This is a genomic window from Allobosea sp. P2_B12, assembly GCF_056404835.1.
In genome coordinates this window covers 278,333-333,085 of sequence record NZ_JBFUDG010000001.1, presented here as the reverse complement: position 1 = coordinate 333,085, position 54,753 = coordinate 278,333, and the positions used below count along the sequence as shown (strand labels likewise).

General features: G+C 66.3%; 57 protein-coding genes and 1 pseudogene (1 of these 58 running past the window's edge). 29 read left to right on the top strand and 29 right to left on the bottom strand.

Annotation, left to right across the window (positions count from 1 at the left end; genetic code table 11):
• The first annotated feature begins 43 nt into the window (after positions 1-43).
• Complete coding sequence (locus AC1DYU_RS01650; protein WP_158483070.1) at positions 44-793, top strand: proteasome-type protease; 750 nt, start codon at positions 44-46, stop codon at positions 791-793.
• Between the two features lie 161 nt (positions 794-954).
• Positions 955-3,141, top strand: coding sequence for a putative bifunctional diguanylate cyclase/phosphodiesterase (locus tag AC1DYU_RS01645; RefSeq protein ID WP_476790130.1), 2,187 nt, complete (start codon positions 955-957; stop codon positions 3,139-3,141).
• Between the two features lie 33 nt (positions 3,142-3,174).
• Here AC1DYU_RS01645 and AC1DYU_RS01640 read toward each other — a convergent pair whose 3' ends face one another.
• Together AC1DYU_RS01640 and AC1DYU_RS01635 are read right to left on the bottom strand one after the other, a co-directional pair.
• Positions 3,175-3,741: an exopolysaccharide biosynthesis protein gene (locus tag AC1DYU_RS01640; protein WP_476790129.1), complete on the bottom strand. Its 567-nt coding sequence runs from the start codon at positions 3,739-3,741 to the stop codon at positions 3,175-3,177.
• Between the two features lie 143 nt (positions 3,742-3,884).
• Positions 3,885-4,154, bottom strand: coding sequence for an usg protein (locus AC1DYU_RS01635; RefSeq protein WP_476790128.1), 270 nt, complete (start codon positions 4,152-4,154; stop codon positions 3,885-3,887).
• Positions 4,155-4,308: 154 nt separating this feature from the next.
• Between AC1DYU_RS01635 and bcsS the strand changes: the two genes are divergently transcribed.
• Complete coding sequence (bcsS, locus tag AC1DYU_RS01630; protein WP_476790127.1) at positions 4,309-5,055, top strand: cellulose biosynthesis protein BcsS; 747 nt, start codon at positions 4,309-4,311, stop codon at positions 5,053-5,055.
• A gap of 8 nt (positions 5,056-5,063) precedes the next feature.
• Here bcsS and AC1DYU_RS01625 read toward each other — a convergent pair whose 3' ends face one another.
• The 11 genes from AC1DYU_RS01625 to AC1DYU_RS01575 form a co-directional block, all read right to left on the bottom strand.
• Positions 5,064-6,665 (bottom strand): NTP transferase domain-containing protein, encoded by a 1,602-nt coding sequence (locus tag AC1DYU_RS01625; RefSeq protein ID WP_476790126.1) that lies wholly within the window; start codon positions 6,663-6,665, stop codon positions 5,064-5,066.
• Positions 6,666-6,675: 10 nt separating this feature from the next.
• The gene (locus tag AC1DYU_RS01620; RefSeq protein ID WP_476790125.1) at positions 6,676-7,368 is read right to left on the bottom strand and encodes an XdhC family protein; all 693 of its coding nucleotides are present in this window, start codon (positions 7,366-7,368) and stop codon (positions 6,676-6,678) included.
• 4 nt (positions 7,369-7,372) lie between these two features.
• Positions 7,373-8,002: a LysE family translocator gene (locus AC1DYU_RS01615; protein ID WP_476790124.1), complete on the bottom strand. Its 630-nt coding sequence runs from the start codon at positions 8,000-8,002 to the stop codon at positions 7,373-7,375.
• Complete coding sequence (locus tag AC1DYU_RS01610) at positions 8,002-8,325, bottom strand: XdhC family protein (RefSeq protein WP_476790695.1); 324 nt, start codon at positions 8,323-8,325, stop codon at positions 8,002-8,004. Before AC1DYU_RS01610 ends, AC1DYU_RS01615 begins: the two co-directional genes overlap by 1 nt.
• 41 nt (positions 8,326-8,366) lie before the next feature.
• A complete protein-coding gene (locus AC1DYU_RS01605; protein WP_476790123.1) occupies positions 8,367-9,566 on the bottom strand; it encodes a vWA domain-containing protein in 1,200 nt (399 codons plus the stop codon).
• Between the two features lie 151 nt (positions 9,567-9,717).
• The gene (locus tag AC1DYU_RS01600) at positions 9,718-10,095 is read right to left on the bottom strand and encodes a nuclear transport factor 2 family protein (RefSeq protein ID WP_158483079.1); all 378 of its coding nucleotides are present in this window, start codon (positions 10,093-10,095) and stop codon (positions 9,718-9,720) included.
• Positions 10,096-10,194: 99 nt separating this feature from the next.
• A complete protein-coding gene (locus AC1DYU_RS01595) occupies positions 10,195-11,115 on the bottom strand; it encodes an AAA family ATPase (protein WP_476790122.1) in 921 nt (306 codons plus the stop codon).
• 53 nt (positions 11,116-11,168) lie between these two features.
• Positions 11,169-11,726, bottom strand: a complete 558-nt coding sequence (locus tag AC1DYU_RS01590; protein ID WP_158483133.1) for a LysE family translocator — start codon at positions 11,724-11,726, stop codon at positions 11,169-11,171.
• A 51-nt stretch (positions 11,727-11,777) separates the two neighbouring features.
• The gene (locus tag AC1DYU_RS01585; protein ID WP_158483081.1) at positions 11,778-12,581 is read right to left on the bottom strand and encodes an FAD binding domain-containing protein; all 804 of its coding nucleotides are present in this window, start codon (positions 12,579-12,581) and stop codon (positions 11,778-11,780) included.
• A 129-nt stretch (positions 12,582-12,710) separates the two neighbouring features.
• Positions 12,711-15,074: a xanthine dehydrogenase family protein molybdopterin-binding subunit gene (locus tag AC1DYU_RS01580; protein ID WP_158483082.1), complete on the bottom strand. Its 2,364-nt coding sequence runs from the start codon at positions 15,072-15,074 to the stop codon at positions 12,711-12,713.
• Positions 15,075-15,158: 84 nt separating this feature from the next.
• Positions 15,159-15,671 carry a (2Fe-2S)-binding protein gene (locus tag AC1DYU_RS01575; protein ID WP_476790121.1) on the bottom strand — a complete coding sequence of 171 codons (513 nt, stop codon included), beginning with the start codon at positions 15,669-15,671 and terminating at the stop codon, positions 15,159-15,161.
• Positions 15,672-15,985: 314 nt separating this feature from the next.
• Between AC1DYU_RS01575 and AC1DYU_RS01570 the strand changes: the two genes are divergently transcribed.
• Positions 15,986-17,347: a methyl-accepting chemotaxis protein gene (locus AC1DYU_RS01570; RefSeq protein WP_476790120.1), complete on the top strand. Its 1,362-nt coding sequence runs from the start codon at positions 15,986-15,988 to the stop codon at positions 17,345-17,347.
• Between the two features lie 52 nt (positions 17,348-17,399).
• On the opposite strand, the gene AC1DYU_RS01565 is transcribed toward AC1DYU_RS01570, so the two are convergent.
• Positions 17,400-17,852: an SRPBCC family protein gene (locus tag AC1DYU_RS01565; protein WP_158483085.1), complete on the bottom strand. Its 453-nt coding sequence runs from the start codon at positions 17,850-17,852 to the stop codon at positions 17,400-17,402.
• Between the two features lie 170 nt (positions 17,853-18,022).
• On the opposite strand from AC1DYU_RS01565, the gene pcaB reads away from it, so the two are divergent.
• From pcaB to pcaC, 5 genes are read left to right on the top strand one after another with little or no spacing between them, the layout of a single operon-like run.
• Positions 18,023-19,411: a 3-carboxy-cis,cis-muconate cycloisomerase gene (gene pcaB, locus AC1DYU_RS01560; RefSeq protein ID WP_476790119.1), complete on the top strand. Its 1,389-nt coding sequence runs from the start codon at positions 18,023-18,025 to the stop codon at positions 19,409-19,411.
• Positions 19,412-19,414: 3 nt separating this feature from the next.
• Entirely contained in the window at positions 19,415-20,668 is a 1,254-nt protein-coding gene (locus tag AC1DYU_RS01555; protein WP_476790118.1) for an aconitase X, read from the top strand.
• Positions 20,659-21,069, top strand: coding sequence for an aconitase X swivel domain-containing protein (locus tag AC1DYU_RS01550; protein ID WP_476790117.1), 411 nt, complete (start codon positions 20,659-20,661; stop codon positions 21,067-21,069). The genes AC1DYU_RS01555 and AC1DYU_RS01550 overlap by 10 nt, the downstream gene beginning before the upstream one ends.
• Before the next feature lie 48 nt (positions 21,070-21,117).
• On the top strand, positions 21,118-21,912 hold the full coding sequence (gene pcaD, locus AC1DYU_RS01545) for a 3-oxoadipate enol-lactonase (RefSeq protein ID WP_476790116.1): 795 nt from the start codon (positions 21,118-21,120) through the stop codon (positions 21,910-21,912).
• 9 nt (positions 21,913-21,921) lie between these two features.
• Positions 21,922-22,317 carry a 4-carboxymuconolactone decarboxylase gene (gene pcaC / locus AC1DYU_RS01540; RefSeq protein WP_476790115.1) on the top strand — a complete coding sequence of 132 codons (396 nt, stop codon included), beginning with the start codon at positions 21,922-21,924 and terminating at the stop codon, positions 22,315-22,317.
• Between the two features lie 10 nt (positions 22,318-22,327).
• Here the strand turns inward: pcaC and AC1DYU_RS01535 are convergent, their stop codons facing one another.
• On the bottom strand, positions 22,328-22,852 hold the full coding sequence (locus AC1DYU_RS01535) for a flavin reductase family protein (RefSeq protein ID WP_158483091.1): 525 nt from the start codon (positions 22,850-22,852) through the stop codon (positions 22,328-22,330).
• Positions 22,853-23,006: 154 nt separating this feature from the next.
• Entirely contained in the window at positions 23,007-23,711 is a 705-nt protein-coding gene (locus AC1DYU_RS01530) for a GntR family transcriptional regulator (RefSeq protein WP_476790114.1), read from the bottom strand.
• A 262-nt stretch (positions 23,712-23,973) separates the two neighbouring features.
• Here AC1DYU_RS01530 and AC1DYU_RS01525 point away from each other — a divergent pair, with 262 nt between their 5' ends.
• The 3 genes from AC1DYU_RS01525 to AC1DYU_RS01515 are packed head-to-tail and all read left to right on the top strand — an operon-like array spanning position 23,974 to position 26,582.
• Positions 23,974-24,312: a cupin domain-containing protein gene (locus AC1DYU_RS01525; protein WP_158483093.1), complete on the top strand. Its 339-nt coding sequence runs from the start codon at positions 23,974-23,976 to the stop codon at positions 24,310-24,312.
• Positions 24,309-25,541, top strand: a complete 1,233-nt coding sequence (locus tag AC1DYU_RS01520) for an NAD(P)/FAD-dependent oxidoreductase (protein ID WP_476790113.1) — start codon at positions 24,309-24,311, stop codon at positions 25,539-25,541. The genes AC1DYU_RS01525 and AC1DYU_RS01520 overlap by 4 nt, the downstream gene beginning before the upstream one ends.
• Positions 25,542-25,571: 30 nt before the next feature.
• Entirely contained in the window at positions 25,572-26,582 is a 1,011-nt protein-coding gene (locus AC1DYU_RS01515) for a 4-hydroxyproline epimerase (protein WP_476790112.1), read from the top strand.
• Between the two features lie 56 nt (positions 26,583-26,638).
• Here AC1DYU_RS01515 and AC1DYU_RS01510 read toward each other — a convergent pair whose 3' ends face one another.
• Complete coding sequence (locus AC1DYU_RS01510; protein WP_476790111.1) at positions 26,639-27,451, bottom strand: NAD(P)H-dependent oxidoreductase; 813 nt, start codon at positions 27,449-27,451, stop codon at positions 26,639-26,641.
• Positions 27,452-27,543: 92 nt separating this feature from the next.
• Here AC1DYU_RS01510 and AC1DYU_RS01505 point away from each other — a divergent pair, with 92 nt between their 5' ends.
• Positions 27,544-28,470, top strand: a complete 927-nt coding sequence (locus AC1DYU_RS01505; protein ID WP_158483096.1) for a LysR family transcriptional regulator — start codon at positions 27,544-27,546, stop codon at positions 28,468-28,470.
• Positions 28,471-28,523: 53 nt separating this feature from the next.
• On the opposite strand, the gene AC1DYU_RS01500 is transcribed toward AC1DYU_RS01505, so the two are convergent.
• The gene (locus tag AC1DYU_RS01500; protein ID WP_476790110.1) at positions 28,524-29,402 is read right to left on the bottom strand and encodes an alpha/beta fold hydrolase; all 879 of its coding nucleotides are present in this window, start codon (positions 29,400-29,402) and stop codon (positions 28,524-28,526) included.
• A gap of 76 nt (positions 29,403-29,478) precedes the next feature.
• Between AC1DYU_RS01500 and AC1DYU_RS01495 the strand changes: the two genes are divergently transcribed.
• The 7 genes and pseudogenes from AC1DYU_RS01495 (at position 29,479) to AC1DYU_RS01465 (ending at position 35,264) form a co-directional block, all read left to right on the top strand.
• Positions 29,479-29,634 (top strand): hypothetical protein, encoded by a 156-nt coding sequence (locus AC1DYU_RS01495; protein ID WP_476790109.1) that lies wholly within the window; start codon positions 29,479-29,481, stop codon positions 29,632-29,634.
• A gap of 84 nt (positions 29,635-29,718) precedes the next feature.
• Positions 29,719-30,636 carry a branched-chain amino acid ABC transporter permease gene (locus tag AC1DYU_RS01490; protein ID WP_476790108.1) on the top strand — a complete coding sequence of 306 codons (918 nt, stop codon included), beginning with the start codon at positions 29,719-29,721 and terminating at the stop codon, positions 30,634-30,636.
• A gap of 5 nt (positions 30,637-30,641) precedes the next feature.
• A complete protein-coding gene (gene livM / locus AC1DYU_RS01485; RefSeq protein WP_476790107.1) occupies positions 30,642-32,039 on the top strand; it encodes a high-affinity branched-chain amino acid ABC transporter permease LivM in 1,398 nt (465 codons plus the stop codon).
• Positions 32,039-32,848: pseudogene (locus AC1DYU_RS01480) on the top strand (ABC transporter ATP-binding protein); the annotation flags it as partial. The gene livM and the pseudogene AC1DYU_RS01480, both read left to right, overlap by 1 nt.
• Positions 32,849-32,874: 26 nt before the next feature.
• Positions 32,875-33,642 (top strand): ABC transporter ATP-binding protein, encoded by a 768-nt coding sequence (locus AC1DYU_RS01475; RefSeq protein ID WP_476790106.1) that lies wholly within the window; start codon positions 32,875-32,877, stop codon positions 33,640-33,642.
• A gap of 1 nt (position 33,643) precedes the next feature.
• Positions 33,644-34,018 carry a DUF6867 family protein gene (locus AC1DYU_RS01470; protein ID WP_158483101.1) on the top strand — a complete coding sequence of 125 codons (375 nt, stop codon included), beginning with the start codon at positions 33,644-33,646 and terminating at the stop codon, positions 34,016-34,018.
• A gap of 130 nt (positions 34,019-34,148) precedes the next feature.
• Complete coding sequence (locus AC1DYU_RS01465) at positions 34,149-35,264, top strand: branched-chain amino acid ABC transporter substrate-binding protein (protein ID WP_158483102.1); 1,116 nt, start codon at positions 34,149-34,151, stop codon at positions 35,262-35,264.
• 114 nt (positions 35,265-35,378) lie between these two features.
• Here the strand turns inward: AC1DYU_RS01465 and AC1DYU_RS01460 are convergent, their stop codons facing one another.
• From AC1DYU_RS01460 to AC1DYU_RS01430, 7 genes are all read right to left on the bottom strand, one after another.
• Positions 35,379-35,810 carry a GFA family protein gene (locus AC1DYU_RS01460; RefSeq protein ID WP_158483103.1) on the bottom strand — a complete coding sequence of 144 codons (432 nt, stop codon included), beginning with the start codon at positions 35,808-35,810 and terminating at the stop codon, positions 35,379-35,381.
• A gap of 114 nt (positions 35,811-35,924) precedes the next feature.
• Positions 35,925-36,506 (bottom strand): RBBP9/YdeN family alpha/beta hydrolase, encoded by a 582-nt coding sequence (locus tag AC1DYU_RS01455; protein ID WP_476790105.1) that lies wholly within the window; start codon positions 36,504-36,506, stop codon positions 35,925-35,927.
• Positions 36,503-37,441 (bottom strand): cobaltochelatase CobT-related protein, encoded by a 939-nt coding sequence (locus AC1DYU_RS01450; RefSeq protein WP_476790104.1) that lies wholly within the window; start codon positions 37,439-37,441, stop codon positions 36,503-36,505. Before AC1DYU_RS01450 ends, AC1DYU_RS01455 begins: the two co-directional genes overlap by 4 nt.
• Positions 37,442-38,749 (bottom strand): adenylosuccinate lyase, encoded by a 1,308-nt coding sequence (gene purB, locus AC1DYU_RS01445; protein ID WP_476790103.1) that lies wholly within the window; start codon positions 38,747-38,749, stop codon positions 37,442-37,444. It lies immediately after the preceding gene.
• 145 nt (positions 38,750-38,894) lie between these two features.
• Positions 38,895-39,578 carry a ribulose-phosphate 3-epimerase gene (rpe, locus tag AC1DYU_RS01440; protein WP_476790102.1) on the bottom strand — a complete coding sequence of 228 codons (684 nt, stop codon included), beginning with the start codon at positions 39,576-39,578 and terminating at the stop codon, positions 38,895-38,897.
• Positions 39,579-39,643: 65 nt separating this feature from the next.
• Positions 39,644-40,321, bottom strand: a complete 678-nt coding sequence (locus AC1DYU_RS01435; RefSeq protein ID WP_476790101.1) for a glutathione S-transferase family protein — start codon at positions 40,319-40,321, stop codon at positions 39,644-39,646.
• Positions 40,322-40,366: 45 nt separating this feature from the next.
• The gene (locus AC1DYU_RS01430) at positions 40,367-41,347 is read right to left on the bottom strand and encodes a hypothetical protein (RefSeq protein WP_476790100.1); all 981 of its coding nucleotides are present in this window, start codon (positions 41,345-41,347) and stop codon (positions 40,367-40,369) included.
• A 260-nt stretch (positions 41,348-41,607) separates the two neighbouring features.
• Between AC1DYU_RS01430 and AC1DYU_RS01425 the strand changes: the two genes are divergently transcribed.
• The 4 genes from AC1DYU_RS01425 to AC1DYU_RS01410 all read left to right on the top strand — a co-directional run bounded on the left by AC1DYU_RS01425 (position 41,608) and on the right by AC1DYU_RS01410 (position 45,748).
• Entirely contained in the window at positions 41,608-42,858 is a 1,251-nt protein-coding gene (locus AC1DYU_RS01425) for an NAD(P)/FAD-dependent oxidoreductase (RefSeq protein ID WP_476790099.1), read from the top strand.
• Between the two features lie 300 nt (positions 42,859-43,158).
• A complete protein-coding gene (locus AC1DYU_RS01420; protein WP_476790098.1) occupies positions 43,159-44,298 on the top strand; it encodes a dipeptidase in 1,140 nt (379 codons plus the stop codon).
• Between the two features lie 187 nt (positions 44,299-44,485).
• Positions 44,486-45,295 carry an RNA methyltransferase gene (locus tag AC1DYU_RS01415; protein WP_476790097.1) on the top strand — a complete coding sequence of 270 codons (810 nt, stop codon included), beginning with the start codon at positions 44,486-44,488 and terminating at the stop codon, positions 45,293-45,295.
• Positions 45,296-45,355: 60 nt separating this feature from the next.
• Complete coding sequence (locus AC1DYU_RS01410) at positions 45,356-45,748, top strand: GFA family protein (protein ID WP_476790096.1); 393 nt, start codon at positions 45,356-45,358, stop codon at positions 45,746-45,748.
• Positions 45,749-45,839: 91 nt separating this feature from the next.
• Here AC1DYU_RS01410 and AC1DYU_RS01405 read toward each other — a convergent pair whose 3' ends face one another.
• Positions 45,840-48,128 (bottom strand): TonB-dependent hemoglobin/transferrin/lactoferrin family receptor, encoded by a 2,289-nt coding sequence (locus AC1DYU_RS01405; RefSeq protein ID WP_476790095.1) that lies wholly within the window; start codon positions 48,126-48,128, stop codon positions 45,840-45,842.
• 398 nt (positions 48,129-48,526) lie between these two features.
• Here AC1DYU_RS01405 and AC1DYU_RS01400 point away from each other — a divergent pair, with 398 nt between their 5' ends.
• The 4 genes from AC1DYU_RS01400 (at position 48,527) to rpsD (ending at position 51,946) form a co-directional block, all read left to right on the top strand.
• Positions 48,527-49,810 (top strand): flavin monoamine oxidase family protein, encoded by a 1,284-nt coding sequence (locus tag AC1DYU_RS01400; RefSeq protein WP_476790094.1) that lies wholly within the window; start codon positions 48,527-48,529, stop codon positions 49,808-49,810.
• A gap of 138 nt (positions 49,811-49,948) precedes the next feature.
• Positions 49,949-50,818: a glutamate racemase gene (gene murI, locus AC1DYU_RS01395; protein WP_476790694.1), complete on the top strand. Its 870-nt coding sequence runs from the start codon at positions 49,949-49,951 to the stop codon at positions 50,816-50,818.
• An 82-nt stretch (positions 50,819-50,900) separates the two neighbouring features.
• A complete protein-coding gene (locus AC1DYU_RS01390; protein ID WP_476790093.1) occupies positions 50,901-51,131 on the top strand; it encodes a hypothetical protein in 231 nt (76 codons plus the stop codon).
• Between the two features lie 197 nt (positions 51,132-51,328).
• Positions 51,329-51,946 carry a 30S ribosomal protein S4 gene (gene rpsD, locus AC1DYU_RS01385; RefSeq protein ID WP_158483116.1) on the top strand — a complete coding sequence of 206 codons (618 nt, stop codon included), beginning with the start codon at positions 51,329-51,331 and terminating at the stop codon, positions 51,944-51,946.
• Between the two features lie 198 nt (positions 51,947-52,144).
• Here the strand turns inward: rpsD and AC1DYU_RS01380 are convergent, their stop codons facing one another.
• Together AC1DYU_RS01380 and AC1DYU_RS01375 are read right to left on the bottom strand one after the other, a co-directional pair.
• Positions 52,145-52,933, bottom strand: coding sequence for a TIGR02391 family protein (locus AC1DYU_RS01380; RefSeq protein ID WP_476790092.1), 789 nt, complete (start codon positions 52,931-52,933; stop codon positions 52,145-52,147).
• A gap of 275 nt (positions 52,934-53,208) precedes the next feature.
• On the bottom strand, positions 53,209-53,559 hold the full coding sequence (locus AC1DYU_RS01375; RefSeq protein ID WP_476790091.1) for a hypothetical protein: 351 nt from the start codon (positions 53,557-53,559) through the stop codon (positions 53,209-53,211).
• Positions 53,560-53,633: 74 nt separating this feature from the next.
• On the opposite strand from AC1DYU_RS01375, the gene AC1DYU_RS01370 reads away from it, so the two are divergent.
• On the top strand, positions 53,634-54,224 hold the full coding sequence (locus tag AC1DYU_RS01370; protein ID WP_476790090.1) for an NnrU family protein: 591 nt from the start codon (positions 53,634-53,636) through the stop codon (positions 54,222-54,224).
• 55 nt (positions 54,225-54,279) lie between these two features.
• On the opposite strand, the gene AC1DYU_RS01365 is transcribed toward AC1DYU_RS01370, so the two are convergent.
• Positions 54,280-54,753 carry the 3' portion of a LysE family translocator gene (locus AC1DYU_RS01365; protein WP_476790089.1) on the bottom strand. The gene runs 111 nt beyond the window's last position, so 474 of the gene's 585 nt are visible here — the last part of the coding sequence; its start codon lies off the right edge, out of view; its stop codon occupies positions 54,280-54,282.

Here is a 54,753-nt window from a genome sequence, read left to right as displayed (position 1 = left end):
GACGACACGGCGTCCCTGAACCAACCAAGCCAGGATCAGTCCCTTGACCTATTGCGCCGGAATCCTCGTGCAGGACGGGCTCGTCATGATCGCCGACACCCGCACCAATGCCGGGCTCGACGATATCTCGACCTTCCGCAAGCTGCACGTCTTCTCCTGGCCCGGCGACCGGACCTTCGGGCTGATGACGGCGGGCAACCTCTCGGTGACGCAATCCGTCGTCAGCCTGCTGCATGAGGGCCTGCCCAATCCCGAGACGGGCGAGAGCGACACGCTCCAGGGCGCGACCTCGATGTTCCGCGCCGCACAGTTGGTCGGCCGTGCGATCCGCCATGTCAGGTCCGAGGACGGCCCGGCGCTGAAGGATGCCGGCGTCAAGTTCGACGTCTCGATGCTGTTCGGCGGCCAGATCAAGGGCCAGCCGATGCGACTCTTCATGGTCTACGGCGCCGGCAACTTCATCGAATGCGGCATGGATGCGCCCTTCCTCCAGATCGGCGAGCACAAATACGGCAAGCCGATCCTCGACCGGGCGATCACCTACAAGACCCATCTCTACGACGCGCTCAAGGTCGGCCTGATCTCGATGGATTCGACCATGCGCTCCAATCTCGGCGTCGGCCTGCCGATTGATCTGATCGTGATGCGGCGCGATGCCGACGAGCCCGAGCTCAACCGCCGCATCGAGGCCGGCGAGCCCTATTTCCACGACCTGCGCGAGCGCTGGTCGGCCGCCTTGCGGGCCGCCCATACCGCGATTCCAAGGCCGCCCTACGAGCCAAAAAGCGCCTGACAAAGTGCTCGCGATGGACTGAGAAATGTCCATGATGCGTAGATGCGTCAACGGGATATCAAGATTCCCCTGCGATGGTCCGGCTCAATGTGGCCGCCCCGGGACAGTTGATGTCGTCGCCCTTCGTCGCGAAGTTGACCAACGCGGATGCATCCGCACGGATGCTGAAAAGCACCGTCGCGACCCTTGGCTGTGCATTTCTGATGGTCATGGCGGCGTCCGTCGCGGTCATCGTGGCGATTACGGGCGATGCCAACCGGCTTGAGGCCGAGCGCCAGCGAGACCGCATCGAGGCGGCCATCGAGAGCCAGGTGCGCCTGCGCGAACTGCGCTTTCAAAGCCTGGCGGCGGCCGGCGACCTGCAGAATGCATTTTCCGGCCCCGATCCCCTGGCCGAATTCCAGGCAGCCTTTGCGCGGCTCGGCAGCCGCTTTCTCGAATTCGACGGCGCCTATGTCGTGTCCCCTTCCGGCGTGGTCTTTGCCGGCATCGAGGGCGACGCTCCGGCGGGACAGGCCGGCTATGACGGGCTGAGGCATTTCACCGCGGCGCTGCCAGGGACGAACAAGCCGGCCAACCCGCCGCTGCAGAAGCTACCCGGCGCTCATGGTGGCCACAGCAACGCCTCATGGACCATCAGCCACGACGGCTATGAGACCATCACCATCATGATGATGGACGTGGTGCCGCGCCCGGGTTCGCTCATTTCCCGGCTGATCGGGCCGATGAAGATCGTCGGCTACCGGCGCTTCACGGACGCGATGCTGGCGGAGCTGTCCGAGCGCTACCGCGTGGCGAATGTCCGCGTCGTCTCCGACATGCCGGCCGATCCGCTCTCGAGGCGGGCTTTGCCCGCCGCGGACGGAACGATCAAGGGTTGGCTGAGCTGGTCGCCCGACCGTCCTGGCGACGCCATGCTGCGCCAGTTCGTCTGGGCGCTGGCCGGCGTCGGTCTGTTATTCGGCGCCATCTTCGCCTTCGTGATCCATCGCCTGCGTGGAGCGGCTCACCAGATCGCCATCCGGGAAAGCCAGATTCAACGCCTCGCGGGGCAGGACGAACTGTCTCTCCTGCCAAACAGACGCACCTTCGACCTCAGGCTCGACCAGGAACTGACGCAGATCGGCCGCAACGGCGATGGCACCGGCCTCGCCGTGATGCTGATCGACCTCGACCGCTTCAAGGCGGTCAACGACACCTACGGCCACACCGCCGGCGACGAGTTGATCCGCCAGGTCGCACAAAGGCTGTCGAAGCTCGTCCGCGGCGGCGACACCGTGGCGCGCATCGGCGGCGACGAATTCGGCATCATCCAGACCCATGGGCGTTTCCCCGCCGGCTGCGCCGCGCTCGGCGAGCGCATCCTGGCGAGCCTGACCGAACCTTTCATCATCATGGGGGTTGCCACGACCATCGGCTGCTCGATCGGCATCGCTCTGGCACCGCAGGACGCGATCGATCGCGAGGACCTGCTGAGGCTGGCCGACACGGCGCTCTATCAATCGAAGAACAGCGGCCGCAACCGCTTCTCCTTCTTCGAGGCGCAGATGAACCGCTCGCTGGCGCTCAAGCGCATGGTCGAGGAGGATCTGCGCCGCGCCATCGCCGATGACGAGCTCGTGCTGCATTACCAGCCCCAGGTCTCGGTCGACGGGGCGACGATCGTCGGCGTGGAGGCGCTGGTACGCTGGAACCATCCGATTCACGGGATGGTGCCGCCCGCCGAGTTCATCGGCATCGCCGAGGAGCGCGGCCTGATCGTGCCCTTGAGCGAGTGGGTGCTGCGCCGGGCCTGCATCGAGGCCAAGCGCTGGGAAGGCATTCGCCTCGCCGTCAACGTCTCGCCGATCCAGTTCCGTCACAAGGACTTCGTCGCCAACGTCATCCGGATCATCGACGAGACCGGCTTCGACCCGACGCAGCTCGAGCTCGAACTGACTGAGGGCGTGGTCGTCGACGACGCCGATGCCGCCGAAGTCGCGATGATGGATTTGCGTGCTCATGGCGTCGGGCTGGCGCTGGACGATTTCGGCACCGGCTATTCGAGCCTGATCTATCTGCGCCGCTTCGCCTTCGACAAGATCAAGATCGACCGCTCCTTCCTGGAATACATGGAGACCACCGGAGAGTCCGCGATCCTCGTCCATTCCATCGCCCATCTCGGTCGGGCGCTGGGCCTGCGGGTCTGTGCGGAGGGTGTCGAGACGGCCGAGCAGCATCGCTTCCTGCAGGCGATCGGCTGCCACGAGCTGCAGGGCTTCCTGTTCTCCAAGGGCGTGCCTGCCGACGAGATCGACCGCCTGCTGGCGCTGGACAAGCCCTTCGCCGAGGCTCTTGCGGCCGCCTGACGGAGGCGCGCTTCGTGAGCCCTTCCGCCGGGCTCAGAAGAAGAGTTCGTGAATCCCGCTGAAGATCGCGTAGGCGAAGCCGGCGCTCAGCGCGAGGCCGAAGGCGCCGAAGACCGCACCGATGATGATCAGCACACCGTCACGCTCGACCAATCCGAGACCGACGAGGCAAACGGCAAGCCCCAGCGGGATCTGCCCGATGAAAGGCGCCGCGACCACGAGGCCGAGCGCCAGGACCAGGATCAGCAGGCCCAGCACCGGAATGGCATAGGCGCCGCCGAGCATGGTCAGCCGCGGCCGCGAGAAGCGCTCCAGCCAAGTCAGCGCCGGCATTGCCCGACCGACCGCCCGTGTCAACTCGGGCTTGCCGATGCTGCGCGCCAGCAGCGTCGGAGGCAGCCACGGCGTGACCCGCCCCGCCAGCATCTGCGCCGCAACGAAGGCCAGCACGAGGCCGCAGACCAGCGGAATCGGCGGCGGCATCGGCAGGCAGTTCGGCAGGCCGAGGAGCACCACGAGCAACGCATAGGCCCGGTCCTTCAGGGCAGCGACGATCGAGCCCACCGCGATGCGCTCTCCAGGCAGGGCGGCGAGCGCCATGAGAAGGCCGGAGGTGCGCAAGGGTGATGACAAGGGATCAGGCCGGGCCGTGACAGGAGCAGCGGCCTAGCACGCGCCGCGCCCGTGCAACAAGCCGAGCAGGCGCGGGACGCATCACGCAAAAACGGGGGACTGGCTCCCCTTCAATGCAGCGTCAGCACGCCATTGACGTTGATGATCTCGGCCGGCCGGATCAGGTGCGAATGCGCCACCGTCACCGAATGAAGCGGACCGTCGAGCTCGCGTTTCCAGAAATCGAGGAAATCGTGCAGCGCCGGAAAGCGCGGTGCGAGATCGTAGCTCTGCCAAACATAGGTCTGCAGCACGCTCTGGTGATCCGGCATGCGATAGAGGATCGTCGCCGTGGTCAGGCCGTAACCTGCCAGTTGCCGCATGAAATCCGTGGTCGCCATCGCCGTCTCCCCTCGTCGGCACACGATGAAAGCTTAGCCAGTTCCAGAGACGAGGCTGCGCCCGCTTGGTTAACAAAAGCTTGCAAGCCTCCTGCCAGCCTGCTGCAATTGGGTCCGCGTCGGATTGCCCGGATCCGGCGCAGGGGGGCGTTGCGTGGCGTATGGGTGTGCGATCGCTGGAGCCGCGAGGCTGGCCGCTATTGTCGCGGCCATGCTGGTGTCGCCCGCCATCGCCGATGACGCGGAGACCGAGGAGCGCTCGCCCTTGTCGAGCGTGCTGTTCGGCTCGCTCGAAGCCGGTCCGACCAAGACATTCGTCTCCGCCGGACTGAAGGCGGCGATCGGCGGCGGACTCGCCACGAGCGGTTTCCGGACCATGCTGAAGATCGGCGGCGCACAGGAGGACGCAAGGCGCCAGCGTCCGCGCGGCATCGCCTATAAGAGCGAGGCGCAGGCCCTGATCGGCTATGAATGGCGCATCGGCGACACCTTTCTGTCGCTCTATACTGGCTCCGACTACGAGGGCGAGCAGCGCGAGGAGCCACGCGGAACCGTCATCACCGGCCGCTACGGCGCACGCCTCCACGGCGATCTCTGGATGACGCCGAGCGAAGGAACCATGCTTCAGGCCAGCGCCTATGTCTCGACGCTCGACGGCCGGCTCTGGGGCCGTGTCGCGCCAGGCTGGCTGGTACCGCAGGGCTTCCATCTCGATGGCGTGCATCTCGGACCCGAGATCGAAGCCTATCGGGGCCGCGACTATCACAAGCTCCGCCTAGGCCTGCACCTGACAGGCCTACGGTTCCTCGGCTTGAACTGGCGCATCTCCGGAGGCTGGCAGCGCACCAGCGACTATCCCTCGCAAGCCTATGCGACGCTGGGCGTGCACTGGCAGCGCTGAGAGAAGCCCTAACGCTCCAACGCCACCAGCGCCTCGGGCGTATCGACATCGAGCGCGATCGCCGGGTCGTCCAGCGGCACCTCGACGATCGCGTCGCCGGCCGCATCGAGCAGGCGCCGCGCGCCCTGGTCTCCGTCGAGTTTCTCAACCTCGGGAAACAGCGCCCGCGCCAGCAATACGGGGTTGCCGCGCTGGCCGAGCAGCGTCGGCACCACCGCGAGCGCATCGCTACTCTCGGCGAAAACCTGGGCGAGCCGGTCGATCACGCCCGCCGTGACATTGGGCATGTCACCGAGCGAAACGACGACGCCAGGCGCGGTCCCCGGCAAGGCCGCTAGCCCGGCCCTGACCGAGCTGGCGAGCCCGCTGGCAAAATCAGGGTTGTGGACCAGCGCGACATCGAGCCCCGCGAGCATAGCCGCAATCTCCTCGTGCTGATGCCCGGTCACGACGATCACCGGCCGGGCCCGTGACGCGAGTTGCGCCTCCACCGCATGGCGCAGCATCGGCTTGCCGCGCACGCTCTGGAGCAGCTTGTTGGCCTGCCCCATGCGGGTCGAGCGGCCGGCCGCCAGCACGATGCCGGCAACCGGCGCGGCTTCCAGCAACGCGGGAGCGCGCGGCTGCGGCCGCGAGACGATCTCCATCAGCAGCCCGCCGACGCCCATCGCCTGGATGTCCGCGCGGGTGACCGGAATGCCAGCGAGGCAGCGCTGCAGCACCCAGTCGAAGCCGTTCTCCTTGGGCGAGCGCGCACAGCCCGGCGCGCCGATCACCGGCTTGCCGGCAAGCTCGCCGATCAGCAGCAGATTGCCGGGATCGACCGGCATGCCGAGATGCTCGATCCGGCCGCCTGCCTCCAGCAGCGCCTGGGGAATCACGTCGCGCCGGTCGGTGATCGCCGACGCGCCGAAGACGACGATGATGTCGGCCGAGCTGGCCGCCTCCTTGGCGATGGCCTGCGCCAGCGCGGCAGCCTCATGCGGTACGCGGCGGTCCACGGAGAGCGTGGCGGCGGCAGGCGCGAGCCGTTCCGCCATTACGCGCAGCGTCTTATCGACCACGGAGGGCTTGAGGCCGGGCAGCAGCGTCGAGATCACCGAGACGGAGAGCGGCCGGTAGGGCGACACCGCCACCGGCCTCGCTCCGCCCAGCCCCGCCAGGGCCTGCTCGACCAGAGCCGCAGGCAGACCATAGGGGATGATCTTGACCGTCCCGACCATTTCGCCCGCCACGACCGGCTTCATCAGCGGCAGCGTCGCGACCGTGATCGCCTCGTCGACCCGGTTGAGCGCGTCGATGGCGGCCGCATCGATGGTAAGCACGCCCGCAGCCTCGGCGAAGAGATTGACCCGGCCGGTGAAGGCGGCCTCCGTCACCACCCCGCGCCCGGCCAGCGCCTCAGCGAGCCGCTTCGCCGCAGCGTTCTCGTCGATGTCGCCGGGCTCGAAGCGCACGGCAACGACCTCGGCGACGCCGGCCGCAGCCAGTTTGGCTGCAGCCTCGGCCGTGATCGCAGCACCTTTCTTGATGATGGTGTCGCCAGCCCGGATCGTATGCGCGGCGACGGCGCCGGCAGCCTCCGCGATGGGTACGGGTCCGAATTTCACGGGTCGCCGCTCAAACGGGCTTGCGCCGCGGACCGCGCAGCGTCGAGACGATCTCGCCCAGAATCGCCAGCGCGATCTCGGCCGGCGAGACCGCGCCGATGTCGAGCCCGATCGGCGCATGGATGCGAGCGGTCGTGGCATCATTGAAACCGGCCGCCGTCAGCCGCTCGACGCGGCGACCATGTGTCTTCCGGCTGCCCAGCGCCCCGATATAGAAGCAGTCCGACCGCAGCGCCGCCTCCAGGCCGGGATCGTCGATCTTGGGATCATGCGTCAGCGCCACGAACGCGGTGTAGGCGTCGAGACCCAGCGTCGCGATCGCCTCGTCGGGCCACTGCGTCAGCAGCGTCACGTCGGGAAAGCGCTCCGGCGTGGCGAACGCGCTGCGCGGATCGATGATGACGAGGTCGAGATCGAGCAGCTTCGCCATCGGCGCCATGGCCTGCGAGATATGCACGGCACCGGTGACGACCACGCGCGGATGCGGCGCCTGCACGGTCAGGAAGACCTGCTGCCCGTCCACCTCGACCATCGCGCTCTTGGCCATGCGCAACTGCTTGTCGAGCACCTCGGCCAGCGGGTCGGCCGCGATGTCGGCGGCCTTCACCAGCCTCTGCACGCCATCAGCGACATCGGTGACCAGGACCGTCGCGCGGCGCGCGGCGCGCTCGGCGTTGAGCGCAGCCAGAATGGGCAAATCCATCGCGTCAGCCCTTGTCCGTTGCCAGCTTGAGGCCGAGCCCGATCATCAGCGAGCCGCCGAGCCAGCGTCCAAAAGCGAAACCGGCCTGCGTCGTCTTCATCGTCTTGACCACGGCCGAGGCGCCCAGAACCGTCAGCAAATCCGCCGAGGAGAAGACGAGATTCACGACCGTACCGAGGATCAGGAACTGCGCCCAGACCGGCAGCGACGCAGCCGGATCGACGAACTGCGGCAGAAGCGCGATGAAGAACAGCGCGACCTTGGGGTTCAGCACCTCGACGACGAAGGAATCGATCAGCGCGCGCTTGACCGTCTTCGGCGGCGCGACCGGTGCGTCGGCAGCGGCAAGTCGCGACCGGATCATGCCGATGCCGAGCCAGATGAGATAGGCCGCACCCGCCAGCTTCACGGCAACGTACAGTTCCGGCACATGCGTGAAGACCGCCGAGAGGCCGAAGGCGGCGGCGAAGACATGCAGATAGCAGCCGAGATGAATGCCGAGCATCGCCATGAAGCCGGCCTTGCGGCCATGCGCCAAGGTCTGCGCGGCGGTGTAGAGCAGCGCCGGACCGGGAAAATAGGCGACGACGAGGGTCAGCGTCGCGAAGGCCAGCAGCGTTTCCCAGGAGGCCATCAGTTCACCTTTTCCACATAAACCCGAATCCGTCCCCCGCAGGACAGCCCGACCTTCCAGGCCGTCTCGTCGGCGACGCCGAATTCGAGCGTGCGCGGCTTGCCATCGGCGATCACGTCCACGGCTTCCTCGACGACCGCGCCCTCGACGCAACCGCCCGAGACCGAGCCCAGGAAGTTGCCCTCCCCGTCGATGACGAGATGCGAGCCGACCGGGCGCGGTGCCGAGCCCCAGGTCTCGATCACCGTGGCGAGCGCTACCGAGCGGCCGGACTTCGCCCAGGATTCGGCGGTCGTGAGGATGTCGGTGTCGGTGGAGATCATGATGCGGACTTTCGCTGCTGCGACGCGCTTGAGATCATGCCTCATCCGGCTTTCTTCAACCACTGGCGCGGATCGCTCTGCCGCTCTGCATGAACCGACAGCGCCGCGCAGAGATCGGCCATCGCCGCGAGGTTGTGGATCGGCCGGAACGAGTCGACATGCGGCAGCATCGTGCGGATGCCGCTGGCGCGCGCTTCGAACTGCTCGAAGCGCAAGAGCGGGTTCAGCCAGATCAATTGCCGGCAGGAGCGGTGCAAACGGTCCATCTCGAAGGCGAGTTCGCCGTCGAGATGGCGCTCCAGCCCATCGGTGAACAGCAGAACGATCGCCCCGCCGCCCAGCACCCGCCGCGACCAGACCCGGTTGAACGTATGCAGCGCCGTCGAGATGCGCGTGCCGCCCTCCCAGTCGGGCGCGGCCTTGCCTGCCAGTGCCAGCGCCTCGTCCGGATCACGCGCGCGTAGCGAGCGCGTGATGTTGGTCAGCCTCGTGCCAAAGACGAAGGAATGCACCCGCCGCCGCTTCTCGGTAACGGCATGGAGGAAATGCAGGAAGATCCGCGAATACTCGGCCATCGAGCCGGAGATATCGACCAGCGCCACGATCGGCGGATGAATCTCGGCCCGCTCACGAAAAGCGAGGTCGATCGCTCCGCCTCCTCCTCGCAGCGACTGGCGGAAGGTCCGCCGCGGGTCGATCCGGGCGCCGCGATGGGCGGCCCGGAAGCGTCGCGTTGCGACCAGATCATCCGGCAGGCTGAGGCCCGCGACCAACTGCTTGGCGCGCGCGATCTCGGCTGCGCTCATCTGGGCGAAGTCGCGCGATTTCAGCATCTCGCGGTCCGACACGGTCAGCTGTGCCGTCAGCTCCGTCAGCTCGACTGGCGCATCCTCATCGCGTCGGGGCGGGGCGAAGGCCTCGGCCACGCGCAACGCGCCGGCCTCCTCCTTTTGCGGCGCGCTGTCGGCAGCCGGCGACACCGGCGACATCTGCGCCATGATCTTCTCGATCAGGTTGCGCCGGCGCCAGAACAGCGCGAAGGCCTGGTCGTAGACGACGCTGTCCTCATGCCGCTTCACGAAGATCGCGTGCAACGCCCAGTAGACATCCTGGCGCTCGCCGAGCGCGCCATCGGCCAGAGCCTCGACCGCCTCGACCACGGCGCCCGGACCGACCCGCAGGCCCGCGATACGTAGCGCCCGCGCGAAATAGGCGACGTTTTCCGGCAGCTTGCCGGTCATGAGAGACCTGTCGCCTCCCTCCAGCCCTCATCCTGAGAAGCGGGCGAATGCCCTTGTCTCGAAGGATGCTCCAGCGCCCTCTGAAACATCCTTCGAGACGCCGCTGCGCGGCTCCTCAGGATGAGGGCTGGAGGAAGCAGGAGGCCGGACGTCACGCCCGCGTCTCGGTCATGAAGACCTTCTGCACGACCTGCCATTTGCTCTCGACCTTGAGGAAGGAAAGCAGGTCGGTGAAGTAGCGCGGGGGCATCTGGCATTTGACCTTGACCAGCGCCAGCGTCGGCCCGACGAGATCGATCGTCAGGATATGGTCGTCGCGCTGCAGGCCGGCAGCGTGGGGCGACGGCCGGCCCTTGACCGCCGCGAGCCAGGCCTCGCGCGGCACGATCGTGATGGTGCCGTCCTCCTGCACCGTCGTCAGCGCGCTGGTCGGATGGAACGCATGGGCGAGCTTGGTGACATCGCCCTCATAGAGCCCGTCGAGATAAGTCCGGGTCGCAGCCTCGATCGCCTTGATGTCGCTGTTCATCGCGCTTTTCCTTTGTTGCCGTCCCGTCACGATCAGGCCCTGGGCCGACCATGTCTTGCAAGAGATCCGGGTCTGCGTCTCGCTCGGGAATGGTGCAGACTATCCCCTCGCCTCCGCCTTCGCCTGATCCAGCAGTTCCTTGACCTTCGAACCCTGCATCGCCTGGATGTCGTCCTGGTATTTGAGCAGCGCGCCCAGCGTATCGGAGACCAGCGCGGGATCGAGCGCGACCGCGTCGAGCTCGACCAGCGCGGTTGCCCAGTCGAGCGTCTCGGCGACGCCCGGCGCCTTGAACAGCTCCTCCTTGCGGATCGCCTGCACGAAACTCACCACCTGCCTGGCGAGCTTCGCGGGGGCATGCGGCGCGCGCGCCTTCAGGATCGCGAGTTCGCGGGCAGCGTCGGGATAGCCGACCCAGTGATAGAGGCAGCGCCGCTTCAGCGCGTCATGAATCTCGCGGGTCCGGTTCGAGGTCAGGATCACGATCGGCGGCTCGGCGGCCCTGATCGTGCCGAGCTCGGGAATCGTCACCTGCGAATCCGCCAGAACCTCGAGCAGGAAGGCCTCGAAGGCCTCGTCGGTGCGGTCCAATTCGTCGATCAGCAGGATCGGAGCACCGCCTTCCTGCGGTTCGAGCGCCTGCAGCAGCGGCCGCTTGATCAGGTATTTCTGCGAGAAGATGTCGCCTTCGAGCCGCTCCCGGTCGCCGGTTGCGCCACCGGCTTCCGCCAGCCGGATCGCCATCATCTGCCCCGCATAGTTCCACTCATAGACGGCCGAGGCCAGGTCCAGCCCCTCATAGCATTGCAGCCGGATCAGCTTGCGCCCGAGCGCGGCCGAGAGAACCTTGGCGATCTCGGTCTTGCCGGTGCCGGCCTCGCCTTCCAGCAGCAGCGGCCGCTTCATCCTGAGCGCCAGGAACAGCACCGTCGCCAGCGCACGGTCGGCGACATAACCCTGACTTTGCAGGAGGGTGAGCGTGGCATCAATGGAGGTGGGGAGCGCGGTCTTGTTGGGCATCGATCAGCGTCCAGTCGCAGCGGGCCTGCCGCAAGTCGGGCAGGCCACCGGCATTATCGGGTCGACCATCCAAACCACAGCGCCACGGCGGCCATGCTGACCGCAGCACAGCGACGGATCGCACGCTCGCGCGCCGGATGGAAGAGCAGCGAGCGGGCACCGCTCGCTCCCAGCACCAGCGCGGCATGAATCGCGGTCGCAATCAGGACGAAGGTCGCAGTCAGCAGCAGAAGCTCTTCGCGCAGCGGCTGCGCCGGGAGGAAAAGCGGTAACACTGCGACATAGAACACCGCGGCCTTGGGATTGATCAGATTCGTCAGCAATCCCCGCCGGAACGACAGGACAAGGTCCTCGCCGACCCCGGCAGGCGGATCGCGCCATGCATCGAAGGCCAGCCAGAGCAGATAGGCGACGCCAGCGAACCGGAGACCTAACGCCGCCAGCGGAAACTGCGCGCTGACGAAGGAGAAACCCAGCGCGGTCACCAGCCCGAGCACCGCCAGCCCGAGCGCGACCCCGGCGACTGCCGCCATTCCCGCGCGCCAGCCTTTCGCCAGGCTCAGCGCGACGAGATAACCCATATTCGGTCCGGGCGTCAGCTCCGCGACCATGGCCGTCAGGACGAACTCCCAGAACCGCACCGGTTCATGCCGGACGAGGGACTACTTGCCTGTCGCCTGCGCCACCGCCTGCTTGGTCATCACCCCGATGAGATGCGCGCGGTATTCCGGGTCGGCATGCATGTCGCCATTGATGCCCTTGGCCGGGTGCTTCAACCCATCGAGCGACTTCGGCGCGAAGCGGGCCTTGAGCGCCGCCTCCGCTTCCGGCCAGCGGAAGACACCGCCCTCGCCTGCACCGGTGACGGCGACGCGGATGTCGCTGCCGCGCTTGGCGACGAAGACCCCGACCAGCGCATAGCGCGAGGCCGGGTTGCGGAACTTGGCGTAGCCCGCCCTGGAGACGATCGGGAACACCACCTTGGTGATGATCTCGCCCTCCTCCAGCGCCGTCTCGTAGAGCCCGGTGAAGAAGTCGTCGGCGACGAGCTTGCGCTTGTTGGTGACGATCGTCGCGCCCAGCGCCAGCAGCGCCGCCGGATAATCCGCCGCCGGATCGTTGTTGGCGACGGAGCCGCCGATCGTGCCGCGATGGCGCACATGCGGATCGCCGATGTGCGAGGCGAGATAGGCAAGCCCCGGAATCGCCTCCTGCACGATCGCCGATTCCGCGACCTCGGCATGGGTCGACATCGCGCCGATGACGACGGTGCGGCCCTTGCGCACGATGCCCTTGAGATCGCCACAGGCGCCGAGATCGATCAGCGCGGTGGGCGCGGCCAGGCGCTGCTTCATCGTCGGCAGCAGCGTGTGGCCGCCAGCGAGGATCTTGGCGTCCTCCTTCTTGGCGAGGAGGCCGGCTGCCTGACGCGAGGAGGCCGGGCGGTGATAGGTGAAGGCGTACATGGTCGTTCTCCGCTCGTGTCCAGAACCGTCATGCTCGGGCTTGACCCGAGCATCTCATCCGGAGCGTGCCCTGACGCATCATTCGGAGAGAGATGGCCGGGTCAAGTCCGGCCATGACGCGTGAATCGTCTATTCGGCTGCCATTCTCGTGATGCTCTTCTGCGCAGCGCGCCAAACCGCCTGCGGCGTCGCCGGCATGGCGATGTCCTCATGGCCGAGCGCGTCGGTGATGGCGTTGATGACGGCGGGCGGCGCGGCGATGGCGCCGGCCTCGCCGCAGCCCTTGATACCCAGCGGATTGGAGGGGCAGGCCGTGACGGTCATGCCGACCTCGAAGGATGGCAGGTCGTCGGCGCGCGGCATGCAGTAATCCATGAAGCTCGCTGTCACGAGCTGCCCGTCGCTGTTGTACTTCGCGCCTTCGAGCAGCGCCTGGCCGACGCCCTGGGCGATGCCGCCATGGACCTGGCCCTCGACGATCATCGGGTTGATCACGTTGCCGAAATCATCCACCGCCGCCCAGCGCTCGATCTTCGTGACGCCGGTCGCAGGATCGATCTCGACCTCGCAGATATGGACGCCGGCCGGGAAGGTGAAGTTGGTCGGGTCGTAGAACGCCCCCTCCTTCAGGCCGGGCTCCAGATCCTGCCCGTTGAACTTGTGGGCGACATAGGCCTGCAGCGCACACGACCCGAAATCGAGCTTCCGATCTGTGCCTTTGACGCTGAAATGCCCGTCCGCGAAGTCGATATCGGCCTCGTCGGCCTCCAGCACATAAGCCGCGACCTTCTTGCCCTTGGCGATGACCTTGTCGACCGCCTTGAAGATCGCCGACATGCCGACGGCGCCCGAGCGCGAGCCATAGGTGCCCATGCCCATCTGCACCTTGTCGGTGTCGCCATGGATGATCGAGACGTTCTCGATGGGGATGCCGAGCTTGTCGGAGACGAGCTGGGCGAAGGTCGTCTCATGGCCCTGGCCATGGCTGTGCGAGCCGGTCAGAACCTCGACCGTGCCGACCGGATTGACCCGGACCTCGGCCGATTCCCATAGGCCGACGCCGGCACCAAGCGAACCGACGGCGGCCGAGGGGGCGATGCCGCAGGCCTCGATATAGGAGGAGAAGCCGATGCCGCGCAGCTTGCCGTTGCGGGCGGAGTCGCGCTTGCGCTTGCCGATGCCCTTGTAGTCGATGATCTCGAGCGCCTTCTTCAGCGCCGCGCCGTAATTGCCGGCATCGTACATCATGATCACCGGCGTCTGGTGCGGGAACTTCTTGATGTAGTTCTGCATCCGGAACTTCGCCGGATCCCGGCCGAGCTGGCGGGCGGCGACCTCGATCAGCCGCTCGACCACGAAGGTCGCCTCCGGCCGTCCCGCCCCGCGATAGGCGTCGACCGGTGCGGTGTTGGTGTAGACCGCATCGACCTCGGCATAGATCGCCGGGATGTCATAGGAGCCCGACAGCAGCGGCGCGTAGAGATAGGTCGGCACCGAGGAGGAGAAGGTCGAGAGATAGGCGCCGAGATTGGCCGTCGTCTTGACCCTCAGACCGGTGATCTTGCCGTCCGCGTCGGTCGCAAGCTCGGCATGGGTGACGTGGTCGCGGCCATGCGCGTCCGACAGGAAGGCCTCCGTGCGGTCGGAATTCCACTTCACCGGCCGCCCGACCTTCTTCGCCGCCCAGACGCAGACCGTCTCCTCGGCATAGATGAAGATCTTCGAGCCGAAGCCGCCGCCGACATCGGGCGCGACCACCCGCAGCTTGTTCTCCGGCGCGATGCCGATGAAGGCCGAAAGCACGAGCCGCGCCACATGCGGGTTCTGGCTGGTCGTGTAGAGCGTGAAGACGCCATCGCCGTCATCATAGTCGCCGACGGCCGCGCGCGGCTCCATGGCGTTCGGCACGAGGCGGTTGTTGACGATGTCGAGCCTGGTGACGTGCTTTGCCGCCTTGAAGGCGGCTTCGGTCTCGTCCTTGTTGCCGAGATGCCAGTTGAAGACCGTGTTGTCGGGCGCCTCGGCATGGACCACGGTCTTGGCTCCGGCGGCACTGGCCGTATCGACAACCGCCGTCAGCACGTCGTAATCGACCACGATCGCCTCGGACGCGTCGCGCGCCTGCGCCAGCGTCTCGGCGACGATGACGCAGACATGGTCGCCGACATAGCGGACCTTGCCCTGCGCCAGCGCCGGATGGGCTCCGGCCCGCATCGGCGAGCCGTCCTTGTTGTGGATCATCCAGCCGCAGATCAGCCCGCCGACCTTGTCGGCTGCGAGATCGTCGCCGGTATAGACACCGAGAATGCCCGGCATGCCGGCTGCGGCCTTGAAGTCGATCGACTTGATCGTGGCATGCGCATGCGGCGAACGCAGGAAATAGGCATGGGCCTGGCCGGGCCGGTTGATGTCGTCGGTGTAGCGGCCCTGGCCTGTGATGAAGCGATGATCTTCCTTGCGGCGGACTGAGGCGCCGATTCCGGTGGCCGACATGGTGCTTTCCTCCTCAGCGCGCCTCTGACGGGCACGTCATGATTCCAAGACAAAGCCCGCGCGGATGGCGCGGGCTGCGGCGTCTCACTCGGCGGCCTGGCGCGGAGGCTCCTTCCGATCCATCGACTGCCCGGCCATCGCCTCGGCACCGGCGGCGACGGCTTTCACGATGTTGTGGTAGCCCGTGCAGCGGCAGATGTTGCCGTCGAGATCCTCCCGGATCGTCTTCTCGTCGAGCACATGGCCGCGCCGGTTCACGATATCGACGGCGGACATGATCATGCCGGGCGTGCAGAAGCCGCATTGCAGGCCGTGATGCTCGCGGAAAGCCTCCTGCATCGGATGCAGGGTCCCGTTCATGGCCAACCCTTCGATCGTCATCACCGAGGCACCCTCGAGCGAGACCGCCAGCACCGTGCAGGCCTTCGCCGCCTTGCCGTCGATATGCACGACGCAGGCACCGCACTGGCTGGTGTCGCAGCCGACATGCGTGCCGGTGAGGCGCAGATTCTCGCGCAGGTACTGCACCAGCAGCGTGCGCGGATCGATCGACGCAGTGACGGCTTTGCCGTTCACCGTCATGGACACGGTAGCCATTGGAATTCCTCCTGAAATCCGGGTCTCGCGCCCGGCGCGTGAGATAATCTGGCGCCGCGCTGGGAGCGCTGCTCGCAGGCAGAGCGCCAGCTTCTCCTTGGAACAGCTTTAAACCGAATGTGGACCCGCGTTTTTGCGCGGTCAAGCCGCTGGCATATTGCGAGAGGGTGGTGTTTGGCGACGATTTCGCGCCATTTCGGCAAAATCTCTCATCCCGACGCCGCAGGGCCCCCGGTTGCAGGGTCGCCGGGCCATTCTCCTATTTTTAACCGGCAGGCGACATCGTGCTGTTCCCAGCAAGGATTCCAGCCTCGATGGCCGATCGGCCCGCCCTCTCCACCCGCGATCAGATGGAACGCCGTCTGCGATCGATCGGCTATGACGAGCGCCAGCGGTCGCGCCTGCCGTTCTATGCCGCCGAGGTCGCACGCGTGATCGACGCGATCGTGGAGAGCGATTTCGCCCGCGCGATGGTCATCAATCCCGCCCTGCAGGAACAGATCGAGCCTGTCGCGGCAGAACTCTATGCCGCTGAAAAGAGCCATTTCCGCTGCGTGTTCGCCGGGGATTTCGGAGAGGCTTACGCCGCTTCGGCCGAAGCGCTGTGCCATCTCGAACTGCAGGCCGGGCTCGGCCCGCGCCCGCGCGTCTCGATTGCCATGGCATTGATCAACCGTCTCAGCCGGAAGCGCCGTTTCGGTCACTTCCTGCGCCCGAGGGAACTGGACAAGGACCTGTTCCTGATCGAACGGATCCTGACCTTCGATACCAACACGGCCGTGGCGATCGGCCACGAAATCAGTGCCGACGACGCGCAGCGCCGGGCCGGAATCCTCGACGAGGCCGCCGCCGCGCTGAAGGCGAAGATCGGCGTGATCGATGCTTCGATCGCAGAGGCGGTCACACAGTTCGGGCAGTCGGGCGAGGATACGCGCCGTGCCACGGCCTTCATCACGCTCAAGGTCGCATCGCTCGAACAGACATCGCTGCTGGTGCGCGAGCGCTCGGCGCAGACCGCTGCCGCCACCGAGGAGATGTCGGCCAGCATCGCCGAGATCGGACAACGGGCCCAACAGAGCCTCTCGATCGCCAACCGCGCGGTGGGCGACGCCGACGAGATGAATCTCGCCACCACCCGCCTGCGTCAGGTCTCCGACAGCATCGGTGCCGTGGTCGGCATGATCGCGGACATCGCGGCGCAGACGAACCTGCTCGCGCTCAACGCAACGATCGAGGCCGCCCGCGCCGGCGAAGCCGGCCGCGGCTTCGCGGTCGTCGCGTCCGAGGTCAAGTCGCTCGCGACCCAGACGGCCAGCGCGACGCAGGACATCGCCCGCCACATTGCGGAGCTCGCCGGAAGCGCGGAGGCCTGCGGCGGACATGCAGCGGCCATCGGCTCGACCATCGGCGAGATGCGGCTGAACTCGCAGGCGATCTCGGACGCCGTGTCGCAGCAGGGCCAGGTCACCTCCGCCATCGCGCATGATGCCGCCGAGGTCGCCGCCAGCTCGGAGGAGGCCATCACGGCCGCAAGCGAGGTCAACCGGAGCCTCGCGGAAACCGCGCGGACGATCGACCGCGCCAATGCGGCCGCGACCGGGATCGCCATGCAGGTGGGCGCGGCGGAAGCGGCCGTCAGCACGGCTCTCAACGCGCTCCGCCGGGCCTCGCGCTGATCGCGACAACCGGCTCAGCCTTCGCTGACCAGTCGAAGACCGAGCGCGCGACTCAGCCTTCGCCGACCGCTTTGGCGAAATTGGCGAAGAACTCGTCGGCGAGCTTCTTCGAGACCGAATCGATCAGCCGCGAGCCGAGCTGCATCAGCTTGCCGCCGACCTGAGCCTCGACATCGTAGCGCAGCAGCGTCTGGCCATCGCCGGCATCGCTCAGCGCGACCTTCGCACCGCCCTTGGCGAAGCCGGCGATGCCGCCCTCGCCCTCGCCCTGGATGCGGTAGCCATTGGGCGGATCAAGATCGACCAGCTCGACCTTGCCCTTGAAGCTCGCCTTGACCGGCCCGAGCTTGACCTTCACCACCGCCGAGAAATGCGTGTCGTCATCCTTGCTGAGCTGCTCGCAGCCGGGAATGCAGGCCTTCAGGACCTCGGGATCGTTGAGCGCGGCCCAGACCGTATCTATGCCGGCAGGCAGCGTCACCTCGCCATTCATCGTCATCGCCATGGCGCTACTCCCTCAGGTCCGTGCCGCAAAGTTCCGGCTCCTGTTGCAGCCGGCCCCGCCCCGGGTCTATCCAAGGCTGTCGCGCCTATCCATGAGCGGAAAGCGCCCATCGGCACAAGAGGACGAAGCGTGACGACCGACCGCAGCCGCCGCATGACGCAACGCCACCGATGATCCCCAACGCACCCGGCCTGTTCGGCGAGCTCTTCGTCGATTCCGAAATGGCTTCGGCGATGAGCGATAGGGCGCTGTTGCACGGAATGCTCGGTTTCGAGGCGATGCTCGCAAGCGCGCTGGACGCCGAGGGTGTCGCGCCGGAGGGTACGGCGATTGCCGTCACCCGACAATGCGACCCCGACCTCTACGATATCGCCGAGCTCGGCCGGGCCGCGACGCTGGCCGGCAACCCCGCGATCCCGCTCGTGAAGGCGCTGACCGCCCGCGTGGCCGCAGCATCCCCCGAACATGCCAAATGGGTGCATTACGGTGCGACCAGCCAGGACGTCATCGATTCCGGCTTTGTCCATGTCATCGGCCGCGGGCTGAAGCTCATCGATATCAGGCTCAACCGGCTGGTTGATGCCATGCGTCCGCTGATCGAGACGCATCGCGCGACACCCATGATCGGCCGGACCTTCCTTCAGCAGGCGGTCCCGATCAGCTTCGGGGTCAAGACCGCGCTCTGGCTCGACCCGTTGCTGGAGAGCCGGCATATCCTGAACGATAGTCTGGAGACGCCGGTCGTCCAGTTTGCCGGAGCCGCCGGCACGCTGGCCGCGCTGGGTGATGATGCCGGGCGTGTCCAGGCGCAGTTCGTAGACGTGACGCTGGGCGCACCATCCTCCCTGATCCCCTGGCACACGCAGCGCCATCGCAACGCCCGGCTGGCGGCGGAACTCGGCATCCTCACCGGCAATCTCGGCAAGATCGCACGCGACGTCTCGCTCATGGCCCAGACCGAGATCGGCGAACTCGCCGAGCCCGAGGCGCCCGGCAAGGGTGGCTCCTCGGCGATGCCGCACAAACGCAACCCGGTGGTGTGTACCCTGATCCTCGCGGCTGCGCAGCGTGCGCCGGGCCTGGTCGCCACCATGCTCGCCGCGATGCCCCACGAGCACGAACGCGCGCTCGGTGGTTGGCACGCCGAATGGCCGACGCTGCCCGAACTCTTCCGCATCACCGGCTCGGCGCTGGCACAGATGGTCACCCTAATCGAAGGCTTGCAGGTCTTTCCCGAGCGCATGCGCGCCAATATCGAGATCACGCAAGGGCTGGTCATGTCGGAGCGCGTCTCGATCGCCCTGGCTTCCGCACTGGGCAAGTCGAAGGCTCATCACCTGCTCGAGGAGGCGAGCCGCGCCTCCATCGCCGAGGGACGCCATCTGCGCGAGATCCTGGCCAGCATGCCGGCCGTGACCGACCATATCGACGCGGCCGCACTTGCCGATCTTTTCGATCCGACGAGCTATCGCGGCGCGTCGGACGCGATCATCGACCGGGTGCTCGCCCGCTGCGAGGCGCCTTCGACGCCGCGCGCCTCGACGCCTGCGCAGGGGTGATCGGTGGTTGACCTCACAGCCGAACAGCAGGTCGTCGCCGCCGGCCAGGACGGCGCCGCCATGGCGATGCGCATCGTCGCCCAGGCCGCCCGGTTGATGGGCGCGCCGCGGCTGATTCCCGTCGCCTCCGCCCATATCGACGGCGCGCTCTATCACGGCGATTCCGGCACGCTTTTCGCCGAGAAGCTGGTCGAGGGCGGGGCCCGCGTCGGCGTGCGCGCGACGCTCAACGTCGGCTCGCTCTCGCCCGCCGGCTGCGCGGCGATCCGCCTGCCGCCGCATCAGCGCGACATGGCGGCCCGGATGATGCGTGCCTATGAGACAATGGGCTGCGAGCCCTCCTGGACCTGCGCGCCCTATCAGGCCGGGCACCGGCCGGCGCAGGGGACGGATGTCGCCTGGGGCGAATCCAATGCCGTCGTCTTCTGCAATTCAGTGCTCGGCGCCCGCACCAACCGCTATGGCGATTTCCTCGACATCGCCTGCGCCATCGCCGGCATCGCGCCCGATTACGGGCTTCATCGTCCGGAGAACCGCGTCGCAACGCTGCTGATCGATGCGAGCGGGTTGAGCCGGGCGCTGCGCGCCTCGGACGTGTTCTACCCCGTGCTGGGCACGATCCTCGGCCGCGCGGCCGGCACGGCCGTCGCCGTGATCGAAGGCCTGCAGGGTTGCACGACGGAAGACCGGCTCAAGGCGCTGGGCGCGGCTTCTGCCTCGGCCGGCGGCGTCGGCCTGTTTCATGTCGCCGGCGTGACGCCCGAGGCGCCCGACGCCGCCACCGTGCTCGGCGGCGTGCCGCCCCGCGAGACCCTGACGCTGACACCCCAATTCGTGCAGCAGGCGTTGTCGGGCCTTTCCACCGCCGGAGAGACCGACCGCATCGACGCCGTCGCCATCGGCTCGCCGCATCTCTCGCTCGCCGAGATCGACGAGGTCGAACGCCGCCTCGCCGGCCGCAGACTGACGGCGCCGCTCTACGCCAATACCGGCCGCCATGTGCTGCGCCCGCTGGAGGCGCAGGGCCGCCGCGCCGCGCTGGAACAGGCCGGGGTGATCTTCGTCATCGACACCTGCGTCGTCGTCACGCCGATCCTGCCTGAGATCGTGGGCGCGGTGCTGATGACCAATTCCGGTAAATTCGCCCATTACGCGCCGGGAACGACCGGTTATGCCGTGACCTATGGCTCGCTTGGCGAATGTGTCGAGAGTGCCGTCGCCGGCCGCCTCGTCAGGGAGCGACAGGCATGGTCGTGAACGCGGAAATCCTGATTCCTGGTGTCGAGGTTTCCGGCCGCTGCCTCGCGCTGATGGCGCCAATCAGCTTCTGGGGCGGGGTCGATCCGCGCTCCGGCACCATCATCGACGCGCGCCATCCGCAGCTTGGCGAAGACATCGCCGGCACCGTGCTGGCCCTGCCGGGCACGATCGGCTCGTCATCGGCGTCCGCCGTGCTGCTCGAACTGGTCCATGCCGGCAAGGCGCCCGCCGCGCTGCTGATGGACGCGCCCGACGCCATCCTGCTGCTCGGGCTGGTGGTGGCGCGCGAGATGGGCTGGCCGACGCCGCCTGCCTTGCGTCTGCCGGCTTCAGAACAGGCCGCTCTTGCCGGCCGCTGGCTTCTGCTGTCGGCGGACGGCAAGATCACCGCGCAATAAGATCACCGCGCAGCAAGCGCGACAGACAGGACGACGGAGACGACGCCGATGCCGATCGAGACCATTGCGGGCGAGCCCTTCAACATCCGCTTCGACGGGCCGGCCGACGCCCCCGTGCTGATGCTGTCGAACTCGCTCGGCACCAATCTCGGCATGTGGGAGCCGCAGATCGCGGAATGGTCGAAGCACTTCCGCGTCCTGCGCTACGATTCGCGCGGACACGGGCTTTCCGTCGCGACCGACCGTGCGGTCTCGATCGCCGCACTCGGCCAGGATGCGCTCGCCATCCTCGACCATTTCGGCATCGAGAAGGCGCATTGGTGCGGCGTCTCCAAAGGCGGCATGGTCGGGCAATGGCTCGCGACCCATGCCCGCCAGCGCATGGGCCGGCTCGTGCTCGCCAACACCGCCGCCCGCATGGGCCCGCCCGATCTCTGGAACGGCCGGATCAGGATGGTGCGCAGCAAGGGCATGGCCATCATCGTCCAGGCCACGCTGGAGCGCTGGTTCAGCCCCGCTTTCCGCCAGAGCGACCCTGCGACCGTGGCGACGGTCAGCGAGATGCTGACCACGACGCCGGCGGTCGGCTACGCCACCTGCTGCGCGGCGATCCGCGACATGGACCAGCGCGAGCCGATCCGCAGCATCGTCAATCCGGTGCTGGTGATCATCGGCAAGGTCGATCCGGCGACGCCTCCGGCGGCCGGACACCTGATCGCCGAGGCCATTCCGGGATCGCGCACGGTCGAGCTCGACGCCGCCCATCTCTCCAATCTCGAGCAGCCGGAGGCCTTCACCAGGGCCGTGCTCGACTTCCTGACCGCCGACTTGCTGACCGCCTGAGGAGACCCCATGGACGACAAGACCCGCTACGAGGAGGGCATGAAGACCCGCCGCGCCGTTCTTGGCCCGGCTTACGTCGACAAGGCCAGCGCCGGCATCACCGAGTTCAACAGCGAGTGGCAGGAGTTCATTACCCGCACGGCCTGGAACGACATCTGGAACCGGCCGGGCCTGATCCGCCGCGAGCGCTCGATCATCGTGCTGGCGATCGCGGCTTCGCTCGGCGCCTGGGGCGAGTTCCGCATCCATGTCCGCGGCGCCATCAACAACGGCCTCAGCCGCGACGACATCAAGGAGGTGCTGCTGCAGACGGCGATCTATGCCGGCGTCCCGGCCTCGAACCACGCCTTCAAAGAGGCAGCCAGCGTCTTCGCCGAGATGGAGGCGGAAGCCGCGCAGGGCTGAGCCTCCCCCGCTACACCGACTCGAAGCGTCGCTTCCGATAGATCAGGCTGGTCGTCTCGGCCGGCTCCCGCCCTGCGCCACCAAGACCAACGACCTCGCCGATCAGGATACGATGGCTGGCGATGTCGTGGACCGCCGTCAGCCGGCAGTCGAAGGCGGCGACCGCCTCCCGCAGTGCGGGCGCGCCCGTCGTGAGCGTGCCCCAATCGCCCTCCGTGAAGCGCGCCTCCCCGTCGATCCCGCGACGGCTGGCGAATATCTCGGCCAGGTCCGCGCCGTCGCCCGGCAACGTGTTGATGCAGAAGACGCCGCTCGCCTCGATCACCGCCAGCGTGCGGCTGGGACGCGCGATGCAGACCAGGACCGTCGGCGGCGAATCCGAGACCGAGGCAACGGCCGTCGCAGTCAGCCCGACACGCCCCTCCGGGCCGATCGTGGTGACGACGTGCACGGCGCTCGCCACCCGCGCCATCGCGTCGCGAAACAGCGGTGCATCGGGCGCAGGCCCCCGCACGGGTCGAAGGGGTTTTGTCATCGCAGTCCGGCTGGCCAGCAAGGGCGGGGTTGCCGGTCATGTAGAGGTTTCTGCCCCGAAAAGCCAGAATCGCCGGCAAGCCAGGCAGGGACGCGTTCTGTAACCGAAGGGCCGGTAAAATATATCAATCGAGGCGACAATGCCGGCGCCTTTCTCACTCGCGATCCAGTGTCGCCAGCAGCCCGTTGCGCAGATGCAGCATCAGAGCGTCGCTCGCCACCATCGCAGCAGTCGGATCGGCCGTCGCCAGGGCCTGCGCGAAGGCAACATGGTGGCCCGCGGCGGGCAGCAGGTCGTCCTGCCGCTCGAAATGATACCAGGCGCGCCGGATCAGGGCCTGCAGCGGCTCGACGGCCCGGGTCGCATAAGGGCTGCGCGCCGCGGCCGCGACGGCCGCATCGAGCTCCTTGTCGAGCCGCATATAGGCGTTGGCGTCGCCATCCACGGCGGCAGCGCGCATCGCACGGGCTTTCTCAACGATGGCGATACGCTCGCGCGGACTGGCCCTTTTGGCGGCATCCGAGGCGATCAGGCGCTCCAGAACCTCGCGCGCATCGAGCGCCGCCATGATGTCGATGGCGTTGATCCCGGCCACCGCCACGCCCTTGCGCGGCAGAACTTCGACCAGCCCCTGCTGCGCCAGGCGGATCAGCGCCTCGCGCACCGGGGTGCGCCCGACACCAACCATCTCGATCATCTGCGCTTCGGTCAAAACCGCGCCCGGCCGCAGCGACAGCGTCACGATCGCCTCCTCGAGCCTGCGATAGGCGATCTCGGTCAGGCTCGGAGCCCCCTGGGGCTGAGACGGCAGGGTGCTGTCGTCATAGGGACCGAGATCAGCGGCCGGCCGCAGGTTCATGCGCTCCCTCCCCGCCTGCGAACCTGGATTGACGCATCGAAAGGCATTGATATATCAATCCTGCATATCGCGCTGGGACGCTACATCTGCAATCTGCAAGCGAAACGGGCTGATGCGCAAGGAGCATTCCGCCATGACCGTGCCGGATGGCTCGACGGCTCGCGCAAGGCTCGACGCGCCGGTGACGCTGATGCAGAACTTGATAACTGCGCAAGGCGCTGTCCGGCGCCCGGCATGCGCCCTCGTCTGACCGGAGACCGCGATGGCCTTCACCTGTTCGGTTCCCGCCATTCCAACCGTCCAGCAGGACGATGACGCGATCCGCATCACCCGCTGGGATTTCGAACCCGGCGCCGTCACCGGCTGGCACAGCCATGGCTGGCCCTATTTCGTCGTGATGCTGGTCGAGGGCACGCTGCGCATCCATGACGGCACGAAGACGACCGACGTGCCGCTCGCGCAGGGCCAAGCCTATATGCGTCCCGCCGGCATCGAGCACGACGTCATGAACGGCTCGGAGCACCCGATCGCCTTCGTCGAGATCGAGGTCAAGCAGCCGGGGGCGCTGAAAGAACTGGCCCTCAAGGAATTGTCATTATGAAGGTCGCCGTGGTCGGAGCGGGCATCGTCGGCTCGGCCATCGCCCATGCGCTGCTCGACGAGGGCCACGAGGTCCTGATCCTCGACAAGGAGGGTCCAGGCTTCGGCCCTTCGCGCGGCAATGCCGGCTGGATCGCCCATACCGACATCCTGCCGATCGCCAGCCCAAAAATCCTCCGGCAGGTCCCGAAGTTTCTGCTCGATCCGCTCGGCCCGCTGGCGATCCGCCCGGCTTATTTCCCGAAGCTCCTGCCCTGGCTGCTGCGCTTCGTGCTGGCGGCGCGGCCCGAAGCCTATGAGCGCTCGATTCAGGGCATCGGCACGCTGCAGCAGCGCGCCCTGCCGGCATGGCTTGCAAGGGCGAAAAGCGCCGGGCTGGAGCACCATATCCACTGCAAGGGCGGGCTCTACGCCTTTACCGAGGCCGGCGCCTTCGAAGAAGCCCGCGAGATCGCCAAGCGGCAGGCGCAGTTTGGCATCAAGGTCGAGATGATCGGCCCGGCCGAACTGCGCCAGTTCGAGCCGGCGCTCAAGGACAAGTTCGTCGGCGCCGCCTTCCACCCCGACACCGCCCATATCAGCGACCCGCTCCAGCTCACGCTTGCCTTGTTCGAAGCGGCCCTGACCCGCGGCGCGACCTTCGAGAAGGCCGAGATCACCAACATCTCGACGGGCGAGCGCCCTGCCCTGATCGGTCGCGACGGCTTCCAGCGTGTCGTCGATCGTGCGGTGGTCGCAGCCGGCGCCTGGTCGAAGCCGCTGGCCGTGGCGCTCGGCGACAAGGTGCCGCTCGACACCGAGCGCGGCTACAATGTCAGCTTCCCCGGCGTGACCGGGCTGACGACGCGACCGGTCGGCTTCGAGGGCCATGGCTTCGTCATGACGCCGCTGGAAAGCGGCCTGCGCCTTGGCGGCGCCGTCGAGTTCGGTGGGCTGGAAGCGCCCCCCAACCATGCCCGCACGAAAATTCTCTACGACAAGGCGAGCCAGTTCGTGGAGGGACTGCCGGCTTTTGAGACCGGCACGCTCTGGATGGGTTTTCGCCCCTCTTTACCCGACTCGCTGCCGGTCATCGGCGGCGCCAGCCGCAACCCGCATGTCGTCTACGCCTTCGGCCATGGCCATTACGGCATGACGCAATCGACCGCGACCGCCGATCTCGTCGCGGCGCTCGTCGCGGGCCGCGCTCCGGCGATCGACCTGACGCCGTTCAGCCCGCGCCGCTTTTGATTCAATCAGAGAACCGACCGAGCCAAACCCATGAGCACTCATACCTTCTTCTGCGTCGATGGACACACCTGCGGCAATCCGGTCCGCATGGTCGCGGGCGGCGCGCCGCCGCTCAAGGGCGCCAACATGGTCGAGAAGCGCGCGCATTTCCTGGCGGAATATGACTGGATCCGCACCGGCCTGATGTTCGAGCCGCGCGGCCATGACGTCATGTCGGGCTCGATCCTCTACCCGCCGACGCGCGACGACGCCGACATCGCCTTCCTCTTCATCGAGACCTCGGGCTGCCTGCCGATGTGCGGCCACGGCACCATCGGCACGGTGACGATGGCGCTGGAGCGCGGCCTCGTCACCCCGCGCGAGGAAGGCGTGCTCAGGATCGACACGCCGGCCGGCCTGGTCACCGCGCGCTACACCCGCAATGGCGACTATGTCGACAATGTCCGCATCACCAACATCGCCTCCTATCTCCACGCGACCAGCCTGACCGCCGAGATCGAGGAACTCGGCGAGATCACCGTCGACGTCGCCTATGGCGGCAATTTCTATGCGATCGTCGATCCCCAGCAGAACTTCTCCGACATCGCCAACATCCAGCCATCCGACATCCAGCGCTGGAGTCCGAAGCTGCGTGCCGCGCTGAACGCGAAATACCAGTTCATCCACCCCGAAAACCCGGCGATCAATGGCTTGAGCCACATCCTCTGGACCGGCGCGCCGACCAAGCCCGAGGCCCATGCCCGCAATGCCGTCTTCTATGGCGACAAGGCGATCGACCGCTCGCCCTGCGGCACCGGCACCTCCTCGCGGATGGCGCAATGGGCCGCGCAAGGGAAGCTCAGCGTCGGCGACGACTTCGTCCATGAGAGCATCATCGGCACAATGTTCCGCGGCCGCGTCGAGGCCACAGCCCAGGTCGGCCCCTTCGAGGCGATCATCCCCTCGATCGAGGGCTGGGCCCGGATGACCGGCTACAACACGATCTTCATCGACGACCGCGATCCCCTCGCCCACGGCTTCCTGGTGACGGACAGGCCATAGCCACCCTTTCGTCCGGAGGGCGCTGCAAGCGATAGCCGGAACGGGGGCAGGTCGCGTCACCTCGTCTCGCGCGCCGCGCTCGCTTCCGTTCCATCGAGATGCAGCATGAAGCCAACAGCACCGGGATCGTTCAGCCCCGGGCGAAGCTGCATGCTGGGGATCAGATAGTCGCCGCCATTCTGCTGCCGGTAGGGGATGGGCGGGGTGGTCGCGAGCGTCCGCATCCTCTCGCGCAAGCGCTCGGCCGTCGCCTCGAAGCCGGCGGCGTCGAGGCGATCGACTCGATAGGCGACGAAGGACGGAAGCACGTCGTAGCCCGGATAATAGAGGATGCCGTGATTGATCGGGAACAGCAGGTCGTCGATCGGCCCGTTGACCCCGCGGGCGGCGTAGTGCTCTTCCCAGCCGCCGGCGGTCACGATCAGCATCGCCCGCTTGCCCGCCAGGGTGCCTTCGCCATAGCGGTCGCCCCAGCGCTTGTCGCTGTGCTCGCCGACGCCATAAGCGAAGCCGTAGGCGAAGACACGATCGACCCAGCCCTTGAGAATAGCCGGCATGGCGAACCACCAGAGCGGGAACTGGAGGATCAGGGCATCGGCCCACAGGAGTTTTTCGATCTCGGCTCTGACGTCTTCGGTCAGCGCATTGGCCTCGAACTCCTTCTTGGAGGCCGCGACGGGCACAAAGCGCGCGTCCGGCGCGAGCGAAGGAAAGTCGGCGCGGTCGACCTCGGATTTCCAGCGCTCGGCATAGAGATCCGACACCCGCACCTCATGGCCTTGGGCCTCAAGTTCCTGGATGGCGACATCGCGCAATGCGCCGTTGAGCGAGCGGGGTTCGGGATGTGCAAAGACGAGCAGGATTTTCATGGTGGGCGATCCCGTGTTGGACAATCGCCCCAAGCTAGGCAACGCGGTAGACATCCGCTACACAACGCTAATGCATATGATTTTGCCGAATAATGGATAAATCGGACATCACGCTCGAGCGCATGCGCAGCTTCGTCCGCGTCGCCGAACGCGGCAACCTGTCGGCGGTGGCGCGGGAACTCGGCGTCGGGCAGTCGACGGTCACGCGGCAATTGCAGGAGCTCGAAGAGGCGGTCGGCGTGCCGTTGCTCAGCAGGACCACGCGACGCGTCACCATGACGGACGAAGGCAGCCGCTACTACGCCAACTGCGTCCAGATTCTTCGCCTCGTCGAGCAGTCCGGCGCCGAGGCGCGGGGCACGCGCGACGCCCCTGCCGGCACGATCCGGATCTCCTGCACGGCCGCCTTCGGCGTGCTGCATGTCAGCCGTCTGATCTTCGGCTTCCAGGACCGCTACCCCGATATCGGGGTCGACCTCAGCCTCACCGACGAGCGCGTCGACCTTGTTCGCGAGGGCAGCGATGTCGCGCTGCGCCTGGGCCCGCTCGGTGACAGCTCGATGAAGCTGAGAGCGCTGGGATGGAGCCGGCGCCTGCTCGTCGCGGCGCCGGATTATCTTGACAAGCGGGGACGACCGGCTTCCCCCCAGGAACTCTCCGTCCATGAGGGCATCCGGATGTCGAACGTGGCGGGGAGCGACACGCTCGTGCTGCACGGCCCCGGCGGCGAGCGCCACACGCTCCCCTTCCAGGGCCGCCTTCGGATCGACCATGGACTGGCCGCGCGCGAGGCTCTCATCGCCGGGCGCGGCATCGCACCGGCCCATCGCTGGCTCGTCGACGATCTCATCGCGGCCGGACAGCTCGAAGCGATCCTGCCGGACTACTCCTTGCCGCCCGTCCCGCTGAGCATGCTGATCGTTCCGGAACGCGCCGGAATCGCCCGGGTCCGGCTGCTGGTCGACTTCCTGTCCGAACAGATCGCCCGCCTGCCCGGAATGGATCAATTGCGACCGTAGCAGACCTGGTGGCCGACAAGGTCTGACGACAAGGCGGTCCGGCTTGCGCCGGCTCAGCCGAGGCTGCGTCCAAGAAAGTCGCGCACCAGCGGCAGGGCTGCATCGAAATGCGTTTCGAGCAGCCAGTGGCCAGCATCCTCCAGCAGGTGCAGTTCTGCCTCCGGCAGATCACGCAGATAGGCTCGCGCGGCTCCCGCCGGCATGTAGCCGTCCTGCGGGCCCCAGACGATCAGCGACGCCGGGCGATGCTGGCGCAGATAGGCTTGGTAGCGCGGGAACCAGGCGAGGTTGTCTTCGAGCTTCTCCATGAGCCCGATCGCGATCTGGCGGCGGACCGGCGTGTCCATGAGCGGCCAATGCAGAGCCCATAGATCCGGCGGCACCGCGGCAGCCACCCGTGGCGAGACCTCGCCGATGAATTCATGCCGGAAGCCGTCCTCGCTCACCGCCTCTTCGAGCGGGTGATGCTTCTGCGCGCTCTTGTCCGCCCACCACGCCTTGATCGCCGCATATTTCGGGCCAAGCTCATCTTCATAGATGTCGCCGTTCTGCACGATCAGCGCGGCAATCCGCTCGGGATGGGCGATCGCATGGCGAAGCCCGATCTGCGATCCGTAGTCATGCAGCCAGAGCGCGTAGCGGTTCAGTCCGAGCGCCTCCGTCACCGCCGCCAGCGTGCCGGCATAGCCATCGAAATCGTAGTCGAACCGGCCGGGCTCGGGTGTCTCGCTATAGCCGAAGCCCGGCCAGTCGAACGCCAGGGTGCGCCAGCGATCGGAAAGGGCGGGCATGAGCCGGCGAAACTGGAAGGATGAGCAGGGATAGCCATGCGGCAGGACCAGAACAGGCGCGTCGGGCGGGCCGGCTTCCCGCAGGAACAGCCTGCATCCATCGATATCGAGATGGCGGTGGCGAACGCCGCGATCGTCCATATACGGCCTCCCTGCGATGCCTCAGCAATGACGGAGGCGCAGTTGGGTTCCGGCTTGTGGAGAGACGGAAGCAGCGATGGACGCCTTTGCGCTTGCCCGAAACACAATCATCTTGCGCGAAATCGCCGCCGCGCCGCAGAGACGGCTGCTCATTCCACAGGCAGAATACGCCAGATTGCTTTTGACAGTTTTATGGCCCGGCGCGATTGTCGAAACCGTCGAGCATTGGTAGCTCTGCACTGTGATCGCATCCCACATGCGCCGGCGTCATGCCGGCGGACAGAATGGGAGCAGGTTCAAGGGGTCTGCGTCGTCAATGGAAGTTTTCCTGCAGCAGCTCATCAATGGGCTGACCCTGGGGTCGATCTACGGCCTCATCGCCATCGGCTACACGATGGTCTTCGGCATCATCGGCATGGTCAACTTCGCTCATGGCGACGTCTTCATGCTGTCGGCCTTCATCGCGCTGATCTTCTTCATGCTGATCGCCTCCTGGTTCGGGGCCGCGCTGATCGTGGTCGCGCTGATCGTGGTGCTGGCGCTGGCGATGTTCTTCACCTCGCTGTGGAACTGGGCGATCGAGCGCGTCGCCTACCGGCCGCTGCGCGGCTCCTTCCGCCTCGCCCCGCTGATCTCGGCGATCGGCATGTCGATCTTCCTGATGAACTTCGTCCAGGTCGTGCAGGGCCCGCGTAACAAATCGACGCCGCCGATGCTGAACAAGTCGATCACGCTGATCGACAGCGCGACCTACACCGTCCAGATCTCCTACAAGCAGATCGTCATCATCGTGACGACCGCCGTGCTGCTTGCGGCGTTCTGGTACATCGTCCAGAAGACGCCGCTCGGCCGGGCCCAGCGCGCCTGCGAGCAGGACCGCAAGATGGCCGCGCTCCTCGGCATCGACGTCGACCGCACGATCTCGATCACCTTCGTCATGGGCGCTGCGCTCGCAGCCGTCGCCGGCGTGATGTACCTCGTGCTCTACGGCGTGGTGAGCTTCAATGACGGCTTCATCCCCGGCGTGAAGGCCTTCACGGCGGCCGTTCTCGGCGGCATCGGCTCGCTGCCCGGCGCCGTCATCGGCGGGCTCCTGATCGGGCTGATCGAGGTGATGTGGTCGGCCTATTTCACCATCGACTACAAGGACGTCGCCGCCTTCTGCATCCTGGCGATCGTCCTCGTCTTCATGCCCTCGGGCATTCTCGGCCGTCCCGAAGTCGAGAAGGTCTGAAAGCCATGGCCACGCCCGCCACCAAGACCGCAACCCCGGCACCGGCCGCTTCCCAGCGCGATCTGAAGGCCGCGGTGAAGGAAGCCGGCTTTGCCGCGCTCGTCACCTTCGGCCTGTGCATCCCGATCATCGCCTGGGGCACGCGCCAGAACATGGACAATGTCCTGGTGCTGGACCCGCGCTGGGACGCGGTCGCCTGGGCTGTCGTCATCGTCTTCGTCGGCCGCCTGCTCATCGTGCTGCGCAAGCAGGGCAAGTCGGAGCGCAAATCGCTCGTGCGCTTCCTGCCGCACGGCACCTTCGCCTTCTTCCAGCGCAACTCCCGGATCTTCTCGCTCTTCGGGCTGGGCTTCCTCGTCACCTTCCCGATCATCGCGATCAATCTGGCGGGCTGGGGCGGCGCGCTGAAATGGATCGATAATTTCGGCGTCCAGATCCTGATCTACGTCATGCTCGGCTGGGGGCTGAACATCGTCGTCGGCCTCGCCGGCCTGCTCGATCTCGGTTACGTCGCCTTCTACGCGGTGGGCGCCTATTCCTACGCGCTGCTCGCCAAGAATTTCGGCCTGTCCTTCTGGATCCTCCTGCCGATGTCGGGGATCCTCGCCGCCTTCTGGGGCATGCTGCTCGGCTTCCCCGTCCTGCGGCTGCGCGGCGACTACCTCGCCATCGTGACGCTGGCCTTCGGCGAGATCATCCGCCTCGTCCTGATCAACTGGGTCGAGTTCTCCGGCGGCTACGCCGGCATCTCCGGCATCCCGCGCCCGAGCTTCTTCGGCATTCCGTTCAACGCCAGCGACGAGGGCTTCGCGGCGCGCTTCGGGCTCGAATTCTCGCCGCTCTACCGCACGATCTTCCTGTATTATCTGATCCTGGCGCTCGCCCTGCTGACCGCCTACGTGTCGCTCCGCCTCCGTCGCCTGCCTGTCGGGCGTGCCTGGGAGGCGCTGCGCGAGGACGAGATCGCCTGCCGCTCGCTCGGCATCAACACCACCAGCACCAAGCTCACCGCGTTCTCGATCGGCGCCATGTTCGGCGGCTTCGCCGGCGCCTTCTTCTCGGCGCGGCAGGGCTTCATCTCGCCTGAATCCTTCGTCTTCATGGAATCGGCGATCATCCTGGCCATCGTCGTGCTCGGCGGCATGGGCTCGCTCTGGGGCTGCGCCATCGCCGCGATCGTGATGATTGGCGGCACCGAGCTGTTGCGCGAACTGGAATGGCTCAAGGCGATCTTCGGCAACGATTTCGACCCCACGAAATACCGCATGCTGATCTTCGGCTTTGCCATGGTCGTGATCATGATCTGGAAGCCGCGCGGGCTGATCTCGACCCGCGAACCGACGGCCTTCTTGAAGGAGAAGAAGACGATCTCGGCCGACATGGTTCAGGAGGGGCACGGCTGATGGCAACCGCTCCTCTGCTTCAGGTCGAGCATCTGACGATGCGCTTCGGCGGCCTGACCGCCGTCAACGACCTCTCCTTCGAGGCCCGCAAGGGCGACATCACGGCGCTGATCGGACCCAACGGCGCCGGCAAGACCACGGTGTTCAACTGCATCACCGGCTTCTACAAGCCGACCGAGGGCATGATCACGCTGACCCAGGATTCGGGTGCGAGCTTCCTGCTCGAGCGCATGCCGGACTTCCAGATCTCCTGGAAAGCCAAGGTCGCGCGAACCTTCCAGAACATCCGGCTCTTCGGCGGCATGACCGTGCTGGAGAACCTGCTGGTCGCGCAGCACAACCCGCTGATGATCGCCTCGGGCTACACCTTCCTCGGCGTGCTCGGCATCGGCGGCTACAAGGCCCGCGAGAAGGAGGCGATCGAGAAGGCCAAGTTCTGGCTGGAGAAGATCGACCTGATCGACCGCGCCGATGATCCGGCCGCCGATCTGCCCTATGGCGACCAGCGCCGCCTCGAGATCGCGCGCGCCATGTGTACCGATCCCGTGCTGCTTTGCCTCGACGAGCCGGCCGCCGGACTCAACCCGCGCGAAAGCCACGACCTCAACGAGTTGCTGCTCTCGATCCGCAAGGACATCGGCACGGCGCTGCTCCTGATCGAGCACGACATGTCCGTGGTGATGGAAATTTCCGACCATGTCGTCGTGCTCGACTACGGCACCAAGATCGCCGACGGCACGCCGGCGCAAGTCCAGGCCGATCCGAAGGTGATCGCAGCCTATCTCGGGGTCGACGACGACGAAGTCGCGGCCGTCGAAGCGGAGGTCGGAATCGCGTGACCGAGGCCAGTCCACATATCGAAACCGTGCCGCAGAACGACGCCCCGCCGCTTCTCGCCGTCCGCGGCGTCAAGACCTATTACGGCAAGATCATCGCGCTGAAGGGGGTCGATCTCGACGTCCGCGAAGGCGAGATCGTCACCATGATCGGCGCCAACGGCGCCGGCAAATCCACGCTGATGATGACGATCTTCGGCAATCCGCAGGCGCGCGAGGGCACGATCACCTATGAGGGCCGCGACATCACGAAGATGCCGAGCCATCTGATCGCGCGGCTCGGGATCGCCCAGTCGCCGGAAGGCCGCCGCATCTTCCCCCGCATGACCGTGTTCGAGAATCTGCAGATGGGTGCAGCCGTCCGCGACCTCGCCCATTTCGACGAGGACCTCGAGACGATCTGCACGCTCTTCCCGCGCATCAGGGAGCGGCTGCAGCAGCGCGGCGGCACGCTGTCGGGCGGCGAGCAGCAGATGGTGGCGATCGCGCGCGCCCTGATGGCGCGCCCCAAGCTGCTGCTGCTCGACGAGCCGTCGCTGGGCCTCGCCCCGCTGATCGTCAAGCAGATCTTCGAGGCGATCCGCGAACTGAACAAGACGCAGGGGCTGACCGTCTTCCTGGTCGAGCAGAACGCCTTCCATGCGCTCAAGCTCGCCCATCGCGGCTATGTCATGGTCAACGGCGTCATCACCATGAGCGGCACGGGCCAGGAACTCCTGGCCAACCCGCAGGTCCGCGCCGCTTATCTCGAAGGCGGGAGGCACTGACATGCAGGGCATCCTCTACGAAGAACCGACGGTCTGGCTGTTCCTGCTGGTGACGGTGGTGATGGGCGGCTGGCTCGCCTGGATGACCGGCCGCGCGGTGGCGCTGACCTGGAAGCCCAATATCCAGCTCGTGCTCTACATCCTGGTTCTGGGCCTGGTGCTGCGCTTCATCCATTTCGCCCTGTTTCAGGCGACCTTGCTGACGCTGCACTACTACATCATCGACACGATCGTGCTGATGGGCTTCGGCTTCGCCGGCTGGCGCTTCAACCGCGCCAGGCAGATGACGACGCAATACAGCTGGCTCTTCGAGCGCACCGGCCCCTTCAGCTGGAAACCGCGCCCGGGAGCTCAGATCAAGGCCGAAATCGCCTGAATGGGCAGTGTGCTTGACGCGTGACAGACGCCTGAAAACGCGCAAGACTGCGTTTCACGGTGGCACCACGCGCCGAGACGGGCGGACCATCCAGCCCGTTCATGATTACAATACAGGGGAGTCTCATCTCATGAAGAAACTGCTGTTGAGCAGCATCGCGCTCGGCGCGATCCTCGCCTTCTCAGGCGTGGCCAATGCCCAGATCAAGTTCGGCGTCGCCGGGCCGATCACAGGTCCCAACGCCGCTTTCGGCGCCCAGCTGAAGAATGGCACCGAGCAGGCGATCGAGGACATCAATGCCGCCGGCGGCATCCTCGGCCAGAAGATCGTGCTCTCGATCGGCGACGACGTCTCGGATCCGAAGCAGGGCGTCTCCGTCGCCAACAAGTTCGTCGGCGACGGCGTCAAGTTCGTGGTCGGCCACTTCAACTCCGGCGTCACCATGCCGGCCTCGGAAGTCTATGCCGAGAACGGCATCCTGATGATCTCGCCTTCCGCCACCAACCCGAAGATCACCGAGCGCGGCCTCTGGAACACCTTCCGGACCTGCGGTCGCGACGACCAGCAGGGCGAAGTCGCGGCGGCCTACATCGCCAAGAACTTCAAGGACAAGAAGATCGCGGTCATCCACGACAAGACCACCTATGGCCAGGGCCTCGCCGACGAGACCCGCAAGGGCCTGACCAAGGCCGGCATCAAGGACGTGCTCTATGAAGGCATCAACGCCGGCGAGAAGGACTTCTCGGCGCTGATCTCGAAGATCAAGTCGGTCGGCGCCGACTACATCTACTGGGGCGGCCTGCACACCGAAGGCGGCCTGATCGTGCGCCAGATGCGCGACCAGGGCGTCAAGGCCGTGCTGATCTCCGGCGACGGCATCACCACCGACGAGTTCGCCACGATCGGCGGCCCCGGCGTCGAAGGCACGCTGATGACCTTCCCGCCGGACCCGCAGAAGCGTCCCGAGGCGGCTGCCGTCGTCAAGAAGTTCGCGGCCAAGAACTTCAAGCCCGAGGCTTACACCCTGTACAGCTACGCCGCCGTGCAGGTCATGGCCGAAGGCGCCAAGCGCGCCAACTCGGTCGACCCCAAGAAGATCGCCGACGCGCTCAAGGGCGGCCAGCCCGTCAAGACCGTGATCGGCGACCTCGCCTTCGACAAGAAGGGCGACATCACCCGCCCCGACTACACCATGTACACCTGGAAGAAGGGCGCCGACGGCAAAGTCACCTATATCGAGAACTGATCTCGACAGCCGATCGCGCCAGCGCGTGAAACGAGACCGCCCCGGGCAACCGGGGCGGTTTTGTTTTGGCGATGCAAGAATGTCGGATGAAGCAGGCGTCAAGTGATCCCGACGTCACTCTCCGGCCGGCTCATAGCGCAGGGTTCCAGCGATTCCTGCCTTTGCTCCGGGGGCGAGATCGCTGGGATGCCGGACGCCATCATTGACCGGGACCTCCCGGAAATCGAAGGGACTGACGCCCTCGATGCAGGCGACGTTCACGCCGTACTGGCCAGGGTTCGAACGGCGCTGGTGATGGGTGTAGATGCCGCAGGCCGAGCAGAAATAGTGCTTCGCCGTCCTGGTGTTGAACTGGTACTCGGCCAGGGCATCCTCGCCCGAGATGATCCGCACGCCGTCGCGTTCCGCCGAAACGACGACCGCCCCACGCATGCGGCAGAACGAGCAGTCACATCGGCGCGCCTTCTTCAGGCCGTCGGTCAGGACCACCTCGAAGCGCACGCGGCGGCAATGACAAGCCGCCTGAACGATGGTTTCGCCGGTCATCGCCTTTTCCCCGTTTCAACTTTCGGACATGTCTGCTCCAGCCGGTCATGGCAAAGCCTCGAAGCATCTGCCTCGGCTCGATACAAAACGAACTGCCGAAGCAGCCTGGCCGCCTCAACCCTGAATCGGTTTCTGCGGAACCGCCGTCAAGCTCCTGAGAAACCCGCCGAAACGCAGCAGGCCGTCCGGCCAGGGACCATGGCCGGATTCACTGTTGATGTGGCCGCTCTCGCCCGCATCGACGAACTCGGCGCCCCAGGCTTGCGCCAGCTCCCGCGCTTCTTCAGGCGTGCAATAGGGGTCGTCCGTGCTGGCGATCAGCACGCTTCGGAACGGCAGGATCTCACGACGATGCGGGATGAAGTCCTGGGCCATGCCGGGGATCGCGCCCTTGGCTCGCTCGGACGCCGGTGCGACCAGGAAGGCCCCCGCGACCTCGCCGGGCTTCAGCTGCTCGGCTGCGTGGGCGACCGCGCTGACTCCGGCCGAATGCGCCACCAGCACGACCGGCCGCGTCGAGGCCCGCACCGCCCGGACGATACGCTCCGCCCAAACCGGACGCGAAGGCTTGTACCAGTCCTCCTGCTCGACGCGCCGTGCCGTGGTCAGCCGGGTTTCCCAGCGGCTTTGCCAATGATCGGGCCCAGAGCCGGACCAGCCGGGAATGATGAGGATGTCGGCGTCGGAGGTTTTCATTCAGCTTCTAGGTCCCAGAAGGTCGGTTGAGGCTCAAGCGCGAACATCGACCGGAATATCGAGAAATTGGCTTCCAGCATCTCGTCTGCTGTCGATACGGAATGACCCAGTCTGTAGAATCGGCTGATGTCGTAATCGATTCCGATTCCGGCAAGATCGATGCTTCCATCCTTTTCGATCTCGCCGACGACGCCGGCGAGATGATCGGCAAGAATGCGCTCGCCATTGACCGACAACGTCGAATCGTCGACCGGCGCACCGTCCGAAACGACGATCAGGATGCGGCGGGAAGCCGCCCGCCGCCTCAACCGGTCGGCAGCCCAGATCACGGCCTCGCCATCGATATTCTCTTTCAGAAGGTCGGGTCTAAGCAGACGCGCAAAGTCCGTCAGGCGAACGCTGTCGCGGCCGCCGCCTGCTGCGATGGCGATGTGCAGGAGATCGTTCAATCGCCCCGGCCATGCTCGCTTGCCTGATCGCAGCCACTGCAGGCGAGAACGCCCTCCCTTCCACGTTGCCGTCGTGTAGCCGAGAATTTCGACCTCGAATCCCATCGCGTTGAGCATGGTGCCCACGGTCTCGACGACGGCAAGACTCATCAGGATGCGCTGTCCTCGCATGGAGCCTGACAGATCGAGCAGGATCGTTATGGCCGTCCTGGCCCGCAACTCTGGCGACGCCAGCGTCGAGAACTCATTCCGGAACAGCACGGCTTTCATATTAGCCGAGGCGCGCCATGCCCCTAGCCCGTCCCTGTACTCGGTCTTCAGCGCCTCATGTTCCCGCGCATGATGAGGCAACATCGGGCCCAGAACGCCATCGAGCTCGTCGAGCCTGATCTCCCGATCGAAGGCATGCGTGTAGACGCGGTAGCCCGGCGGCTCCGGCCGGACCGGCGGCTTCTTCAATCGCGCGAAGAGGCCCCGCCAATGCACTCAACGCTCCCCGAACACCCGCGCGAAGATCGTATCGACATGCTTGAAATGATAACCTTCGTCGAACATCGCCTCGAGTTGCGTGTCTGACAGCTTCGCCGTGACGTCCTTGTCCTTCTTGAGGTTGGTCAGGAAGTCCTCGCCATGCTCCCAGGTGCGCATCGCATTGCGCTGGACCATGGAATAGCTCTCCTCGCGGCTGGCGCCGGCCTGGGTCAGCGCCAGCAGCACGCGCTGCGAGTTGTGCAGGCCGCCGAGCTTGTCGAGGTTCTTGCGCATGTTCTGCGGATAGATCAGCAGCTTGTCGATGACGCCGGTCAGCCGCGCCAGCGCGAAGTCCAGCGTCACGGTGGCGTCAGGGCCGATCATGCGCTCGACCGAGGAATGCGAAATGTCGCGCTCGTGCCAGAGCGCCACGTTCTCCAGCGCCGGCACGACCATGCCGCGCACGAGGCGGGCAAGGCCGGTCAGGTTCTCGGTCAGCACCGGGTTGCGCTTGTGCGGCATCGCCGACGAGCCTTTCTGGCCGGCCGAGAAGAACTCCTCCGCCTCATAGACCTCGGTGCGCTGCAGATGCCGGATCTCGGTCGCGAGCCGCTCGACGCTGGAGGCGACCACGCCGAGCGTGGCGAAATACATCGCATGCCGGTCGCGCGGGATGACCTGCGTCGAGACAGGCTCGACACTCAGCCCCATCTTCTGCGCGACATAGGCCTCCACGCTCGGGTCGATATTGGCGAAAGTCCCGACCGCGCCGGAGATCGCGCAGGTCGCGATCTCGGCGCGGGCCGCCACCAACCGGGCGCGGCAGCGATCGAACTCGGCATAGGCCTGCGCCAGCTTCAGCCCGAAAGTCACCGGCTCGGCATGAATGCCATGCGAGCGTCCGATCGTCGGGGTCAGCTTGTGCTCGAAGGCCCGACGCTTGATCGCCGCGAGCAACGCATCGACGTCACCGATGAGGATATCGGTGGCGCGGGCGAGCTGCACCGAGAGCGTGGTGTCGAGGATGTCCGACGAGGTCATGCCCTGATGGACGAAGCGCGCCTCGGGCCCGACGATCTCGGCCAGATGCGTCAGGAAGGCGATGACGTCATGCTTGGTGACGCGCTCGATCTCGTCGATGCGGGCGACGTCGAAGGTCGCGTCCTTCGCCTTGGCCCAGATTGTCGCGGCGGCTTCCTTCGGCACGACGCCGAGCTCGGCCAGCTTGTCGGTGGCATGGGCCTCGATCTCGAACCAGATCCGGAACCGCGTCTGCGGCTCCCAGATGGCGACCATCTCGGGGCGGGAATAGCGCGGGATCATCGTCTCGTCCTTGTCATCACACGAGCCCTCATCCTGAGGAGCGCTCCGCAGGAGCGCGTCTCGAAGGATGCTCCAGAAAGCGCCCACTGGATCATCCTTCGAGACGCCGCTGCGCGGCTCCTCAGGATGAGGGCTGATTAAAACCTCAAACCCACTGCCCGCGTGCAGCCTCGGCCGCCTTGCGGATCGCGGCAATATTGGCGGCGTAAGCCGTAGGCCCGCCCTTGAACACAGCCGAGCCGGCGACGAGCGTATCGGCGCCCGCCTTGACGACAAGCGGCGCGGTCTCCGGCGTCACGCCGCCGTCGATCTCGAGTGCAATCGGCCGGGAGCCGATCAGCGCCCTCACCTGCGCGACCTTCTCGACCACCGAATGGATGAAGCTCTGGCCGCCGAAGCCGGGATTAACCGTCATCAGCAGGATGAGATCGACGTCCTCGATCAGCGCTTCAGCCGCGCCGGCTGGCGTACCCGGGTTCAGCACGATACCGGCCTTCTTGCCCTGCGCCCTGATCGCCTGCAGCGTCCGGTGCGGATGCGGGCCGGCCTCGACATGGAAGGAGATCAGGTCGGCGCCGGCCTTGGCGAAGGCCTCGATATAGGGATCGACCGGCGCGATCATCAGATGCACGTCGAAGAGCTTCGTGGTGTGCGGCCGGATCGCCTTCAGCACATCCGGCCCAAACGTGATGTTGGGCACGAAATGCCCGTCCATCACGTCGCAATGGATCCAGTCGGCGCCGGCCTCGTCGATCGCGCGGATCTCCTCGCCGAGCTTCGAGAAGTCGGCCGAGAGGATCGAGGGGGCGATGCGGATGGGAGCGCTCATGCCGCGCGGTTTAATGCATCGGCCGGCAAAGGGAAATGCGGTTTTCCGGCAAGTCCCACACGATCTCAGCGCATCGCGACGGGCACCGAGAGCCGCCGGTCGGCCTCGGCGATCTCGGCTGCCGCGATGGCGAAGGCCGGGCGTGCCAGCAGGCGCAGGAACCAGCCCGAGAGGTCGCGATGCGGCGCTAGCGATGGCCCGCCGAGCCGCCGGCCGAACAGCAGCCCCATGAACAATGCGATATCGGCCGCGCACAGCATCGGCCCGAAGAACTCGCGACCCGCCAGCCTCTCCTCCAGGCGCGCGTGATGGCCCGCCAGCACCTCCTCGGCGATCAGCGCATCGGCATCCTGCGCCGCCCGCCGCGCCGGATCGAGGCTGCGCGGGCCGGGCCGGTGCATCAGCGGCTTCAGCGCCTGCAGCAGGATTTCGTCGGCGAAAAGCTCGTCGAGCCGGCAGCGCGCCCGCTCGGCCGGCGTCGCGGGGTAGAGCGGGGTCTGCGGATAGGCCTCGTCGAGATATTCGATGATCACCGTCGAGTCGTAGAGCACGAGCCCGTCATCGCTCAGGACCGGCACCTGGCCCTTGGGATTGAGCGCCAGCACTTCGGGGTGCCTGGGATCGTAGCCGGTCGTCTGGTTGAACGGCACCATGATGCGCTCGAAGGCCAGGCCCTTCTCCCGCAGCGCGATCTCGACCTTGCGGGCGAACAGGCTCAGCGGTCCAGAATACAAGGTGATCATGACGCAGCTCCGATGACGACGAAGCCAGCTTGTCAGGTCGCGCCGTCAGGTGCCGTCAGCAGCCGCTTCGTCGCGACGGATGCGCCCGGCCAGACCGCGCAGCAGCCAGGGCATCAGGTAGATCGGAAACTGCGCCAGCGCGAAGAACAGGAAGGTCGAGGGCGCCACACCGGCCCCGAGCGCCGCGACGATCATGCCCATATTGCGCTGGCCCGCGCCGTAGCCAACCATGAAGCGCTCGGATCGGCGCAGGAAGCGCAAGACGAGATAGCTTGCGGCCAGCCCGATCAGCGAGACACCGAAGGCGCAGACGAGGAAGCTCGCGACCCGCTGGGGATCGTCGAGAGCCGCGCGCGTAACCCCGTCCATCGCCGCGATGGCAAAGGTGAAATACATCAGCACGCCGAAGCCATCGAGATTGGCTTTCATGGCCCTGATCCTGATCATACCGAGCCACCAGCGCATGACGGCCGCCGCCGTCATGCCGCCGCCGACGAACAGCAGCAGCCGCAGCGTCAGCGCCCAGCGGTCGAGCGGCACGGCCGACCCGGCCAGAAGCTCGACCAGCACCGGAGCGACGATGGGACTGGCGATCGTGGTGATGATGACGGCGGCAATGATCAGCGACGGTTCGAAGCCGTAGATGATCGCAACCGCCGGCGAGGACATGATCGGCGGCGCCGCGGCCAGGATCGCGAGGCCGAGCAGCAGGCCCGGATCGAGCGTGTCGCGCCCGACGATCAGGAAGGCACATCCGATCACCGCGACCGGTGCCGCCACCAGCCAGAGGCAGGTCAGGATCAGCTTGCCCGGCCGGCGCAGCAGGCCGGTGATGATGCCGATATCCGCCCGCATGAAGACGATGGTGGTGAAGCAGAAGATCGTGACGGGCAGCAAGGGCCGCGCTGCCGCCGAGAACTGCGGCAGGGCCAAGCCGAGAAAGATCGACAGCGCGAAGCCCTGCGTGCCGTAGCGCCCGAGCCAGGCGAGGCCGGCGGCCAGTGAAGCGGCGATACGCATGAACATGAAAGGCCCGACTCGTCCCCAAGGGAGGCCGACACTGGCCGATCGCCACCCTTGCGTCACCCATTATGGCCACAGCCCCGCCCTGCGTCGGCAGGAAATTGCGTCATGAGCGTGCTTTGCCGGCTGTTGCGAGGCCTGGCGCCTCCGATGGCGCAAATCTTGCGGAACTTCAGCCCATACGGCGCAAAAACGCGCCGCGACGCTGACAACACCGCGCAAACAGCTATTTTTGCGGGGGTGGGGACTGGCAGGAGCAGGTCATGGCGACGGATACGATCGTTCTCGGCGCGGGTATCGTCGGGATTTCGGTGGCGCTGCATCTGCAGAAAGCCGGGCGCTCCGTGCTGCTCGTCGACAGGCGCGGGCCGGGCGAGGAGACCAGCTACGGCAATGCCGGCCTGATCCAGCGCGAAGGCGTCTACCCCTACGGCTTCCCGCATGATTTCGGCGCGCTCATCCGCTACGCGATGAACAACACCATCGACGCGCATTACCACTGGAATGCGATCCCCAAGCTCGCGCCCTTCCTCTGGTCCTACTGGATGCATTCGCGCGCCTCCCAGCACGAGGCGATCGCTCGGAAATACGCCACGCTGATCGAGCATTGCGTCAGCGAGCACGACACGCTGGCGGCAGAAGCCGGCGCGACCGGCCTGCTACGCCGCAAGGGCTGGATGAAGGTCTTCCGTACAGCCGCCCAGCAAGACGAGCGCCTGGCCGAGGCCGCGCGCTGGAACCGGGATTACGGCTTGAATTACAAGCCGCTCGACATCGAAGCGCTGAAAGCCGAGGAGCCGCATCTCGACCATGGCAGCCTGATCGGCGGCCTGCATTGGACCGATCCCGTGACGGTGATCGATCCGCTTGGCCTGTCCAAGGCCTATGTCGCGCTGTTCGAAAAGCTCGGCGGCAAGCTCGCGCTCGGTGACGCCTCCACCCTGGTCCAGCAAGGCGCGGAGTGGAGCGTCACCCTCGCGGACGGCACCAAGGCGACCGCGCGCGACGCCGTCGTCGCGCTCGGCCCCTGGGCCGATGTCCTGACGGGCAAGCTCGGCTACAAGCTGCCGCTGGCGGTCAAGCGCGGCTATCACATGCACTACAAGGCGCAAAACAACGCCGTGCTGAATCATCCGACGCTCGACACCGAGCGCGGCTATTTCCTGGCGCCGATGCAGCAGGGCATCCGCCTGACCACCGGCGCCGAATTCGCCGACCGCGACGCGCCCAAGACGCCAGTCCAGTTGGAGCGGGCCGAGCCGATCGCCCGGACGCTGTTCCCCCTCGGCGACCGGATCGATCCCGAGCCCTGGCTCGGCCGCCGCCCCTGCACGCCCGACATGATGCCGATCATCGGCCCGGCGCCGAAGCACAGGAACCTCTGGTTCTCCTTCGGCCACGCCCATCACGGCCTGACGCTGGCAGCCGTCACCGGCCGCATGATCGCCGAGATGGTCACGGGCCAGAAGGTCTTCGTCGACCCGACTCCCTTCGCGCCGGCACGGTTCGGGTAGGACAGCACGGAAGCCATCGGTCAGAGGCGCGGGGAACCCTCTCCCGTAGGGAGAGGGTAGGGTGAGGGGCCGGCCGTTCTACCATTGATCCACTCCCTTGCCGCTGCCTCGCTTGGATGTTCTCGCTCCACTGGTCCGGGGCCGACACCTCACCCCTGCCCCTCTCCTTACAGGAGAGGGGTTCTCCGTCGCGGCGCCGGCGCTTCATCGTCATGACGCCCCTGCACCACGTGCCCTCGCCTCTGCGCCCGCGACCTGCCACCATCGTCTCCGCTGTCGATTCCAATGCAAGGTTGCGCCATGGCCCTCGCCAAACCGCCCGTCCAGGACAATGCCTACGCCGCGGCGCTGGCCCTGCTCGACCGAGCCCCGCTGATCGACGGCCATAACGACCTGCCCTATGTCATCCGGCTCGCCCGCGATGCGAAGGGCGATGTCGGCGCTTATGACCTGACAAAAATCCATGCCGAGGGCGACACCGACATTCCGCGCATGCAGGCCGGCAAGCTCGCCGGCCAGTTCTTCGCGGCCTATGTCCCGCCCAAGCACCCCAAGCCCGCCGGTTTCGCGCTCGCCCAGATCGCGCTGATGCGGGACATCCTGAAGCGCCATCCGCAAGTTTTCCGCCCGGGCCTGAGCGCCGACGATGTCGCCGCCGCCAAGGCCGAGGGGCGCATCGCGCTGTTCATGACGATCGAGAACGGCTCGGCGCTCGACAACGAGCTCGACGCGCTCGACGCCTATCACGACCTCGGCATCCGGCTGATGACGCTCTGCCACAACGACAGCCATGATTGGTGCGATTCCGCCACTGACGCACCCCGGAATGACGGCCTCACCGCCTTCGGCAAGGACGTGATCAGGCGGATGAACAAGCTCGGCATGGTCGTCGACCTCGCCCATGTCTCGCCGAAGGTGATGCACGACACGCTCGACGTCACGAGCGCTCCGGTCGTCTGGTCACATTCCAACGCGTTTTCGCTCTGCGACCACCCGCGCAACGTCCCCGACGACGTGCTCGATCGCGTCGCCGGCAATGGCGGTGTCGTCATGGCGACCTTCGTGCCGGACTTCATCAGCCAGGCCTCGCGCGACTGGCACAAGCCGGCCAAGGACCGCTACGGCAAGTCTCCCGAGGGCATCGACCACGAGAAGGCCGAGGCCGAGATCGCCGCCAAGTCCGGCCCGCGCCCGAAGGCGACCCTGCCGCAGTATTGCGACCATCTCGATTATCTCAGCCAACGCATCGGCCACGACCATGTCGGCATCGGCTCGGACTTCTTCGGCTGGATCAATCCCGACGGGCTGGAGGACACCTCTGTCTTCCCGGCCCTGATCGCCGAACTGATCCGCCGCGGCTGGTCGGAAGAGAACCTCGAGAAGCTCGCCGGCGGCAACACGCTGCGAGTGATCCGTGCGGTCGAGGCGGCGGCCGGCTGAAGGCAGGCTTTCCGTCATGGTCGGGCTTGTCCCGACCATCCACGCCTTCCTTCGATCCGGGCGTCAAGACGTGGATGCTCGCCACAAGGGCGAGCATGACGGTCCAAGTCGCTTGACCGACCGGCTCTTTCGGGGGATTGCCGGGCATTCCGCTGCATTTCGCCCGGGAATGACGAGACACGAAGACATGCCCGGTTCCGGCACCGACCGCACCCGCCCATCCGTCCAGGCCCCTGCCCCCGTCATCATTCTGGTCGAGCCGCAGATGGCGGAGAATATCGGCATGTGCGCCCGCGCCATGGCGAATTTCGGCCTCTCCGAGATGCGCCTCGTCGCGCCACGCGACGGCTGGACGGCCGGGGATAGCCCGAAGGAGACCGCGACCTCCACGGCCTCGGGCGCGAGCCATATCCTCGAGAACGCCAGGCTCTATCGGACGACGGCCGAGGCGATCGCCGATCTGAGCTATGTGCTCGCCACGACGGCCCGCGAACGCGGCCAGATGAAGCGCATCGTGACACCGGCCGAGGCGATGCCGCCGCTGGCGGAGCGCATCGGCTCCGGCGAACGCGTCGGCATCCTGTTCGGGCGTGAGCGCATCGGCCTGACCAATGAGGAGATCTCGTTTGCCGACGCGATCCTGACCTTCCCGGTCGACCCCGCCTTCGCCTCGCTGAATCTCGCCCAGGCCGTGCTGCTCGCCGGCTATGAATGGTTCAAGGCGACCGGCGGCGAGCCACCCTTTCGCGAGCACAACCTGTCGCCGCCAGCGAGCCGCGCCACGGTGCTGTCGATGTTCGACTATGTCGAAAACGAACTCGACATCTGCGGCTTCTTCCCGCCCGGCAAGAAGCAGGTCATGACCGCCAATTTGCGCGACATCCTGCATCGGCTGGCGATGACCGAGCAGGAGGCCCGCACATTGCGCGGCGTGTTCAAGTCGCTGACCGAAGGCCCGCGCCGGCTGCGCGTGCCGAAGCCGGCCGAGGGAGAGTAGCGCGGGCGCCGGGGTTCGTCGTAAGCATTTCGACCGCACTCGCTTTGCAGGAGACGCAGCATGGACCGATTCACCGGCGGCTGCTCATGCGGCAATGTCCGGATCGTGGCCTCGGGGCGCCCCTACCGGGTCGGCATCTGCCACTGTCTCGATTGCCGCAAGCATCATGGCGCGTTGTTTTATGCTGCCGCGGTGTTCCCGCAGGATGCGGTGACGATCACCGGCGAAACGAGCGACTATGAAGGGCGGTTTTTCTGTCCGCGTTGCGGCTCGTCCGTCTTCGCCCGCAGTGCCGATGAGATCGAAGTGTATCTCGGATCGCTGGATGCCCCTGACCAGTTGATGCCGACCTATGAAAGCTGGACCATCCGTCGCGAATCCTGGCTGCCGCCATTTCCGCTGGCGCGGCACTACGAGCGCAATCGAGACTCCACGGGTCGCTTCGAGGAGTAGGTCGCAGCAACGGCCCGGACCACATTCCGACGAAAAAGGCCGGCCCCGAAGGGCCGGCCAGTGACAGTCCGGGTCTCGAAACGCAGGGCTGTCAGAACTGGTACTTCACCGTCGCCTTCACCGTGCGGCCGGGCTCGCTGTAATAGTCGCGCGACTGGGCCAGCACGCCTGTCGGCACGTTGACCGCGTCGAAATACTTGCGGTCGAAGATGTTGTAGACGCCGACCTGAACCTCGAGATCGGCGATCTGCGGGATCGGCTTCCACCAGGCCGATGCGTTGAAGATCGCATAGCCCGGCGCCCTGAAGCCCTGCGTCGTTCCGGTGGTCGCGGCGACGTCGTCACGCGCAGCCGCCAATTTGGCCGAGACCTCGGCACCCCAGCGTTCCGTCCCATAGGCGACCGCGACGATGCCCTGAACCGGCGGGATCGAGTTCAGGAAGGTGTCGTTGTCCTTGTTCTTGCCGCGGGTATAGGCAAACGACCCGCGCGCCAGCCAGTTCTCCGCAAACGCGTATTGCAGGTTCGCCTCGAAGCCCTGGATCTCGGCGCGGTTGAGGTTGCGCGGCCCGACGATGCCGTTCTGCGGATAGTCGCCGCCGGGAGGCGCGATCTGGAACTGCGGATCGATGAAGTTGCGGTAGTTCGTGTGGAAATAGGTCACCGAGCCGCCGAACGCCCTGTCGCCGAAGCGCAGGCCGACATCGATGCCGTTGCTGGTCTCCGCCTTCAGGTTGGGATCACCGACGCGCAGATAGGTGCCGACCCCGCCGAAGCGACCGTAGAGTTCGCTGGCCGTCGGCGCCCGGAAGCCCTTCGACCACTGCGCGAAGGCGGTGACGTCCTTCACATAGGGGGCGTTCTTGAGGATGTCGTATTCCAGCCGGACCTTGGGCGACCAGGCGGAGTCGCTCGAGGACGGCGGCAGGCCGACCGGGCGCGAGCCGCCATTGCTGTAGGCCGGCGTATCCTGCGGCTTCTCCTCGTACCAGTCGAAGCGCACGCCGGGCGTGATCCGCAGCCGGTTGTCCAGCATGCCGATCTCATCCTGCACGTAGAAGCCGGCCGCCTTGCCGTCGATCTTCGGCTGGTCGGCCTGGTTGGTGTGCAGGTTGTTGCAGGCCGTGAACGCGCCGGTGAACAGACCGGAAGCCGGTCGAGGCGGGCAGTTGTCGAGCCCCTTCGAATACTGATCGAGCTCGGTCATCCGCAGTTCGGTGCCCAGCGTGATGCCGTGCGAGAACATGCCCGTGTTGAAGTTCTTCACGATATGGCCATTGAAGCCATAGGCATCCTGCTCGTTCTCGTTGTCGCGGGCATAGGGTCCGACGACGCTGGTGAAGCGCCTGGCGTTGACCAGCGCATTGCGCTTGACGTTCTGCCAGTACAGCGTCGCATGCGCCTCGTCGATGAAGGCGCCGGGCAGCTTGAAGTCATAGGAGAGCGAGACGCGTTTGCGCTCGACATCCTCGCCCTGCTCGTAGGATCCGGGCCGGAAATTGCCGGTCGGCGAGACTGTCGCATTCAGCGTCTGGATCCGGTCCTCGCGCTTGTAGAGCTCGGCCGTCAGGCCGAAACGATGCGCCTCGTCGGCACTGTGGTGATGAATCTTGCCGAGGAACCCGTACTGGTTGAAATCGACCGGGTTCGGCACGGTGCGCGTGGCGCCGATCGTATCGTTGCTGCCGCCGTTCTTGGTCTCGCCGCCATTGCGGAAGCTGCCCTGCAACAGGAAGTATGTCTGCTGCAGCCGCGCCGCAACGGCGGCGCTGCCGAACCAGGCATCGTCGGTGCTGTCGAAGCCGGTCTTGGCGAGGCCACCATAGCTGCGATCGCCCTTGATCAGGTCCTTGGGGTCGAGCGTGCGGACCGCGAGCACGCCGCCGAGCGCGCCGCTGCCGAGGGTGGCGCTGCCGCTGCCGCCGCGCAGCAGGTCGAGCGTCGACAGCGCATCGAAGTCGAAGGCGTTGGTCGAGCTGCGGTCGACGCGTGTGTCAGTCAGGAAGGGCTGGCGGATGCCATCGACCGTGGTCAGGACGCGGGCGCCGTCGAGGCCGCGGATGTTGATGCTGTTGGTCTGCCGGTTGAAGCTGATGCCGGCTTCGACGCGGTTGGCGAGGTCGGAAATGCTCTGGACCTGCTGCCGATCGAGTTGCTCACGCGTCGTGCGGGTCGTCGTCGGCCCCTCGACGAGGGGGCGGCCGGCGATGCCTTCGCCCTGGACCGTAATCTGGTCGAGCACCACGGGAGCCTCGGCAACCGGTGCCGGCGCGGGCCGGGTGCGGCTCTGCTGCTGCGCCAGCGCCGGGCAAGCCAGCAGAACCATCATCAAAGTTCCCAGCGCAACGCCCTCGCGCAGCCTGACGGAATACATCCCCATCGCCCTAACCCATCCTTGTCGGCGCAGCCGGCTCTCGCCACCGCATGTCATCAGTTTAAAATGAATATAAACAATGCCTTATACTCACGGACAAGGCTATCATCGGATATTGAGCGACTCGACGACTGTCAATCTCCGGACACACGAAGAACACTTTCCGATGCACGAACAACACAACAATAGAAATTCTCTAATCAAGCGCATTTTGTCGTATCGTTCCAATAAGACGCCCCTCGCTTCGGCCGCATCACGGGGGCTCCCGATCTCGTGATCGCGCGCGGCCATGGCTCCGACACCTTCCTGTTGCAACGCAACGATACGAGCCCAACATGGGCGGGCAGAACGGGACGCCCTGACGCATGCTCGACCGCCGGACAGTTTTGACAGGATCAGGCGCGATGGCGGCAACGCTGGCAGCGGCCGGGCGTGGCGCCCTTGCGACCCGGATCGATGCCGACATCGTGGTCATCGGCGCGGGCGCGGCAGGGCTTGCCGCCGCCCATGACCTCAAGGCCGCGGGCCGCAAGGCGATCGTGCTGGAGGCGCGCGGGCGGGTCGGCGGCCGCGCCTTCACCGACGCTTCGCTCGGCCCGGCCTATGACGCCGGCGCGATGTTCATCCACTGGGCCGAGCGCAACCCCTGGGTCCAGATCGCCCGCGAGCTCGGCGTCGAGACCCAGAACGAGCCGTGGGGCGGCGGCTTCCAGGTCTTCGCCAACGGCAAGCCGATGGCCGAGACAGACCGGCAGAAGCGGCGCGGCGCCTTCGGCCAGATCGACCGCCGGCTCGAAACCGTCGATCTGACCAGGCGCGACCTCTCCGTCCGGGACCTCCTCGGCGATCTCGGACCGGACATGTCGCAGATCGCCTCCTCGGGGCTGCTGCTTTCAATCGGCGAGGAATCGGACAGGATTTCCGCGCGCGACTATCAGCGCCTCTGGGCCGGCGACGACCTCGTCGTGCCCTCCGGCTACGGCAACCTCGTCGCGCGCCATGGAGCCGGGCTCGACATCCGCCTGAACCAGCCCGTTAGCGAGATTCGCTGGGACGGCCCGGACGTCGCGGTGACGACCCCGTCGGGCACGCTGCATGCGGGCGCCTGCATCGTCACGGTTCCCGTCGGCGTGCTCAAGGCCGGCGCGATCCGCTTCACGCCGGAGTTACCGGCGCGCAATCGCGATGCGCTCGCCGGGCTCGGCATGGGCGCGCTGACCAAGATCGCGCTCAAGGTCGAGGGCGACCGCTTCGGCGTTGCGCCGGGTGCGAGCTTCCTCGAGGCCGGCTCGCCCGGCCAATTGATGAATCTCGATCTCTTCCCGGACAACAAGGACCTCGTCATCGCCTATTGCGGCGGCGACCACGCCCGCGAACTCTCCGCCGCCGGCACGGACGCCGCGCGCGCCTATGTCACGGAGCTTCTGGCAAAGATGCTCGGCGCCGACATCCGCAAGGCGGTGACGGGCATCTCCTTCCCGGCCTGGTGGACCGACCCGTTCTCGCGCGGCTCCTATTCGGTCTGCCTGCCAGGCCGCGAGACGGCGCGCGAGCAGCTGGCCGAGCCGATCGGCGGGCGCATCGTTATCGCTGGCGAAGCCACGGCCGGCGGCGGCGCCATGACGGTCGGCGGCGCGACGCTGGCCGGCCGTGCGGCCGCTGCGGCGGTCGCACGGATCAAGGCCTGAACCACGGCGGCCCCGGATCGACTCGTTCAAATTGACGCGGTCATGTTTGCGCCATCTTGACGGTCCCTTAACCCGGCTCTGGCGCAATCGGCGCCTTCGTCACGCTGGCAGGCTCGCAGGCGCATGCAAGTCGATCTTATGCAATTCGATCTTCTGGCCGGAACGGCCTCCCGCACGGTTGCGGTGCCGCGCCACACCCCCACGATCCTCGTCTTCGATTCCGGCCTCGGCGGTCTCACCGTGCTCTCGCGGGTGGTGCAGGCGCAAGCCGGCGCCCATATCGTCTACGCCGCCGACGATGCCGGCTTTCCCTATGGCCGGCTCGGAGAGCAGCAGCTCGTCGACCGCGTTCTCAGCGTGATGGAGCGGCTGGTCGCGCGCTGCCACCCCGACCTCGTCGTGATCGCCTGCAACACCGCCTCGACGCTGGTGCTGCCGGCGCTGCGGGCGCGCTTCGCCATTCCCTTCGTCGGCACGGTGCCGGCGATCAAGCCGGCCGCCGCGATGACCAAATCGCGCCTGATCTCGGTGCTGGCGACGCCCGGCACCGTCGCGCGCGACTACACGCGCGACCTGATCAAGAGCTATGCCGGCGGCTGCGAGGTCACGCTTGTCGGCTCGACCCGGCTTGCAGGCCTCGCCGAAGCGGCGCTGAAGGGCGAGCCGGTGAACGACGCCGCCATCGCCGCCGAGATCGCGCCCTGCTTCGTCGAACGCGACGGCGCGCGCACCGATGTCGTGACGTTGTCCTGCACCCATTACCCGCTGCTGATCGAGCGGATGAAGCTGCTGGCTCCCTGGGATGTCGCCTGGATCGACCCCGCGCCCGCAATTGCCCGGCGGGTCGAGCAACTGCTCGGTCAGGCCGTATCGAGCCCCGACGGCCAGCCTGTGCAAAGCACGGCGATCTTCACCAGCGGCACCGGATTGACCGGCCCGCTGCGGATCGCGCTCGCAGGCTACGGCCTCGCCAGCGTCGAGATCGAAGCGATGCCGCTCGTCCAGTAGCGGACCCCTCCGGGAACCGCCGTTCCGACGAGACGTTATCCTCCGGACGCCGCGACGGCTGTCTGGTCTGGAGGAAACGACCATGAAGAAACTTCTTGCAATCGCGGCGCTCGCCGCAGGCCTCGCCTTCGGTGGACTGGGCACCAGCGGCGAAGCGCAAGCGAAACCCCATGGCTGGAACAAGGGCCATGGCCACCACGCCATGTATCGCCACGGTCCCCGGCGTCACTATGGCTGGAATCGCGGCCATCACCGCGGCTGGTACAAGCATCAGCGCCGCCACCATGTCTATTACGGCCGCTCGCGCTGGTGAACGGCCTTGCGCCGGCGCATTGACTTCCGGAGCCGGTTCCGCCTATAGAGCCGGCGTCGCGCGGGCCCAAAAGGCCCGCGTGGCTTTTTCCGCACCCGTGATCCGCTTTCTTCGGAAGCCGGATCTGTCGCTTCTGCCCAACGCAGGAGAGCAGGAGGGCGCGGTCCTCACCTCGCGAACTCAAGAGGACACGCGATATGTCGAAGCGCCATGAGGCGAAGTACAAGATTGACCGTCGTCTCGGTCAGAACATCTGGGGCCGCCCGAAGTCCCCGGTCAACCGTCGTGAATACGGCCCCGGCCAGCACGGCCAGCGCCGCAAGGGCAAGCCGTCCGACTTCGGCACGCAGCTGCGCGCCAAGCAGAAGCTCAAGGGCTATTACGGCTCGATCTCCGAGAAGCAGTTCCGCCGCTATTACGCCGAGGCGATCCGCCTCAAGGGCGATTCGGGCGAGAACCTGATCGGCCTGCTCGAGCGTCGCCTGGACGCCGTGATCTACCGCGCCAAGTTCGTGCCGACGGTCTTCGCTGCCCGTCAGTTCGTCAACCACGGCCATGTCACGGTCAACGGCAAGCGCGTCAACATCGCCTCCTACCAGGTCAAGCCGGGCGACGTGATCGCGGTCAAGGAGAGCTCGCGCCAGCTCGCTCTCGTGATCGAGTCGGCCCAGCTCGCCGAGCGCGACGTGCCCGATTATCTCGACACCGACCACACCAAGTCGACCGCCGTCTTCACCCGCACGCCGACCCTGACGGACGTGCCCTATGCGGTGCAGATGGAACCCAACCTGGTCATCGAGTTCTACTCGCGCTGATCGGACGGGGCGGGTCGCAAGGCCCGTTCACCGGCAACATTTCGAGGGGATGGCGAGAGATCGCCGTCCCCTTTTTCGTGTACGGCTGGTTTGCAGTCGGATCATCCAGCCCTCCTCGTCATTCCGGACAAGCCGCGCAGCGGCGCAGATCCGGAATCCATCATAGGGCCGAAAGGGCACGGCATTAGGCCGGCGCGGTCACGCTTTAGCGCCGTCGAGTAGCTTCGCCAACAAACTGACGAAAGCGATGAACTCCAGCGCGCGCTCGGGATCGTCCTTGATGAAGCCATGGGCACGGGGGTTACGCAATCCGGAGACCGCTCCGGAGAACATCTGCATAAAGCCTTTCTGCTCGTCTTTGTCAGATTGGTCTTGGAGATGGTTGAACTTCAAAATCGGATTGGACGGACTGAATGCTCGTTCCATCAGCGTCGTTCCGTCTTGTTCAAGACCACTGCGGAGGCGCACGAGGCCATTGAGCGCCTTAACCGCAGCCTCGACGGCATTCGCATAGTGAGCATCGCGGTAGAGTTTAGTTGCAGCCCTCGCAATCTCGGGATGAAGTTCCAGCCCCTCGTAAGCTCTGATTGTGCGGTTGATGGCGTCAGTCTCGTCCTCGCCTACCTGTTCAGTAAGGATGTCTACCAGCGTCGCAAGTGTGACCACGGCACTCCCAACTTTGTCCCGTACAGTATCAAGGTTCCCGCGAAGCGACATGTCCATGCCACTGAACGCGACCACAAACTGCGGACGGAATGATTCTACGCTATACTCCTTGTATTCGATGGTATCGACTCCATACACATCGCGAAGTGTCGCGTTAATTTTCTGGGAATAACTGTCAAGCACATGCTCTCCAGTCGCATTATCGAGCGCGTTGATGTTGAGTGATTTCAATTCGTCTAAGCGACGCCTTATCTTCGGTATAGCAGATTTGATTTGAGCAGAAGTGAGGGTGGCAGGTCGCATTTCAGGATTACGTGCCATCGCTCTTCCTCAAAATGTGCCCACCGCGTTTGGTGGATCGAAGGCCGTGAGGAAAGCTATTGGATAGGCAACATGCTCTCCACCGCGATCGGCCAATGCACAGAGAATATTCACGCAAAAAATCTTTCAGCGCCCCCTCCCGCCGCATCCCCATTTCCCCATGGCCCTTCGCGTCTTCTGTAGGCCACCATAACCGAGCCTGCCGGGTTCCTGCACGACCCTGTGCCGCTACGGTCGGGAGCGTACAGGGCGATCCCGAAGCAGGCTGGAACTGGCTAGATGGGAGAGCCCGTACCGATATTCTCGCGTCTCTTGATGCGCCGTATGGCGGCCTTAGCCTCTTTGGCTGCTCGGTCGAGGTTCAGCTTCAAATCCGCAATCGCCTCGTCCACCTCTTCTTCTGAGATGATGTCCGCACTTAAGATGGGCCAGACTGTAAAGTCCTTCTTCACATAGCCTCGCAGCGCAATGTAGACGCGGGGCGCCGCCAGCTTTGGGTCCTCGATATAGCTGAAATCAAAGATAGGGCGTTCCGGCACGGGGCGTCCTCCCGACTCAGGCGAAGTGCCGTTATGAAAGCATTCTACGGCTGACACCTCAATCGCCACACGCACGACGCTGAGCATCCACCCACGCCCTGTTGCAGCCCCCACCCTGCCGGTCCATGGTTGGAATCGCTCCAACCTGAGGCGTTTCCCGCATGCTCGTCCTGATCTTCGGCCTCGTCCTGTTCCTCGGCATGCACGCGGTCACGATGAAGCGCGACCTTCGCACACGGCTGATCGAGCGGCTCGGCGCGGGCGGCTACAAGGGGCTGTATTCGGCCGTCTCCATCGTCGGCCTCGTGCTGCTGATCTATGGCTATGGGCTCCAGCGCGCAGCCGGATACACGCCGGTCTGGGACCCGCCGGTCTGGACGCGGCATCTGGCGCTGCTGCTCAACCTGCCGATCTTCATCCTGCTCGCCGTCGGCAAGCGGCCCTCCTGGCTCCTGTCGCGCGTCAAGCACCCGATGCTGCTCGCCGTGAAGATCTGGGCCACCGCCCATCTCATCGCCAATGGCGATCTCGGCAGCATGCTCTTGTTCGGCAGCTTCCTGGCCTGGGCCGTGATGGCACGGATCTCGGTCAAGCGCCGGCCCGAGGAAATCGCGCGCAGCGCCGCCATGGGCACGGTCGCCTTTGGCCGCAGCGACGCGATCGCGATCGTCGCAGGGCTGGCGGCCTATGTCGTCTTCGCGCTCTGGCTCCACCCGCTCCTGATCGGCGTGCCGGTCATCACACGCGCCTGAACGGGGCGACGCGTCACGAGGACGAATACCTCGTCGAGGAAGCACCGACGCTCCACTACCACCCGGCGGCGGCCCGGCCTGCCAGCGCCATCGCGAAGAGGCCCAGCAGCAACGCCGAGACGCGCGGGATCAGCCGGCGCAGCCTGGCGCCAGCCGCGGCCGCGAGCCCTCGCCCGCCGATGAACCAGGCCGCACCGGCCGCCGGGATCAGCGCCGCCATCGCCAGCAGATGCGCGGCGGCGACCGCCGGCTCTGAGCACCAGCCCGGCGGCATCAGCACCAGCGCGATGATCAGGGTCTTGGGGTTGAGCAGCGTGGTCAGGGCGATCTGGCGTGGATGGACCGTCCCCGCCCCCGCCGCATCGGGTCGCGCCCGCCACATCCGCAAGGCGACCCGCAGCAGGTAGAGCGCCGCCCCCGCCTGCAGCCAGGGACGCAACCCGTCCATCCCGCCGCCGAGCCACAGGACCATGGCCCCGAGCAGGATGACGGCGGTGAGATAGGCGCTCAGTTCGGCCGCCAGCAGGGC

What these genes read in the sequence shown, in the direction of transcription:
- AC1DYU_RS01435 (WP_476790101.1), bottom strand. Translation starts at nt 40,321, where the DNA reads ATGATCACCTTGTATTCTGGACCGCTGAGCCTGTTCGCCCGCAAGGTC.
- AC1DYU_RS01565 (WP_158483085.1), bottom strand. Translation starts at nt 17,852, where the DNA reads ATGGCGATGACGATGAATGGCGAGGTGACGCTGCCTGCCGGCATAGAT.
- AC1DYU_RS01600 (WP_158483079.1), bottom strand. Translation starts at nt 10,095, where the DNA reads ATGAACAGCGACATCAAGGCGATCGAGGCTGCGACCCGGACTTATCTC.
- AC1DYU_RS01400 (WP_476790094.1), top strand. Translation starts at nt 48,527, where the DNA reads ATGGCGGCAACGCTGGCAGCGGCCGGGCGTGGCGCCCTTGCGACCCGG.
- AC1DYU_RS01375 (WP_476790091.1), bottom strand. Translation starts at nt 53,559, where the DNA reads ATGCTCAGCGTCGTGCGTGTGGCGATTGAGGTGTCAGCCGTAGAATGC.
- AC1DYU_RS01645 (WP_476790130.1), top strand. Translation starts at nt 955, where the DNA reads ATGCTGAAAAGCACCGTCGCGACCCTTGGCTGTGCATTTCTGATGGTC.
- murI (WP_476790694.1), top strand. Translation starts at nt 49,949, where the DNA reads ATGCAATTCGATCTTCTGGCCGGAACGGCCTCCCGCACGGTTGCGGTG.
- AC1DYU_RS01510 (WP_476790111.1), bottom strand. Translation starts at nt 27,451, where the DNA reads ATGAAAATCCTGCTCGTCTTTGCACATCCCGAACCCCGCTCGCTCAAC.
- AC1DYU_RS01640 (WP_476790129.1), bottom strand. Translation starts at nt 3,741, where the DNA reads ATGGCGCTCGCCGCCCTGCCTGGAGAGCGCATCGCGGTGGGCTCGATC.
- pcaD (WP_476790116.1), top strand. Translation starts at nt 21,118, where the DNA reads ATGCCGATCGAGACCATTGCGGGCGAGCCCTTCAACATCCGCTTCGAC.
- AC1DYU_RS01505 (WP_158483096.1), top strand. Translation starts at nt 27,544, where the DNA reads ATGGATAAATCGGACATCACGCTCGAGCGCATGCGCAGCTTCGTCCGC.
- AC1DYU_RS01420 (WP_476790098.1), top strand. Translation starts at nt 43,159, where the DNA reads ATGGCCCTCGCCAAACCGCCCGTCCAGGACAATGCCTACGCCGCGGCG.
- AC1DYU_RS01390 (WP_476790093.1), top strand. Translation starts at nt 50,901, where the DNA reads ATGAAGAAACTTCTTGCAATCGCGGCGCTCGCCGCAGGCCTCGCCTTC.
- AC1DYU_RS01455 (WP_476790105.1), bottom strand. Translation starts at nt 36,506, where the DNA reads ATGAAAACCTCCGACGCCGACATCCTCATCATTCCCGGCTGGTCCGGC.
- AC1DYU_RS01575 (WP_476790121.1), bottom strand. Translation starts at nt 15,671, where the DNA reads ATGGCTACCGTGTCCATGACGGTGAACGGCAAAGCCGTCACTGCGTCG.
- AC1DYU_RS01425 (WP_476790099.1), top strand. Translation starts at nt 41,608, where the DNA reads ATGGCGACGGATACGATCGTTCTCGGCGCGGGTATCGTCGGGATTTCG.
- AC1DYU_RS01405 (WP_476790095.1), bottom strand. Translation starts at nt 48,128, where the DNA reads ATGGGGATGTATTCCGTCAGGCTGCGCGAGGGCGTTGCGCTGGGAACT.
- pcaB (WP_476790119.1), top strand. Translation starts at nt 18,023, where the DNA reads ATGATCCCCAACGCACCCGGCCTGTTCGGCGAGCTCTTCGTCGATTCC.
- AC1DYU_RS01415 (WP_476790097.1), top strand. Translation starts at nt 44,486, where the DNA reads ATGCCCGGTTCCGGCACCGACCGCACCCGCCCATCCGTCCAGGCCCCT.
- AC1DYU_RS01605 (WP_476790123.1), bottom strand. Translation starts at nt 9,566, where the DNA reads ATGACCGGCAAGCTGCCGGAAAACGTCGCCTATTTCGCGCGGGCGCTA.
- livM (WP_476790107.1), top strand. Translation starts at nt 30,642, where the DNA reads ATGGCCACGCCCGCCACCAAGACCGCAACCCCGGCACCGGCCGCTTCC.
- AC1DYU_RS01595 (WP_476790122.1), bottom strand. Translation starts at nt 11,115, where the DNA reads ATGCCCAACAAGACCGCGCTCCCCACCTCCATTGATGCCACGCTCACC.
- AC1DYU_RS01490 (WP_476790108.1), top strand. Translation starts at nt 29,719, where the DNA reads ATGGAAGTTTTCCTGCAGCAGCTCATCAATGGGCTGACCCTGGGGTCG.
- AC1DYU_RS01470 (WP_158483101.1), top strand. Translation starts at nt 33,644, where the DNA reads ATGCAGGGCATCCTCTACGAAGAACCGACGGTCTGGCTGTTCCTGCTG.
- AC1DYU_RS01570 (WP_476790120.1), top strand. Translation starts at nt 15,986, where the DNA reads ATGGCCGATCGGCCCGCCCTCTCCACCCGCGATCAGATGGAACGCCGT.
- AC1DYU_RS01430 (WP_476790100.1), bottom strand. Translation starts at nt 41,347, where the DNA reads ATGTTCATGCGTATCGCCGCTTCACTGGCCGCCGGCCTCGCCTGGCTC.
- AC1DYU_RS01550 (WP_476790117.1), top strand. Translation starts at nt 20,659, where the DNA reads ATGGTCGTGAACGCGGAAATCCTGATTCCTGGTGTCGAGGTTTCCGGC.
- AC1DYU_RS01465 (WP_158483102.1), top strand. Translation starts at nt 34,149, where the DNA reads ATGAAGAAACTGCTGTTGAGCAGCATCGCGCTCGGCGCGATCCTCGCC.
- AC1DYU_RS01620 (WP_476790125.1), bottom strand. Translation starts at nt 7,368, where the DNA reads ATGGATTTGCCCATTCTGGCTGCGCTCAACGCCGAGCGCGCCGCGCGC.
- AC1DYU_RS01500 (WP_476790110.1), bottom strand. Translation starts at nt 29,402, where the DNA reads ATGGACGATCGCGGCGTTCGCCACCGCCATCTCGATATCGATGGATGC.
- AC1DYU_RS01530 (WP_476790114.1), bottom strand. Translation starts at nt 23,711, where the DNA reads ATGAACCTGCGGCCGGCCGCTGATCTCGGTCCCTATGACGACAGCACC.
- AC1DYU_RS01615 (WP_476790124.1), bottom strand. Translation starts at nt 8,002, where the DNA reads ATGGCCTCCTGGGAAACGCTGCTGGCCTTCGCGACGCTGACCCTCGTC.
- AC1DYU_RS01525 (WP_158483093.1), top strand. Translation starts at nt 23,974, where the DNA reads ATGGCCTTCACCTGTTCGGTTCCCGCCATTCCAACCGTCCAGCAGGAC.
- AC1DYU_RS01410 (WP_476790096.1), top strand. Translation starts at nt 45,356, where the DNA reads ATGGACCGATTCACCGGCGGCTGCTCATGCGGCAATGTCCGGATCGTG.
- AC1DYU_RS01535 (WP_158483091.1), bottom strand. Translation starts at nt 22,852, where the DNA reads ATGACAAAACCCCTTCGACCCGTGCGGGGGCCTGCGCCCGATGCACCG.
- AC1DYU_RS01380 (WP_476790092.1), bottom strand. Translation starts at nt 52,933, where the DNA reads ATGGCACGTAATCCTGAAATGCGACCTGCCACCCTCACTTCTGCTCAA.
- AC1DYU_RS01610 (WP_476790695.1), bottom strand. Translation starts at nt 8,325, where the DNA reads ATGATCTCCACCGACACCGACATCCTCACGACCGCCGAATCCTGGGCG.
- AC1DYU_RS01635 (WP_476790128.1), bottom strand. Translation starts at nt 4,154, where the DNA reads ATGGCGACCACGGATTTCATGCGGCAACTGGCAGGTTACGGCCTGACC.
- rpe (WP_476790102.1), bottom strand. Translation starts at nt 39,578, where the DNA reads ATGAGCGCTCCCATCCGCATCGCCCCCTCGATCCTCTCGGCCGACTTC.
- AC1DYU_RS01495 (WP_476790109.1), top strand. Translation starts at nt 29,479, where the DNA reads ATGGACGCCTTTGCGCTTGCCCGAAACACAATCATCTTGCGCGAAATC.
- AC1DYU_RS01580 (WP_158483082.1), bottom strand. Translation starts at nt 15,074, where the DNA reads ATGTCGGCCACCGGAATCGGCGCCTCAGTCCGCCGCAAGGAAGATCAT.
- AC1DYU_RS01370 (WP_476790090.1), top strand. Translation starts at nt 53,634, where the DNA reads ATGCTCGTCCTGATCTTCGGCCTCGTCCTGTTCCTCGGCATGCACGCG.
- AC1DYU_RS01460 (WP_158483103.1), bottom strand. Translation starts at nt 35,810, where the DNA reads ATGACCGGCGAAACCATCGTTCAGGCGGCTTGTCATTGCCGCCGCGTG.
- purB (WP_476790103.1), bottom strand. Translation starts at nt 38,749, where the DNA reads ATGATCCCGCGCTATTCCCGCCCCGAGATGGTCGCCATCTGGGAGCCG.
- rpsD (WP_158483116.1), top strand. Translation starts at nt 51,329, where the DNA reads ATGTCGAAGCGCCATGAGGCGAAGTACAAGATTGACCGTCGTCTCGGT.
- AC1DYU_RS01585 (WP_158483081.1), bottom strand. Translation starts at nt 12,581, where the DNA reads ATGTACGCCTTCACCTATCACCGCCCGGCCTCCTCGCGTCAGGCAGCC.
- AC1DYU_RS01515 (WP_476790112.1), top strand. Translation starts at nt 25,572, where the DNA reads ATGAGCACTCATACCTTCTTCTGCGTCGATGGACACACCTGCGGCAAT.
- AC1DYU_RS01590 (WP_158483133.1), bottom strand. Translation starts at nt 11,726, where the DNA reads ATGGTCGCGGAGCTGACGCCCGGACCGAATATGGGTTATCTCGTCGCG.
- pcaC (WP_476790115.1), top strand. Translation starts at nt 21,922, where the DNA reads ATGGACGACAAGACCCGCTACGAGGAGGGCATGAAGACCCGCCGCGCC.
- AC1DYU_RS01520 (WP_476790113.1), top strand. Translation starts at nt 24,309, where the DNA reads ATGAAGGTCGCCGTGGTCGGAGCGGGCATCGTCGGCTCGGCCATCGCC.